General features: G+C 72.1%; 53 protein-coding genes and 1 pseudogene (1 of these 54 running past the window's edge). 29 read left to right on the top strand and 25 right to left on the bottom strand.

What is annotated here, in order from left to right:
• Together AB0878_RS40380 and AB0878_RS40385 are read left to right on the top strand one after the other, a co-directional pair.
• Window positions 1-105, top strand: a pseudogene (locus AB0878_RS40380) (peptide-methionine (S)-S-oxide reductase); the annotation flags it as partial.
• Between the two features lie 153 nt (window positions 106-258).
• Window positions 259-1023 carry a DUF427 domain-containing protein gene (locus AB0878_RS40385; protein ID WP_366586697.1) on the top strand — a complete coding sequence of 255 codons (765 nt, stop codon included), beginning with the start codon at window positions 259-261 and terminating at the stop codon, window positions 1021-1023.
• Between the two features lie 3 nt (window positions 1024-1026).
• Here AB0878_RS40385 and AB0878_RS40390 read toward each other — a convergent pair whose 3' ends face one another.
• Both AB0878_RS40390 and AB0878_RS40395 read right to left on the bottom strand, forming a co-directional pair.
• Window positions 1027-3486 carry a WS/DGAT domain-containing protein gene (locus AB0878_RS40390; RefSeq protein ID WP_366586699.1) on the bottom strand — a complete coding sequence of 820 codons (2460 nt, stop codon included), beginning with the start codon at window positions 3484-3486 and terminating at the stop codon, window positions 1027-1029.
• Window position 3487: 1 nt separating this feature from the next.
• Window positions 3488-4456, bottom strand: coding sequence for a DMT family transporter (locus tag AB0878_RS40395; protein WP_366586701.1), 969 nt, complete (start codon window positions 4454-4456; stop codon window positions 3488-3490).
• 115 nt (window positions 4457-4571) lie between these two features.
• Here AB0878_RS40395 and AB0878_RS40400 point away from each other — a divergent pair, with 115 nt between their 5' ends.
• Window positions 4572-5225, top strand: coding sequence for a VC0807 family protein (locus AB0878_RS40400; protein ID WP_366586704.1), 654 nt, complete (start codon window positions 4572-4574; stop codon window positions 5223-5225).
• Entirely contained in the window at window positions 5225-5983 is a 759-nt protein-coding gene (locus AB0878_RS40405; RefSeq protein ID WP_366586707.1) for an SDR family NAD(P)-dependent oxidoreductase, read from the top strand. The genes AB0878_RS40400 and AB0878_RS40405 overlap by 1 nt, the downstream gene beginning before the upstream one ends.
• 142 nt (window positions 5984-6125) lie before the next feature.
• Here the strand turns inward: AB0878_RS40405 and AB0878_RS40410 are convergent, their stop codons facing one another.
• The gene (locus AB0878_RS40410; protein WP_366586710.1) at window positions 6126-7277 is read right to left on the bottom strand and encodes a helix-turn-helix domain-containing protein; all 1152 of its coding nucleotides are present in this window, start codon (window positions 7275-7277) and stop codon (window positions 6126-6128) included.
• Between the two features lie 199 nt (window positions 7278-7476).
• Between AB0878_RS40410 and hpnC the strand changes: the two genes are divergently transcribed.
• The 8 genes from hpnC to AB0878_RS40450 all read left to right on the top strand — a co-directional run bounded on the left by hpnC (window position 7477) and on the right by AB0878_RS40450 (window position 19268).
• Window positions 7477-8352: a squalene synthase HpnC gene (gene hpnC, locus AB0878_RS40415; protein ID WP_366586713.1), complete on the top strand. Its 876-nt coding sequence runs from the start codon at window positions 7477-7479 to the stop codon at window positions 8350-8352.
• A complete protein-coding gene (gene hpnD, locus AB0878_RS40420) occupies window positions 8349-9206 on the top strand; it encodes a presqualene diphosphate synthase HpnD (protein ID WP_366586715.1) in 858 nt (285 codons plus the stop codon). The genes hpnC and hpnD overlap by 4 nt, the downstream gene beginning before the upstream one ends.
• Window positions 9203-10555: a hydroxysqualene dehydroxylase HpnE gene (gene hpnE, locus AB0878_RS40425; RefSeq protein ID WP_366586717.1), complete on the top strand. Its 1353-nt coding sequence runs from the start codon at window positions 9203-9205 to the stop codon at window positions 10553-10555. The genes hpnD and hpnE overlap by 4 nt, the downstream gene beginning before the upstream one ends.
• Complete coding sequence (locus AB0878_RS40430) at window positions 10552-11592, top strand: polyprenyl synthetase family protein (RefSeq protein WP_366586719.1); 1041 nt, start codon at window positions 10552-10554, stop codon at window positions 11590-11592. Before hpnE ends, AB0878_RS40430 begins: the two co-directional genes overlap by 4 nt.
• Window positions 11593-13515, top strand: coding sequence for a squalene--hopene cyclase (gene shc, locus AB0878_RS40435; protein ID WP_366586721.1), 1923 nt, complete (start codon window positions 11593-11595; stop codon window positions 13513-13515).
• Window positions 13512-14978 (top strand): 4-hydroxy-3-methylbut-2-enyl diphosphate reductase, encoded by a 1467-nt coding sequence (gene ispH, locus AB0878_RS40440; RefSeq protein WP_366586724.1) that lies wholly within the window; start codon window positions 13512-13514, stop codon window positions 14976-14978. The genes shc and ispH overlap by 4 nt, the downstream gene beginning before the upstream one ends.
• A 3-nt stretch (window positions 14979-14981) precedes the next feature.
• Entirely contained in the window at window positions 14982-15983 is a 1002-nt protein-coding gene (gene hpnH, locus AB0878_RS40445; RefSeq protein WP_366586726.1) for an adenosyl-hopene transferase HpnH, read from the top strand.
• 129 nt (window positions 15984-16112) lie between these two features.
• Window positions 16113-19268 (top strand): NACHT domain-containing protein, encoded by a 3156-nt coding sequence (locus tag AB0878_RS40450; RefSeq protein WP_366586729.1) that lies wholly within the window; start codon window positions 16113-16115, stop codon window positions 19266-19268.
• On the opposite strand, the gene AB0878_RS40455 is transcribed toward AB0878_RS40450, so the two are convergent.
• The 9 genes from AB0878_RS40455 to AB0878_RS40495 all read right to left on the bottom strand — a co-directional run bounded on the left by AB0878_RS40455 (window position 19249) and on the right by AB0878_RS40495 (window position 26095).
• Window positions 19249-20226 carry a zinc-dependent alcohol dehydrogenase family protein gene (locus AB0878_RS40455; protein WP_366586732.1) on the bottom strand — a complete coding sequence of 326 codons (978 nt, stop codon included), beginning with the start codon at window positions 20224-20226 and terminating at the stop codon, window positions 19249-19251. The genes AB0878_RS40450 and AB0878_RS40455 overlap by 20 nt on opposite strands.
• Window positions 20227-20263: 37 nt before the next feature.
• Window positions 20264-20698, bottom strand: coding sequence for a hypothetical protein (locus AB0878_RS40460; RefSeq protein ID WP_366586735.1), 435 nt, complete (start codon window positions 20696-20698; stop codon window positions 20264-20266).
• Window positions 20699-20767: 69 nt separating this feature from the next.
• A complete protein-coding gene (locus tag AB0878_RS40465; RefSeq protein WP_366586737.1) occupies window positions 20768-21625 on the bottom strand; it encodes an alpha/beta hydrolase in 858 nt (285 codons plus the stop codon).
• Window positions 21626-21661: 36 nt separating this feature from the next.
• On the bottom strand, window positions 21662-22597 hold the full coding sequence (locus AB0878_RS40470; protein ID WP_366586740.1) for a polysaccharide deacetylase family protein: 936 nt from the start codon (window positions 22595-22597) through the stop codon (window positions 21662-21664).
• A 37-nt stretch (window positions 22598-22634) separates the two neighbouring features.
• Window positions 22635-22940, bottom strand: a complete 306-nt coding sequence (locus tag AB0878_RS40475) for an antibiotic biosynthesis monooxygenase (protein WP_366586742.1) — start codon at window positions 22938-22940, stop codon at window positions 22635-22637.
• A gap of 111 nt (window positions 22941-23051) precedes the next feature.
• Window positions 23052-24068, bottom strand: a complete 1017-nt coding sequence (locus AB0878_RS40480; protein ID WP_366586745.1) for a helix-turn-helix domain-containing protein — start codon at window positions 24066-24068, stop codon at window positions 23052-23054.
• Between the two features lie 56 nt (window positions 24069-24124).
• A complete protein-coding gene (locus AB0878_RS40485) occupies window positions 24125-25135 on the bottom strand; it encodes an alpha/beta hydrolase (protein ID WP_366586747.1) in 1011 nt (336 codons plus the stop codon).
• A gap of 29 nt (window positions 25136-25164) precedes the next feature.
• Entirely contained in the window at window positions 25165-25590 is a 426-nt protein-coding gene (locus tag AB0878_RS40490; RefSeq protein ID WP_366586750.1) for an Ohr family peroxiredoxin, read from the bottom strand.
• A 43-nt stretch (window positions 25591-25633) separates the two neighbouring features.
• Window positions 25634-26095, bottom strand: a complete 462-nt coding sequence (locus tag AB0878_RS40495) for a DUF664 domain-containing protein (protein WP_366586752.1) — start codon at window positions 26093-26095, stop codon at window positions 25634-25636.
• Window positions 26096-26385: 290 nt separating this feature from the next.
• Here AB0878_RS40495 and AB0878_RS40500 point away from each other — a divergent pair, with 290 nt between their 5' ends.
• Together AB0878_RS40500 and AB0878_RS40505 are read left to right on the top strand one after the other, a co-directional pair.
• Window positions 26386-26958 (top strand): ABATE domain-containing protein, encoded by a 573-nt coding sequence (locus AB0878_RS40500; protein ID WP_366586755.1) that lies wholly within the window; start codon window positions 26386-26388, stop codon window positions 26956-26958.
• 135 nt (window positions 26959-27093) lie between these two features.
• On the top strand, window positions 27094-28686 hold the full coding sequence (locus AB0878_RS40505) for a cytochrome c biogenesis protein DipZ (protein WP_366586757.1): 1593 nt from the start codon (window positions 27094-27096) through the stop codon (window positions 28684-28686).
• Between the two features lie 31 nt (window positions 28687-28717).
• On the opposite strand, the gene AB0878_RS40510 is transcribed toward AB0878_RS40505, so the two are convergent.
• On the bottom strand, window positions 28718-30232 hold the full coding sequence (locus tag AB0878_RS40510) for a long-chain fatty acid--CoA ligase (RefSeq protein ID WP_366586759.1): 1515 nt from the start codon (window positions 30230-30232) through the stop codon (window positions 28718-28720).
• Between the two features lie 152 nt (window positions 30233-30384).
• On the opposite strand from AB0878_RS40510, the gene AB0878_RS40515 reads away from it, so the two are divergent.
• The 7 genes from AB0878_RS40515 (at window position 30385) to AB0878_RS40545 (ending at window position 38552) form a co-directional block, all read left to right on the top strand.
• The gene (locus AB0878_RS40515) at window positions 30385-30834 is read left to right on the top strand and encodes a MarR family winged helix-turn-helix transcriptional regulator (protein WP_366586761.1); all 450 of its coding nucleotides are present in this window, start codon (window positions 30385-30387) and stop codon (window positions 30832-30834) included.
• Entirely contained in the window at window positions 30831-34670 is a 3840-nt protein-coding gene (locus tag AB0878_RS40520) for an ABC transporter ATP-binding protein (protein ID WP_366586764.1), read from the top strand. The genes AB0878_RS40515 and AB0878_RS40520 overlap by 4 nt, the downstream gene beginning before the upstream one ends.
• Window positions 34671-34856: 186 nt before the next feature.
• A complete protein-coding gene (locus tag AB0878_RS40525) occupies window positions 34857-35375 on the top strand; it encodes a lytic polysaccharide monooxygenase auxiliary activity family 9 protein (RefSeq protein WP_366586766.1) in 519 nt (172 codons plus the stop codon).
• 146 nt (window positions 35376-35521) lie between these two features.
• A complete protein-coding gene (locus AB0878_RS40530; RefSeq protein ID WP_366586768.1) occupies window positions 35522-36694 on the top strand; it encodes a glycoside hydrolase family 64 protein in 1173 nt (390 codons plus the stop codon).
• A gap of 74 nt (window positions 36695-36768) precedes the next feature.
• Entirely contained in the window at window positions 36769-37659 is an 891-nt protein-coding gene (locus AB0878_RS40535) for a sulfurtransferase (protein ID WP_366586770.1), read from the top strand.
• 11 nt (window positions 37660-37670) lie between these two features.
• The gene (locus AB0878_RS40540) at window positions 37671-37967 is read left to right on the top strand and encodes an antibiotic biosynthesis monooxygenase family protein (protein WP_366586772.1); all 297 of its coding nucleotides are present in this window, start codon (window positions 37671-37673) and stop codon (window positions 37965-37967) included.
• The gene (locus tag AB0878_RS40545; RefSeq protein ID WP_366586774.1) at window positions 37968-38552 is read left to right on the top strand and encodes a TetR/AcrR family transcriptional regulator; all 585 of its coding nucleotides are present in this window, start codon (window positions 37968-37970) and stop codon (window positions 38550-38552) included.
• On the opposite strand, the gene AB0878_RS40550 is transcribed toward AB0878_RS40545, so the two are convergent.
• On the bottom strand, window positions 38542-39669 hold the full coding sequence (locus tag AB0878_RS40550) for an enolase C-terminal domain-like protein (protein ID WP_366586776.1): 1128 nt from the start codon (window positions 39667-39669) through the stop codon (window positions 38542-38544). The genes AB0878_RS40545 and AB0878_RS40550 overlap by 11 nt on opposite strands.
• Window positions 39666-40415 carry a creatininase family protein gene (locus AB0878_RS40555; protein WP_366586778.1) on the bottom strand — a complete coding sequence of 250 codons (750 nt, stop codon included), beginning with the start codon at window positions 40413-40415 and terminating at the stop codon, window positions 39666-39668. Before AB0878_RS40555 ends, AB0878_RS40550 begins: the two co-directional genes overlap by 4 nt.
• A 41-nt stretch (window positions 40416-40456) precedes the next feature.
• On the opposite strand from AB0878_RS40555, the gene AB0878_RS40560 reads away from it, so the two are divergent.
• The gene (locus AB0878_RS40560) at window positions 40457-41395 is read left to right on the top strand and encodes an ROK family protein (RefSeq protein WP_366586780.1); all 939 of its coding nucleotides are present in this window, start codon (window positions 40457-40459) and stop codon (window positions 41393-41395) included.
• A gap of 16 nt (window positions 41396-41411) precedes the next feature.
• Here the strand turns inward: AB0878_RS40560 and AB0878_RS40565 are convergent, their stop codons facing one another.
• Genes AB0878_RS40565 through AB0878_RS40585 form a run of 5 tightly spaced genes read right to left on the bottom strand, consistent with a single transcriptional unit; the run spans window position 41412 to window position 46402 of the window.
• Window positions 41412-42212 carry an ATP-binding cassette domain-containing protein gene (locus AB0878_RS40565; protein WP_366586782.1) on the bottom strand — a complete coding sequence of 267 codons (801 nt, stop codon included), beginning with the start codon at window positions 42210-42212 and terminating at the stop codon, window positions 41412-41414.
• Window positions 42209-43000, bottom strand: coding sequence for an ABC transporter ATP-binding protein (locus AB0878_RS40570; protein ID WP_366586786.1), 792 nt, complete (start codon window positions 42998-43000; stop codon window positions 42209-42211). The genes AB0878_RS40565 and AB0878_RS40570 overlap by 4 nt, the downstream gene beginning before the upstream one ends.
• The gene (locus AB0878_RS40575; RefSeq protein ID WP_366586788.1) at window positions 42997-43887 is read right to left on the bottom strand and encodes an ABC transporter permease; all 891 of its coding nucleotides are present in this window, start codon (window positions 43885-43887) and stop codon (window positions 42997-42999) included. The genes AB0878_RS40570 and AB0878_RS40575 overlap by 4 nt, the downstream gene beginning before the upstream one ends.
• A complete protein-coding gene (locus tag AB0878_RS40580) occupies window positions 43884-44858 on the bottom strand; it encodes an ABC transporter permease (protein WP_366586790.1) in 975 nt (324 codons plus the stop codon). The genes AB0878_RS40575 and AB0878_RS40580 overlap by 4 nt, the downstream gene beginning before the upstream one ends.
• Window positions 44855-46402 carry an ABC transporter substrate-binding protein gene (locus AB0878_RS40585; RefSeq protein ID WP_366586792.1) on the bottom strand — a complete coding sequence of 516 codons (1548 nt, stop codon included), beginning with the start codon at window positions 46400-46402 and terminating at the stop codon, window positions 44855-44857. Before AB0878_RS40585 ends, AB0878_RS40580 begins: the two co-directional genes overlap by 4 nt.
• Before the next feature lie 82 nt (window positions 46403-46484).
• On the opposite strand from AB0878_RS40585, the gene AB0878_RS40590 reads away from it, so the two are divergent.
• The 3 genes from AB0878_RS40590 to AB0878_RS40600 all read left to right on the top strand — a co-directional run bounded on the left by AB0878_RS40590 (window position 46485) and on the right by AB0878_RS40600 (window position 50128).
• Window positions 46485-47288 carry an IclR family transcriptional regulator gene (locus AB0878_RS40590; RefSeq protein ID WP_366586795.1) on the top strand — a complete coding sequence of 268 codons (804 nt, stop codon included), beginning with the start codon at window positions 46485-46487 and terminating at the stop codon, window positions 47286-47288.
• Window positions 47278-48294, top strand: a complete 1017-nt coding sequence (locus AB0878_RS40595) for a serine hydrolase domain-containing protein (protein WP_366586798.1) — start codon at window positions 47278-47280, stop codon at window positions 48292-48294. Before AB0878_RS40590 ends, AB0878_RS40595 begins: the two co-directional genes overlap by 11 nt.
• Window positions 48295-48508: 214 nt before the next feature.
• Window positions 48509-50128 (top strand): M4 family metallopeptidase, encoded by a 1620-nt coding sequence (locus AB0878_RS40600; protein ID WP_366586801.1) that lies wholly within the window; start codon window positions 48509-48511, stop codon window positions 50126-50128.
• Between the two features lie 792 nt (window positions 50129-50920).
• Here AB0878_RS40600 and AB0878_RS40605 read toward each other — a convergent pair.
• Window positions 50921-51274, bottom strand: a complete 354-nt coding sequence (locus tag AB0878_RS40605) for a DUF488 family protein (RefSeq protein ID WP_366586804.1) — start codon at window positions 51272-51274, stop codon at window positions 50921-50923.
• Between the two features lie 376 nt (window positions 51275-51650).
• On the opposite strand from AB0878_RS40605, the gene AB0878_RS40610 reads away from it, so the two are divergent.
• Window positions 51651-52271 (top strand): hypothetical protein, encoded by a 621-nt coding sequence (locus AB0878_RS40610; protein WP_366586806.1) that lies wholly within the window; start codon window positions 51651-51653, stop codon window positions 52269-52271.
• Window positions 52272-52280: 9 nt separating this feature from the next.
• Here AB0878_RS40610 and AB0878_RS40615 read toward each other — a convergent pair whose 3' ends face one another.
• Entirely contained in the window at window positions 52281-53003 is a 723-nt protein-coding gene (locus AB0878_RS40615; protein WP_366586809.1) for a TetR family transcriptional regulator, read from the bottom strand.
• 108 nt (window positions 53004-53111) lie between these two features.
• Here AB0878_RS40615 and AB0878_RS40620 point away from each other — a divergent pair, with 108 nt between their 5' ends.
• On the top strand, window positions 53112-53579 hold the full coding sequence (locus tag AB0878_RS40620) for a hypothetical protein (protein WP_366586811.1): 468 nt from the start codon (window positions 53112-53114) through the stop codon (window positions 53577-53579).
• Between the two features lie 91 nt (window positions 53580-53670).
• Here AB0878_RS40620 and AB0878_RS40625 read toward each other — a convergent pair whose 3' ends face one another.
• Both AB0878_RS40625 and AB0878_RS40630 read right to left on the bottom strand, forming a co-directional pair.
• Window positions 53671-54045 carry a hypothetical protein gene (locus AB0878_RS40625; protein WP_366586813.1) on the bottom strand — a complete coding sequence of 125 codons (375 nt, stop codon included), beginning with the start codon at window positions 54043-54045 and terminating at the stop codon, window positions 53671-53673.
• A gap of 179 nt (window positions 54046-54224) precedes the next feature.
• Entirely contained in the window at window positions 54225-54590 is a 366-nt protein-coding gene (locus AB0878_RS40630; RefSeq protein WP_366586816.1) for a hypothetical protein, read from the bottom strand.
• On the opposite strand from AB0878_RS40630, the gene AB0878_RS40635 reads away from it, so the two are divergent.
• Window positions 54583-54855, top strand: a complete 273-nt coding sequence (locus AB0878_RS40635) for a hypothetical protein (RefSeq protein ID WP_366586819.1) — start codon at window positions 54583-54585, stop codon at window positions 54853-54855. The two genes, AB0878_RS40630 and AB0878_RS40635, sit on opposite strands and share 8 nt — an antisense overlap.
• Before the next feature lie 76 nt (window positions 54856-54931).
• Window positions 54932-55348, top strand: coding sequence for a Fur family transcriptional regulator (locus tag AB0878_RS40640; protein ID WP_366586822.1), 417 nt, complete (start codon window positions 54932-54934; stop codon window positions 55346-55348).
• 12 nt (window positions 55349-55360) lie between these two features.
• Here the strand turns inward: AB0878_RS40640 and AB0878_RS40645 are convergent, their stop codons facing one another.
• A protein-coding gene (locus AB0878_RS40645) for a hypothetical protein (RefSeq protein ID WP_366586824.1) crosses the window boundary here: on the bottom strand, window positions 55361-56138 show its 3' portion. The gene runs 125 nt beyond the window's last position; only the last 778 of its 903 coding nucleotides appear in the window; its start codon lies off the right edge, out of view; its stop codon occupies window positions 55361-55363.

Below are 56138 nucleotides of genomic sequence, written 5' to 3' on the forward strand. Positions count from 1 at the left end.
GAGGCCGAGCCCGAGCACCAGGACTACCTCCAGAAGTACCCGAACGGCTACACCTGCCACTTCCCCCGCCCCGGGTGGAAGCTGCCCAAGCGGGCGACGACCTGATCACGACGGCGCGCGGACTCACGTCCGCGCGCCGCGCGTTTTTCAGCACCTTCTTTTTCACCGCCTTCTTTTTCAGCACAGTTCCCGCGCGGCCGGCGCTGCCCCACCGGCGCGTGTCACGGACCAAGGCCCGGCCGACCCGAGGAGATCCCGATGCGCGACTACCCGGACGCGATCACCCCGACCGACCACGTCGAGCCCGTGCCCCGGCGGATCCGCGCCGTGCTCGGCGGCGAGACGGTGCTCGACACCACCCGCGCGCTGTACGTGTGGGAGTGGCCGAACTACCCGCAGTACTACATCCCGTTCGCCGACGTGACGCCCGGCGTGCTCGTGGACGAGAACCACCCGCAGCACCTCAAGCGCGGCACCGCGCGCCGCCAGACCCTCAAGGCGGGCGACCAGGTGAAGCCCGCCGCCGCGCGCCTCTACGGCGAGGACGCCGCCGCCGGGCTCGCGGACCACGTCCGGTTCGAGTGGGCCGCCCTCGACGCGTGGTTCGAGGAGGACGAGCAGGTGTTCGTCCACCCGCGCAGCCCGTACACGCGCGTCGACGCCCTGCGCTCCACCCGGCACGTGCGCGTCGCGCTGGAAGGCCGGACGCTCGCGGAGTCGTCGTCCCCGGTCCTGCTGTTCGAGACCGGCCTGCCGACGCGGTACTACCTCAACCGCACCGAGGTGGACTTCTCGCACCTCGTGCCCACCGGCACCGTCACCGAATGCCCGTACAAGGGCACCACCACCGGCTACTGGTCCGTGCGCGTCGGCGACGTGCTGCACCAGGACCTGGCCTGGTCCTACGACTTCCCGACGCGCTCGCTCAGTGCGATCTCCAACCTGATCTGCTTCTACAACGAGAAGATCGACCTGTTCGTCGACGGCCGGGAAATCCCCCGGCCGACCACGCACTTCTCCTGACGGTCAGTCCGCTTCGGACTGCAACCGGGCGAACGCCGAGGTCACGGTGCCCGCCAGCCGGTCGCCTCGCGCGGCGTGGCCGGCGGGCACCGTCACGCACACGGTGAACCGGTCGGCCCACGTCATCACGCCCACCGCCACCGGCACGTCCGGCGCCAGCGACAGCACGGGGTACACCGTGCGCACGAGGGAACCGTTGAGCACCACCGGCGAACGCGCGCCCGGCAGCACCGAGGCGATCATGCTGAACCAGGTGCCGCGGTAGACGAGCCGTGCCACGCGCCGGTGCAGCCACGGCGGCAGGATCCCGATCACGCGCACCACGGCGTTGCCCGCCCGCGGCGCGCCGCGGGTCACCTGCTCGGCCAGCAGCTCCCGCGTCGCGCGCACGCGTTCGGCCAGCGACATCGCGCCGGTCGGCAGGTCGACGCTCGCCGCCCCCGTGTGGTTGCCCAGCTGGCGGAACGTGCCGGTGTCGCGAATGGACATCGGGATCAGCACCCGCACCCGCTCCGGCGCGGCCGCGCCCAGCTCCTGGTGCACCGCCTCCGCGACGAGCGCGAGCACGAAGTCCGTGGTGGGCACGCCGACCTTGCGGGCGGCCGCCCGCACCTGCGGCGCCGACAGGTGGGCGCGTGCGTAATGCCGCCGCGGGCCCGAGATCCCGGTCTCCCACGGCACGCGCGGCGCCGTGCCCGCCCGCGCGAGCGCCCAGACGCCGCGGGCCAGCTCCTCGGCTTCCTTCCTGCGCCCGGGCCGTTTCCGCGTCACGGCCGACACGCGGTCGGCCGCGCCACGCAGCCGGCTGCGCCGCAGCGGCGCCGGCGGCGGGTCCAGCGGCGGTTTGCCACGGGCCTGCCCGACGAGGGCGCCGATCACCGCGATGCCGTCGCTCGCCGCGTGGTGCAGGGCGATGAGCAACGCGCCCTGCTCGCCTTCCAGGCCCGTCACGAGCCGCGCCCGCACCGGGTGGTCCGGGGTGACGGGCTCGGAGAAGAAGTCGTCCATCTGCGCGGTGAGCGAGGATTCGAGCTCGCTGCCCGCCGGCAGTTCGACGTCGCCGAGGATGCCGTCGGCGCTGCGCGCCGGGTCCTCCTGCCACTTCGCCCGCCACAGGCCGCCACCCGGCAGCAGCCGCGCACGCAGGCCGGGCGTCGCCGACAGCAGGTGGACGGCGTCCGCGTGGGTGGGGCGCGAACCGTCGGCCTTCGGGTCGAGCATCAGCACAGCGCCGACCTGCTGGGGCACCTGCGGGGTCGCGACGTGGAGGAACAGCGCGTCTTCGGGCCGCAGCCGCTGCGGCGCCGGGTTGAGCGGAGAGTCCACGAGCGACTCGAGCGCCGCCGTGAGCGACGTCGCCGAGTCGCAGTGCCGGGTGGCCGCCTCCGCCATCGCCTTGAGCCGCTCCGGCTCGGCGAGCAGCGTGCGGACGGAACCGGTCAGCTCACCGTCCTTCTCGGTCACGAGCGCGAGACCGGCCTCGGCCATCAGCCGGGCGTTGGCCTTGCCGTGCGCGGCGATCGGGCGGTGCATGAGCACGGGCCGCCCGCACGCCAGGGCCTCCAGCCCGGTCGCGCCGCCGGCGTTGGTCACCACGACGTCGGAGGCGATCGTGTAGTCGGCCATCCGGTCGGTCCAGCCGACGACCCGCAGCCGCGGCTCGCCGAGCCGTTCGAGCCGGTGCTGCAACGCCTCGTTGCGGCCGCAGATCGCCACGGGCAGCACCTCGGGCCCGGCCGCGAGCAGCTCGCGCACCGTGCCCTCGACGTCGCCGAAGCCCAGCGAGCCGCACGAAACCAGCGCCACGAACGCTTCCGGCGGCAGTCCCAGCCGATGCCGCGCGCCCGCGCGGTCGCCGGGCCGGAACTCGGCGCGCACGGGTGGCGCCGACACCCCCACCACGGCTGAGGGCGCGCACCGGCGGGCCAGGCCCACGGCGACGTCGTGCATCACCATCGTGAGGTCGGCCGAGCCGTAGACCCAGAACGGGTGCGGCGCGAAGTCCGACACCCACGCGCCGATCGGCGCCCGCAGCTTCCCGCGCCGGCGCAGCCACGCCAGTCCCGCGGTGCCCATCGGGTACGTCGACAGCACGAGGTCCGGCGCGAAGTCCGCCACCGGTTTCGCAAGCCGCCGCCCGCACCAGGACGCGGTGAAGCGCTTCGACGCCGCCGCGAACCACGCGAGGCGCCAGATGGCGTCGTAGAAGAACTCGTACAGCCAAGGGGTGGTCTCGACGTTCGCCACGTAGATGCGGCGGAACAGGCCCCCGAACCCCGGCCCCAGCTGGTCGAGGGCGTCGAGCCACTTGACCTCGGCGGCGGGCCAGCGCTCGCGCACGGCGCCCTCCAGCGCCCGTCCGGTGGCGTTGTGCCCTTCCCCCATGTTCGCCGAGACGATCAGCACGCGCTCCAACGCGCCCCCTTCGCCAGAGGTGCCGCGAGCGGCGGTCACCAACTGCATGTCAACAGGTGGATCCGGCCAGACCGTACCCGTCGTCGGGGTCCGACCCGGCGTGCTCGGCCTCGGCGTGTTCGTGTTCTTCCTCGATCGCGGCCACGTCCAGGTGCGCCGCGCGCGTCGAGAGCATCGCGATGCCGACCACGATCACGGCACCGGCGAACGCCTCGCCCGCGAGCCCCCACGGCGTGCCGTTGGCGCTCTCCCCCATCCACGACAGCCCGATCGCGACCCCCACGAGCGGGTCGAGCGCCGTGATCACGGCCAGCGCCGGCGTGAGGTAGCGGCCCTGCTGGAAGGTGTTCTGGCTGAGCAGGAACCCGAGCGGGCCCACCACGCAGACGATGTAGAGCGTCCAGTGCTTGAACGGTTCGTCCACGCCCTGGCGGAACTGCCCGGCGACGACCTTCATCAGGCCGGCGGTCAGGCCGTAGAGCACGCCCGTGGCCACGGCGAGCCCGAGCACGCGCCCGGAGCCGGAGTGGGTCAGCGCGGCGAGCGCGAGACCCGCGATCGTCACCACGGCCAGTGCGATGCCGAGCGGGAGCAGCGAGGCGCCGGTGACGAGCACGTCGCCGTTGCCGCTGGGACGCGCGATCACCAGGAACACGGCGAGCCCGGTGACGCACAACGCCGAGCCCGCGCTCATCACCCGGTCGGGGCCTCTTCGTTCGAGCCGCGCGAACACGAACCCGGCGAAGATCAGCGAAGTGATGAGCAGCGGCTGGACCAGCAGCAACGGCCCGAACGCGAGCGCGACGAGCTGCAGGACGAGCCCCAGTACGGTCGCCACGATGCCGATGAGCCACAATGGTCGCCCGACGAGGCGCCTGAACAACGTGAGATCGAGCGGGTTCGCCGGCTCGACCTCTTTGGCCGCCTTTGCCTGGGCGGCGCTGGCGATCCCCATGCACGCCGCGCCCAGCACCGCGGCAGGGACGGCCACGAAAAGCGACACCCCCGTGACACTCATGGAATACTCACCTCACACCATTCCCATCCGCCGTGCCTATGCTGTTGAAAAATTCGTGGGCCGTGGGGGGATGGTCACCCCGCACCGGAGGTACTTGAACCGCATGCGACACCACATGACGATCGACCTCCCCTCGTTCCGCAACCTGGTCGTGGGCGGGGGTCGGCATCTGCTGGAGTCCACGCTCGTACCGGCCGGCCTGTTCTACCTCCTCCTGACTCTGGTCAGCTTCGACAGCGGAGTCATCGCCGCGCTGTGCTGGTCGGTCGTCGTCATCGTGACGCGCCTGGTGATGCGCAAGCCCGTCCCCGCGGTCCTGTGGCTCACCTCGGCGCTGCTGATCGCCCGGACCGCATTGGGCCTGGCCACGGGCAGTGCCTTCCTGTATTTCCTGCAGCCGACCCTACAGAACTTCGTGATCGCCAGCCTGTTCCTCGTGTCCGCGCCGTTCAACAAGCCGCTGCTCGCGCGGCTGGCCGGGGACTTCTGCTCGTTCCCGGACACGCTTTCGGGCCACCCCGGCATGCGGCGCTTCTTCCAGCGCGTGTCGGTGCTGTGGGCGCTCGTGTTCGCCGTGAACGGTTCCGTGACGCTGGTGATGCTCGCGAAGGCGACCGTCGGCAACTTCCTCATGGTCAGCACCGCGGGCTCGTACAGCCTGGTGGCGCTGGCGATCGTCGGCTCGCTGCTGTGGTTCCGGCGCTCGTTGCGCTCGGAGGGCATCGTGCTGCGGATGGCCTCGCGCAAGCCCGCGCTCACCACCGTCTGATGCCCGCTCCCCGCGGCACGGCGCTCGTCACCGGCGCTTCCTCGGGTATCGGCGAAGCCACCGCGCGGCTGCTCGCCGCCGCCGGAACACATGTTCTGCTGCACGGCCGCGACCGCGAGCGCCTGGCCGCGCTCGCCGCGCACACGGGCGGCACCGCTCTCGAAGCCGACCTCGCGGATCCCGAAGCCGCCGGCAAGCTGGCCGAGCGCGCGCTGGCCGTCACCGGCCGCGTCGACACGCTCGTGAACAACGCGGGCCTCGGCTGGGCCGGTCCGCTGACCGAGCTGTCCCCCGAGCTCCTCGCACAGCTGGTCGCGGTGAACCTGACCGCGCCGCTCGAGCTCACCCGCGCGCTGCTGCCCGGCATGCTGGCGCGGGGTCACGGCCGGATCGTGTTCGTGACGTCGATCGCCGGGCGCACCGGCGTCGCGGGCGAAGCCGTGTACGCGGCGACCAAGTCCGGTCTCGACGCGTTCGCCGACAGCCTCCGCTTCGAGCTGCACGGCACCGGAGTGGAGGTCGGCGTGGTGGTGCCCGGCGTGGTGCGCACCGCGTTCTTCGAGCGCCGCGGCCGCCCCTACACCCGCACGACCCCCCGGCCCGTGTCCGCCCAGCGCGTGGCCGCCGCGGTCGTCCGCGCGACGCACCGGCCCGGCGACTACTACGTGCCCCGCTGGCTGCGCGTCCCGGTCGCCCTGCGTGGCGCGGTGCCCGGCGCGTACCGCGCGCTCGCGACGCGGTTCGGCGCCGAAAGCTGACCGCTTCGGGCGCAGACCGAGCACGGCACCTCCCTGCCTCCGGGTCATGACAGCAGTGTCTCCCCGCCGTCAACAAACTTAGCCCTGCTAACCATTCTGAGGGCAACCCTTATTCCTCGCACGCCGTGTGGCACGGGGCACGTCACTGCGGGTCGGTCTGCCCTCCCGGTGGGCCCCACGCCAGGGCCAGCAGCAATGTCGCCCGGGCGTCCGGGTCGTCGAGCGCGGGCCCGAACAGCTCGTGGAGGCGGCCGAGGCGGTAGGACACCGTCTGCGGGTGGATGTGCAGGTCCTCGGCCACGGCCTTGCGGTCGCCGAGGTGCAGCAGCCACGAGCGCAGCGTGGTCTGGAGGCGCTCGCGCGAGGAGTCGTTGAGCTCGTCCAGCGGGGCCAGCGACCGCTTGCGCAGGACCTCCAGCAGCCGGTCGTCGCGGTGCACGATGATCGCGTCGAGGTGCTCGTCGGCGAACACGGGGTCGTCGGACAGCAGGCGGTCGCGGCGCAGCCGGGCCGTCACCTCGGCGATCCGCAGGCTCGCCGGCAGCCGGTCGACGGGCACGGTCGCCCCGACCACGGCGCCACCGCCGCGCAGCGCCCGGGCCAGCCACGCGCGCCGGCCCGGTCCGCCCGGGTCCGGCACGATCGTCACGAGCTGGCCCGGCCGGCGCAGCCGCAGGCACGTGTCGTCGAGGCGGGCCACGAGCTCGCGGCCGAGCTGGTTCTCGTCCTCCACCAGCACCACCGCGGCCGACCGTGGCAGCCGCCACTCCGCGCGCAGCGCCGCGGCCTGCACCGCCGCCCCGTCGGCGCGGTCGGAGAGCAGCAGCTCGGTCAGCTCGTCGCGCAGCCGCTCGCGCATGCGCACGGCGTCGGACTGCTCCTGGAGGTAGCCCTTGAGCGAGGACTCCGACAGCTGGTCCACCAGCGCGAACACCGTGGTGGCGAGCGAGGCGAACAGCTCCGCGGGCACCTCGAGGTCCAGCGCGGCCTCAGACACGTGGCGCCACGCGACCCGCGCGCCCACGCGGTAGGCCGAAAGCAGGCTCGTCACCCGCCGGCCCTGGCGGTACTGCGTCCGCCCGATCTCCTCGAAGACCACTTGCTCGACGCCCGAGCCCAGCTCCGGCAGGTCCTCGTCCGGATCTTCGGCGAGGTTGATGAGCCGGCGCACGAACCCGGCGCTGGCCGTCACGATCTCCGCCAGCTCCTCGGTGAGGAACGCAGCGTAGTCGGGGTGCTGCTCGACGAGCTGATCACGAACTTCGTTCAGGATGACTGGGAGTCGCCTGGTCACGACAGTCTCCAGCTCACCCAGACGGGTCACCTGGTCTGATCCCATGTGCGCAGCTTGTCCTTCCGTAGCAGGTAGCAGGTCTACGGGGTCGGTCCGCCTTATCCTGACCCCACTTTGTCCGCTCGTGCCAAGTCGAAGCCAGCAAAATTCTTCTTCCGGTTGCAGAAGCCGCCCATAAGTGCGAGTCAGACTGTGTTCGATGAGATCGACTTCACCTGACGGTCACGCAGCGGACACGGACGGTCTGCTGGAGAAGCGGCACGCGGAGAACTTCCCGGTCGCGCTCCGGGTGCTGCCCCGGCGGCTGCGGTCGGATCTGCAGGCCGTCTACGCCGTCGCGCGCACGATCGACGACCTCGGCGACGAAGCCGACGGCGACCGCATCGCGCTGCTGAAGGCGTTCGGCGACGAGCTCTCGGCCGCCTTCGACAGCGCCCCGCCCACCGACCCCGCGATCCGCGGCCTCGTGCCGGCGATGCGCGCGGGGCGCGTGGAGCTCGAGCCGTTCCGCCGGCTGATCGAGGCCAACCTGCAGGACCAGCATGTGACGCGGTACGCGACGTACGAGGACCTGCGCGCGTACTGCCGGCTGTCGGCCGACCCGGTGGGCCGGATCGTGCTGCGTCTGTTCGACGTGCACGACCCCGAGGCCGAGGAGCTCTCGGACCGCGTGTGCACCGCGCTGCAGCTGCTGGAGCACTGGCAGGACGTGGCCGAGGACCACGGCAACGGCCGGATCTACCTGCCGCAGGAGGACCTCGCGGCCTACGGGGTCGCGGAGGACGAACTGGGCGAGGCGCGGGCCACGCGCCGGCTGAGAGAGCTGATGCGCTTCGAGATCGACCGCGCCGCGGCCCTCCTGGGCAGCGGCGCTGGTCTGGTCGGGCTCCTGCACGGCTGGGGCCGGCTGGCCGTGAGCGGGTTCGTGGCCGGCGGGCTGGCGACCGTCGACGCGCTGCGGAAGACGAACGGAGACGTGCTCGCCACGCAGGCCAAGCCGGGCAAAGCCGATGTGCTGGCGTGGCTCGTGTGGCTGCAGGTGGGTGAGCCCAAGACGGGGAGGCGGTCGGGATGAGCACGGTCGAAGAGGCGTACGAACACTGCGCGCTGGTCACCAAGGAGCAGGCGCGCAACTTCTACTACGGGATCCGGCTGCTGCCGCCCGACAAGCGCTCGGCGTTGTGCGCGGTCTACGCGCTGGCCCGGATCGTCGACGACATCGGCGACGGCGATCTGCCACCCGAGGCGAAGCTGCAGGGCCTGGCCGACATCCGCAAGTCGCTCGGCGACCTGTCCGCGAGCACCGACCCGGTGTACCTCGCGGTCGCCGACGCGGCCCGGCGCTACCCGATCCCGCTCGGCGCGTTCGAGGAGCTGCTCGACGGCGTGGAGATGGACGTGACCGGCCGCGAGTACGTGCGCTTCGAGGACCTCGTGGAGTACTGCCGCTGCGTCGCCGGTTCGGTCGGGCGGCTGTGCCTGGGCGTGTTCGGCAGCAAGCCGGAGCCCGACGCGCCGACATACGCCGACGAGCTCGGAATCGCGTTGCAGCAGACCAACATCCTGCGCGACATCCGCGAGGACCTCCTCAACGGACGCGTCTACCTGCCCAAGGAGGACCTCGACCGGTTCGGCGTGGAGCTGAAGGTCGGCGAGGACGGCCGGCTGGCCGACGACGGCGGCGGGCTGACCGCACTGGTCCACTTCAGCGCCGCCCGCGCCCGCGACTGGTACGCCCGCGGCCTGAAGCTCGTGCCCTCGCTCGACCGCCGCAGCGCCGCGTGCTGCACGGCGATGTCCGGGATCTACCGCACGCTGCTCGACCGCATCGACGAGCAGCCCTCGCTCGTGTTCGACCGCAGGCTTTCGTTGTCCGGCCGGGAAAAGGCGGTGGTCGCGGTTCGGGCGCTCACGGGGATCGGCCGATGACGGCCGAGGTCGCGGTCGTCGGCGGCGGGCTCGCGGGCATCGCGACCGCGCTGCGCTGCGCCGACGCCGGGCGTCCGGTGACGCTGTTCGAGGCGCGGCCCCACCTGGGCGGGCTCACGCACTCGTTCACGCGCGGCGAGCTGCACGTGGACAACGGCCAGCACGTGTTCCTGCGCTGCTGCACGGCTTACCTCGCGCTGCTGGACCGCCTCGGCGTCGCCGACCGCGTGATGCTGCAGCCCCGCCTGGAGATCCCGATCCGCACGCCGGGCTCCACGGAGTCGACGTGGCTGCGCCGCGGCGACCTGCCCGCGCCGCTGCACCTGGCCGCCTCCCTGCTGCGCTACGACCCCCTGCGCCCGCTGGATCGCGCGCGGTTCGCGTTGGCCGCGCTGGCGTTGCGCCGCGTGGACCCCACCGACGACCGCACCGACCGGCAGTCGTTCGGCGAATGGCTGCGCCGCCACGGGCAGAGTGCCGCCGCGATCGAGGCGCTGTGGGACCTCGTCGGGGTCGCGACGCTCAACGCGACGGCCGACGAAGCGTCGCTTTCCCTGGCCGCCACGGTGTTCCAGGAGGGCCTGCTCACCGACCCGGCCGCGGCCGACATCGGCTGGTCGCTCGTGCCGTTGCGCGAGCTGCACGGCGACGCCGCGCTCGACGCGCTCACCACGGCCGGCGCCGACGTGCGGACCGGCACGAAGGTGCGCAGCGTCGAGGAGACGGCCGGTGGCTGGCGGGTGCGCACCGATGACGGCGAGGCCACGTTCGGCCAGGTCGTGCTCGCCGCTCCCCCGCCCGTCACGGAGAAACTCGCGCCACCGGGCGCGATCCCGCTGCCGCCCGGGTGGTCGGGCGGGCTGGGCAGCTCGCCGATCGTGAACGTCCACGTGGTGCTCGACCGCCGCGTGCTGGAGGAGCCGTTCGTGGCCGGCGTGCGCACGCCGATGCAGTGGGTTTTCGACCGCACGCGCCAGTCGGGCCTCGAAACGGGCCAGTACCTGGCGATGTCGCTCTCGGCCGCCGACGACCTGATCGACCTGCCGACCGCGACGTTGCGCGAGCGCCTGCTGCCGGAGCTCACCGGGCTGCTGCCCGAAGCGCGCGGCGCGCAGGTGCTGGACTTCTTCGTGACCCGGGAACGGCACGCGACGTTCCGGCCCGGCCCGGGCACGGCGTCGCTGCGCCCGGGCGCGGAGACGTCCGCACGGGGGCTCTACCTGGCCGGGGCGTGGACCGCCACCGGCTGGCCCGCGACGATGGAGGGCGCTGCCCGCAGCGGTGCGGCCGCGGCGACCGCCCTCCTCGAGAAGAACGTGCACGAGGAGAAGGAGGGAGTCGGAGCATGACCGCCACCATGCGACCCGCCGCCGAGGCGGCCCCTGCGGTGCCGGCCACACTCGGCCGCACCCGTGACGCCGTGCAGCCGGCGCTGCGTGAAGCCGTCGACCGGCTGGACGAGACCAGCCGCGCGATCAGCGCGTACCACCTCGGCTGGACCGACGCCGACGGCACACCGGTGAGCGGCAACGGCGGCAAGGCCGTGCGGCCCGCGCTCGCGGTGCTCTCGGCGCTGGCCGCCGGCGCACCCGCCGAGACCGGCGTGCCCGGAGCCGTCGCCGTCGAGCTGGTGCACAACTTCTCGCTCGTCCACGACGACCTCATGGACGGCGACACCGAACGCCGCCACCGCCCCACTGTCTGGGCGCTCTGGGGTGCGCCGGCCGCCATCCTGACCGGTGACGCGATGCTCGCTCTCGCGCAGGAAGTGGTGCTGGACAGCGGTTCCCCGCACGCGATCCCCGCCGCTCTGCTGCTGTCGGAGACCACGCGCCGCCTCATCCACGGCCAGGTGCTCGACGTCCAGTTCGAACAGCGCGACGACGTGACGCTGCCCGAGTGCGTCACCATGGCCGGCGGCAAGACCGGCGCGCTGCTGTCCTGCAGCGCCGCGATCGGCGCCGTGCTCGCCGGCGCGCCCGCCGAGACCGTCGACGCCCTCGCGGTGTTCGGCGAAGAGGTCGGGTTGGCGTTCCAGCTCGTGGACGACGTGCTCGGCATCTGGGGCGACGCGGCCGTGACCGGCAAGCCCGTGTACTCCGATCTGCGGGCGCGCAAGAAGTCGCTGCCCGTCACCTACGCGATCACCCACGGCGGTGCGAAGGGCCGCGAGCTCGCGGAATGGCTCGCGGGCGAGGAGACGGGTGACGAGGCCGAGCTGGCGCGCGTCGCCGCGCTCGTGGAGTCGGCCGGCGGCCGCGAGTGGGCCACGACCGAGGCCGCGCGCCGCGTCGGGACGGCCGAGCGCGCGCTGTCGGCAATCCCCGAAGGGCCACGCGAGGAGCTCATCGGCATCGCCCGTTTCATCGTGCACAGGGAGGCGTGAATGACGCAGACCGTCCCCGGGACGTCCACTTCGGACACCCCGAGCGAAGGCTCGCGTACTCCGGAAGAAACCCTCGCCGCCGGCGTCGGGTTCCTGCGCGGGGAGCAGGACGCGGCGGGCTGGTGGAAGGGCGAGCTCGCCACCAACGTCACGATGGACGCCGAAGACCTGCTGCTGCGCCAGTTCCTCGGCATCCTCACCGAACAGCAGAAGCAGGAGTCGGCGCGCTGGATCCGGTCGCAGCAACGCGACGACGGCACGTGGGCCAATTTCCCCGGCGGCCCGGCGGACCTGTCGACCACGGTCGAAGCGTGGGTCGCGCTGCGGCTGGCGGGTGACCCGGCCGACGCGCCGTGGCTCGCCGAGGCGGCCGGCTGGATCCGCGCGAACGGCGGCCTGGAGAGCACCCGTGTGTTCACGCGGATCTGGCTCGCGATGTTCGGCCAGTGGTCGTGGGACGACCTGCCGAACCTGCCCCCGGAGCTGATCTTCCTGCCCTCGTGGTTTCCGCTCAACGTCTACGACTTCGCGTGCTGGGCGCGCCAGACGATCGTGCCGCTCACGATCGTCGGCACGCTGCGGCCGAAGCGGCGGCTGCCGTTCGACGTCGCCGAGCTGCGCGTCGGCGAGAGCCCGAAGAAGTCCGCGGCGCCGTGGTCGTGGGACGGGGTGTTCCAGAACCTCGACACCGCACTGCACACGTACGCGAAGCTGCCGTTCAACCCGGTGCGCAAGGTCGCGATGCGCCAGGCCGCCGAGTGGATCCTCGCGCGCCAGGAGTCCGACGGTTCGTGGGGCGGCATCCAGCCGCCGTGGGTGTACTCGATCCTCGCGCTGCACCTGCTGGGCTACCCGCTCGACCACCCCGCGCTCAAGGCCGGGCTCGAAGGTCTCGAGAGCTTCACCATCCGCGAGGAGACCGAGCAGGGCTGGGTGCGCCGGCTCGAGGCGTGCCAGTCGCCGGTGTGGGACACCGCGCTCGCGATGACCGCGCTGCTCGACGCGGGCGTCTCCCCTGGCGACGAGACGCTGGTGCGCGCGACGGAGTGGATGCTGGGCGAGGAGATCACCGTGCCGGGCGACTGGATGGTGCGCCGCCCGTCGCTCGCGCCCGGCGGGTTCGCGTTCGAGTTCGCCAACGACGGTTACCCCGACACCGACGACACCGCCGAGGTCGTGCTCGCGCTGCGGCGCATGGGCCGGCCGGACCACCTGCGCATCCGCGCCGCGATCGACCGCAGCGTGAAGTGGCTCGAAGGCATGCAGTCGAGCGACGGCGGCTGGGGCGCGTTCGACGCGGACAACACTCAGGTGCTGGCCACGAAGCTGCCGTTCTGCGACTTCGGCGCCGTGATCGACCCGCCGTCGGCGGACGTCACCGCGCACGTCGTGGAGATGCTGGCGGCCGAGGGCAAAGCGGACACGATCGAATGCCGCCGCGGCGTGAAGTGGCTGCTGGACAACCAGGAGGCCGACGGTTCGTGGTTCGGCCGGTGGGGCGCGAACTACGTCTACGGCACGGGCGCGGTCGTGCCCGCGCTGGTGCTGGCCGGCGTTCCCGCGTCCGACATCCGGATCCGCCGCGCCGTGCGGTACCTGACCGAGCACCAGAACCCCGACGGCGGCTGGGGTGAGGACCTGCGCTCCTACGACGACCCGGGGAAGTGGTCGGGCCGCGGCGAGTCGACGCCGTCGCAGACCGCGTGGTCGCTGCTCGCGCTGCTGGCCGCCGGCGAGCGGGACTCGGCGGCGACGACCCAGGGCGTGGCGTGGCTGTGCGAGCAGCAGCGCGAAGACGGGGGCTGGGACGAGGACTTCCACACGGGTACCGGATTTCCCGGCGACTTCTACCTGTCGTACCACCTCTACCGCGTGGTGTTCCCGCTGTCGGCGCTCGGCCGGTACGTGCGGAGCGGCTCGTGAGACCGGCCGTGCTGTGCGCGCCGCTGCGGATCGAGCGGGCGGCCTTGCGCGCCGCCGGCCTGCCGGTGGTGCGCACGGGCCTGGGCCCGCGACGGGCGGCGGCCACCGCTGCGCGCCTGCCCGAGGGACCTCGTCTCGTCGCCGGGATCGGCGGCGGGCTCGCTTCCCACGTGCGGCCGGGTGACCTGGTGGTGGCCGACGAGGTGCGCGGGCCGGACGGCGTGGTCGCGGTGCCGACCGCTCCCCTGCTCGCCGGCGCGTTGCGGCGGCTGGGTTTGACGGTCCACATCGGACCGGTGCTCGGGGTCGACCACGTGGTGGGAGAACGGGAACGCGAAACGCTGGCCGCCTCGGGTGCGCTGGCCGTCGACATGGAGTCCCACCGGCTTGCCGCCCCCGGGCAGCCGTTCGCCGTCGTTCGGTCCATTGTGGACACCGTTGGTGCACCGCTTGTGCGGCCCGGCACGGTTTCCCACGGCCTGGCCGGGCTGCGCAGCCTGCGGGCGGCCGGGCCGGCACTCACGGCGTGGGCGGCGGCGACCGGGCCGCGGCAGCTGCTGATGGCGAGCCCACGGTCGTTCTGCGCCGGCGTGGAGCGGGCGATCGACATCGTGGACCGCGCGCTGGCCAAGCACGGCGCGCCGGTGTACGTGCGGCGCCAGATCGTGCACAACACCCACGTGGTGCGGCAGCTGCAGGAGCGCGGCGCGGTGTTCGTCGACGAGGTCGAGGAAGTGCCGGAGGGCGCGACGCTCGTGTTCGCCGCCCACGGCGTGACCCCGGCGGTGCGGCGCGACGCGGCGGAGCGCGACCTGTCGGTGATCGACGCGACGTGCCCGCTGGTGACCAAGGTGCACAACGAGGTGCGCCGCTACAGCGGCCGCGGCGACACGGTGTTCCTCATCGGGCACGCCGACCACGAAGAGGTGGAAGGGACCGTCGGGGAGGCACCCGGTTCGGTCGTGGTGGTGGAGGACGTCGCGGCGGCCCGCACCGTGACCGCCACCGGCGGGGTCGCCTACACCATGCAGACCACGCTGGCGCTCGACGAGGCCGAGGAGATCGCGGGCGTGCTGCGCGAGCGGTTCCCCGGGTTGTCGGCGCCGCGCAAGGACGACATCTGTTACGCCACCACCAACCGGCAGCAGGCGCTGCGGGCGATCGCGCGCGAGGTCGACCTCGTGCTGGTGGTGGGCTCGGCCAACTCGTCCAACTCGCGCCGGCTCGTGGAAGTCGCGGAGCGAGAGGGCACGCCGGCCGTGCTGGTCGACGGAGTTTCGGACATCGACCTGCGCCGCCTGGCCGGCGCGGGCCGGATCGGACTCACCGCGGGCGCCTCGGCTCCGCCGCACCTCGTGGACGAGGTCGTGGCGGGCCTGGGCGGACTCGGGCCGGTCACCGTCGCCGAAAGCCGGCTGACGGACGAAGAAATCACTTTCACCCTACCTCGGGAGGTGCTCTGAGCCATGGCCATGCCGTTGCGTCAGTCCGTGCGACTGGGCGGTTATCTGATGAAGCAGAAGCTGCTGCGCAAGGAAAAGTTCCCGCTGCTGGTCGAGCTTGAGCCGCTGTTCGCCTGCAACCTCAAGTGCGCCGGCTGCGGCAAGATCGCGCAACCGCACACGCTGCTCAAGCAGCGCATGCCGGTGGAGCAGGCCGTGGGCGCCATCGAGGAGAGCGGCGCGCCGATGGTGTCCATCGCCGGCGGCGAGCCGTTGATGCACCCGAAGATCGACGAGATCGTGCAGCAGCTGCTCGACCGTCGCAAGATCGTGTTCCTCTGCACCAACGCCCTGCTGCTGCACAAGCACATCCACAAGTTCAAGCCCCACCACAACTTCGCGTGGATGGTGCACATCGACGGCCTCGAGCAGCGCCACGACGCGTCGGTGCGCAAGGAGGGCGGGTTCGCCGCGGCGGTCGAGGCGATCAAGCTCGCCAAGGAAAAGGGCTTCCGCGTGATGACCAACACGACGTTCTTCGACGGGGACACCGCCGAAGACGTGGTCGACGTGCTGAACTACCTCAACGACCTGGGCGTCGACAACATGCAGATCTCGCCCGCGTACGCCTACGAGAAGGCCCCGGACCAGGAACACTGGCTCGGCGTGCAGCAGACGCGCGAGCTCTTCACGAAGGCCTTCGGCGGCGGCAACCGCAAACGCTGGCGCCTCAACCACTCGCCGGTGTTCCTCGACTTCCTGGAGGGCAAGCGCGACCTGGAGTGCACCCCGTGGGGCATCCCGTCCTACTCGCTGCTCGGCTGGCAGCGCCCGTGCTACCTCCTCGACGACGGTTACGCGAAGACCTACAAGGAGCTCATCGAGGAAACCGACTGGGACGCCTTCGGCCGCGGCAAGGACCCGCGGTGCGACAACTGCATGGCCCACTGCGGGTACGAGCCGACCGCGGTGATCGCCACGCTGGGCTCGCTGAAGGAGTCGGTGCGGGCGGCCGTCGGTCACTGAGGTCCTGCCACTGGGGAAAGCCGCAGGTCTTTCGGGACCTGCGGCTTTCTTCTTGCGCGCCACGGGTTTGTGCCACACTGTCCGGCACGGAAACCGGCTCAGGGGGGCGTCACGGTCATCGAAAGCGCGGTGCTGAAGGTCGGCGAGGCCGTGGCGAAGCAGGTCGCCTTGCAGTGGCTGGCCGACAAGAAGGCGGCCGGCCGGCGGGGCCGTGACCTCGCGTTACTCGTGCGGGCCCGGTTCCCCTTGCGCCGCCAGGAACGCGACGTGCTGGCCGCGTTGACGAGCATCGAGGACGACGTGGCGGAACGGCTCAGGCCGGGCCTCACCGACGCCGCCCACGGCCTGGCCGAAAACGAGCGCGAGGCCGCGCTGGCCGCCGTCGCGGACGCGTTGCTCGCCGCCGACCTGTCCGACACCGGCTTGTTCGCGGCCGACCTGGATCCTTCGGCGCTGGCCACCGCGGTGCGCGCGCAATGGCCGGTGGCGCGGGCCGCGCTGTCTTCGCCGGCCGAGCGGCTGTTCGAGATCGGGCTGGACCGCGCCTGTGTCGTGCTGACGCACCTGGTCAGGGAGCTGCCGGAGTTCGACGCCGCCGTGGGTGTGGAGCAGCTGCGCCGGCTGCGGGCCGTGCTCGACGGCATCGACCGCGTCCTCGACCGGCTGCCTTCGCGCGAGCTCGGCGCGCCGGAGGGCACGGACTTCGACGCGCAGTTCCGCCGCCGGTACCTCGACCGCGTCGTGCGCTCCTACGAGCGATTGGAGGTCATCGGCCTCACCACGCACTCCTACGAACCGCGCACCACGCTCAGCGTCGCGTACCTGAGCTTGACGGTGACCGCGGACGCCGAACGCGCCGCGCGGCGCCCGCGTGACCGCGGCGTGCCGGGCCGGCCGGGCGACGACCCGGGCGCGCGCCAGGCGACGGACAACATCCGCGTCGAGGCGGCGCTGGGCGGCAGCCGCCTCACCGTGATCCGCGGCGAGGCCGGCGCCGGCAAGTCCACGCTGCTGCGCTGGCTGGCCGTCAACGCCGCCCGCTCGGCGTTCACCGACCAGCTGGCGGGCTGGAACGGCTGCGTGCCGTTCCTGGTCAAGCTGCGCGACTTCGCCGACGGCCCGTTGCCCCGCGGCGACGAGCTCCTGACCCAGCCGAGCTCCCCGCCGTGGGGCCCGGCGCCGCGCGAGTGGGTGCACCGCCGGCTCAAATCCGGCGAGGCCCTGGTGCTCGTCGACGGCGTGGACGAGCTCGTCGCCACCCGGCGGCCCGCCGTCCGCACGTGGCTGCGCGACCTGCTCGCGGGTTACCCCGACATCCGCGTCGTGGTGACCTCCCGCCCGACCGCCGTGACGTCGAAGTGGCTGCTGGCCGAGGGGTTCCGCTCGGTCGTGCTGGAACCCATGAGCGCCGCCGACGTCCAGGTCTTCCTCCGCCGCTGGCACGCGGCGTTGCTGGACTCCACGTCCGCACCCGACCTGCTGCCCTGCCGCCCGGAGGAGGTGCCGGAACACCAGCGCGCCCTGTTGGCGCAGCTGCAGGCCCGGCCGCATCTCCGCGCGTTGGCCCGCAGTCCCCTGCTGTGCGCGATGGTGTGCGCGCTGAACCTCGACCGCCGCGCGCGCTTGCCCCGCGACCGCCTCGCCCTGTACTCCGCGGCCCTCGACATGCTGCTGGAACGCCGCGACGCCGACCGCAACGTGTCTGCCGGCGACGACATCCAGGCCACGGTGGCGGAGAAACTCGCGTTGCTGCGGGCGTTGGCCTGGTGGCTGAACGAGAACGGCCGGACGGAGATGTCCCGCGAGCAGGCTCTGGCGCGGATCTCGTCGCGGCTGCGGGGCATGCCCGGGGTTTCGGAGTCTGCGGACGTGCTGCTGGACCACCTCATCGAACGCAGCGGCGTGATCCGGCAGCCGGTCGCCGGTCGGGTGGACTTCATCCACCGGACCTTCCAGGAGTTCCTGGCCGCCGGGGAAGCCGTGGACCGGGACAGCATCGACCTCCTGGTGAGCCACGCCCGCTCCGACCTGTGGCGCGAGACGGTGCTGATGGCCTGCGCACAGGCAAGCCCTGATCAGCGAGGACGGTTGCTGTCGGGGATCTTGGCCGCGGCGGCTTCGGCCTCGGCGAGGACCGCCCGGCAGTTGCTGCTGCTGGCCGCCGCCTGCCGGGAGACCGCGGTCTTGGCACCACCGGAGGTGCTGGCCCGGGTCGATACGGCCGTCCGAGGCTTGGTGCCGCCGCGCAGCGTGCGCGAAAGCCGCTCGCTCGCCACGGTCGGCGAGTCCATTTTGGACTACCTGCCGAAGGATCTGGCCGATCTCTCGGCGGCCCAGGCAGCGGCTTGCGTCCGCACCGCGGCCCTCGTGAACGGACCGGCGGCGCTCGAGACGCTGGCCGGGTATGCACCCGACCTGCGCTCGAAGGTCCAGGAAGAGCTGGTGGCGGGCTGGAAGTACTTCGACCCGGAGACCTACGCCGACCGGGTTCTGGCCGCCGCGCCCCTGACCCGGAAGATCGGCGGCAGGACCGAGATCGACTTCGCGGGCGCCCTTCCTTTCCTGCACCGGCTCAAGAACCTCGTTCGCACCAGGGTGGACCTGTGGGACCACGGCCCCGTCGAGGAGGAAGTTCACGAGCTGGGCCGGTTGCGCCACCTCGAGGAACTGGTGCTGCTCGGAGACTTGGCTCCCGGCTCGCTCCCCGAACTCGGCAACCTCACGAAGCTCGATTTCCTGTTCCTGAACTTCACGACGGGCTGGCCGAAGGAACTCCCGACGCTGGCCCGGCTGACCCGCCTCGAAAACCTCTACCTCACGAACGCCGCGGAAGTCGAAGACTTCTCGTTCCTGGGCGGGATGCCGAACCTCAACGGCATCTTCCTGGCGAACAACTCACCCGGCGCCTGGGTCTGCCACCTCGCGGAACCGGCGAAGATCATCGCCACCACGTGTGGCCCGGACACGAGCACCGAGGACCTCAAGACGGTCGCCGGGTCACTGACCGGCGTCAGGTACCTCACCTTCACCGGATGTTCGGACCTCGACCTGAGCTGCCTGGCATCGCACCACGTTCGCAGCGTCACGTTCATCCAGTGCTCGGACATCGACGTGGCTCCGCTCGCCGCACAAGCGTCGCTGCGCTACCTGACCTTGACCGGTTTCCAGGGCGAGGTCGACCTCGCGCCGTTCGCCGATCTCGAGATCACCATCCGGCTGGGGCCCGAAACCGTCGCGGCGAACGTCGGCAAGCTCGGACCAGGGGTCACTCTGCACCGAAAGTGAAGAGGATCTTGCCGCGGCGGCCGGCGGTCAGGGAGTGGGCGAAGGCGTCCTCGTAGTCCGCCAGCCGGTAGGTCGCCTCGACCGGCGCGGTGAGTTCGCCGGTGGCCACCAGGTCGGCGAGGTCGTCGTAGAGAGCGGTCACTTCGTGGGCAGGGGCGGTGCGGAGCCAGTTCATCAGCCAGAAGCCGGTCAGGGTGATGCCGCGGAAGACGATGTCCGCCGGGGAGATCCGGGGGGCGCCTTCGGGGAAGGCGTAGGTGACGACGGTGCCGCCGTCCTTCAAGGAACGGGTGAGGTCCTTGACGACCGGGCCGCCGGTGGCGTCGAGGATCAGCGAGAGCTGCTCGCCGGCGAGGGCGGACTTGAGGGAGGCGCGGAGGTCGCCGTCGGAGACCACGGCCTGGTCGCCGCCCGCGGCGAGGACTTCGGCGGCCGCGTCGGGGCGGCGCACGACGTTCAGCGTGCGCAGGCCGGCGCGCCGGGCGAGGGCGATGAGGTAGCGGCCCATGGCGGAGTTGGCGGCGGTCTGGGCGATCCACGAACCGGGCTCCAACTGACCGTGCGAGCGCAGCAGCTGGTACGCCGTCGCGGGGTTGACGGCGAGCATGGACAGCTGGAGGACATCGGCGTCCTCGCGGATCGGCAGGACGTTTCGCCGCGGGAGCACCACTTCGTCCGCCCACAGGCCCTGTTCCATGGTCGGCAGGATCAGCACGCGCTTGCCCATCAGCTCGGCATCGCCTGCCACGACCCGGCCCACGCCCTCCGCGCCGAGGGTCGCGGGCAGCGCCGGGCGGACGCCGTAGAGGCCGCGCATCAGCAGGAAGTCCGCGGGGTTGAGCGGCGCGGCGAGCATCTCGACCACGACGTCGTCGGGCCCGGGCGCCGGAACCGGGGCGTCGTCGAGCCGGACGGAGGCGGCGGGGTCGCCGAACTCGGTGAGCAGCAGGCGGGCCATCGGGAGGTCCTCTCGGGAAGTCGGCGGAAGGAACGGATCAGCGCGAACTCGCGGACGACGCAGTCCCGCCCTCGGAATCGGCCGAAGTCGGCGCGCCGTCAGAAGCGGCGAGACCCGGCGCGGCGTCGGAAACCGCCCGCCCCGGCGCGGCCGCGCCCCCGACCAGCCCCGCCAGCGCCAGCGCCGCCCCCAGGGGACGGTGGTTCACCACGATCTCGTCGATCTCGCCGCGTTCGTCGAAGTGGAAGGTGCCGGTGCCGAAGATGGTGTGCTCGCCGACCTGGGCCGTGTACTCCTCCACCTGCCGGTCCCCGGCGTCGACGCGGTAGCGGACCGTCATGCCCGAATAGCACGCCCCGACGGCGCGGACCTGCGTTTTCACGGCTGCCGGGCCGTGGAGCACGCCGTCGAGGATGGTGCCGGCGAGGCGGACGTCCGGCGAGAGGCGGGAGAAGAACCAGGGTTCGGTCACCCCGCAAGGCTATGACAGCTGTCATGATTGTCAAGCGCGACGGACGACACAACCAACCGGCGAACGGCTCTATCGAGCCAGCAGGTCGTGCAGCGCCGCGCCGACCACGGCCGCACCCGAGTGGGTCATGATCGTGGCCGCGTGGTCGGCGCCCGCGATGCGGCGAGGGCGGCGCAGGGTGGGCAGGGCGGCGCGGAAGCCGGCCAGGGCTTCATCGCTGTACGCGGGCGGCGTGCCCGGCCCGGAGCTCCACTCCGCGCACACCACCTCGGTCGGCACGGCGATCTCCCGCCAGCGCGACTCGCCGAAGAACACGTCGGTCGCGTCGGCCAGCACGGCTTCGCGGCTGAGGAACACGCGGCCGTCGGAGAGGTCGTGGTCGAGGCAGTCGCGCAGGAGCGGGTCGGCGGCGTCGAGCAAGGGGTTGGCGCGCGTGAAATAAGCCAGGTACTCGTCGACGCCGGCCCAGCGCCGCGAGACGCGCTCCAGCTGCGGCGTGAACGCGGCGGGCACCGTCTCGGGCGTGAGGCCCGGCGGCACGGCCATCGGGAGCCCGCCGTCGACCAGCACGAGCCCGCGCACCCGGTCCGGCCGGCGCGTGGCCAGCTCCACCGCGACGAACCCGCCCATGGACATCCCGCACACGTCGACCACCGGGTGCTCCAGCGCGTCGAGCACTCGCACGAGGTCGGAAGCGTGCTGCCGCAACGAAGACGGGCCGGCCACCGCGAAGCTCCCCGCACGCCCCCGCAGGTCCGGCATCACCAGCGACAGGTCCGGCGCCTCGGCCCGCAACCAGTTCCACAGCCGGCGGTTGCTCGTGACGCCGTGCACGGCGAGCACCGGCGCCGAGGCCGCGGCCACCACCTCCACGGCCAGCGCCCCGCCCTCGACCGCCACCGACACCGTCCTCGCGTCACCCACCATGAGGACACCGTAACGACCGAGGACCACTGTGGACAGTCACGGTCCGATCGACTCCCAGTCGCGGTGGTGATCCACCCACCACCGCGCGATGTCGAGCCGCCGCAGGAAACGGACCCCCGGCTGCTCCGTGGCATACCGGACGAAATCCCGCACGGCCGCCGCGCGCCCGGCCTGACCGCTCCACCGCGGGTGCAGCCCCACGGTCATCATCCGCGCCCCGAAGCCGTCGTCGGCTTCCTCGCACAGGTAGTCGAGCGCGAGCCGCAGGCTTTCGAAGAACTGCGCCGGCGAGCCGTAGGTCGGGCTCAGCAGGTAACGGGTGTCGTTGTACACCTTGGAATACGGCACGATCAGCAGCCCGCGCTCCGAAAAGTACGGCAGCTCGTCGTTGCACGGATCCGAATCGTAGAGGAACCCGCCTTCCTCCACGAGCAGGTCGAGCGTGTGCTCGCTCGGGAACGACCGCACGTACCATCCGCGCGGCCGCTGCCCCGTCGTCCGCTCCAGCGACGCGATCGCGCGGTGCAGGTGGTCGCGCTCCTCGTCGACGGACATGCGCGCGTAGTCGAGCCAGCGGTAGCCGTGGCCGATCACGTCGTGGCCGCGTTCGCGGATCCACTCCGCGACGGCCGGATTCCGCTCCAGCGCGACCGCGCACGCGCCGACGCTCACCGGCACCGCGTACCGGTCGAAGATCCGCGCCAGCCGCCAGATGCCGACGCGGCTGCCGAACTCGTAGTGCGTCTCGGTGCCGAGGTCACGCACCTCGGGGCCGACCTCGTAGGCGTACTCGCCCCAGCCATCGTTGCGGCCGTCGCCGTCGGGGATGGAGTACTCGGCCCCCTCCTCGTAGTTCACGACGACGTTCACCACGACCTTGGCGTCGCCGGGCCAGCGCACGCGCGGCGGGTACCGGCCGTAGCCGACGAAGTCACGCGGCGGCACGGTGGCCGGGTCACGGGGTTCGGGCACGAACCCAGCGTGGCACGGCCGCCGCGTCCCGGCAGGGTCAGTGCGGCGGGAGCTTCGCGGCCAGCACGCCCACCGGCGTGATCGTGGGCGCCGTGGCGAAAAGCTCGTCGCCGCGCAGCTCGATCTGCCGGCGCACCTCGCCCTGGAGATGCGCTTCGCGGTCCTGCTCCGTCTCGAAGGCGTCGAAGATCCGGAACGACGAGGGCCCGAGACGGAAGCCGAACCACGCCAGGGTGCCCGGCTCGGCGTCCACAAGGGACTTCGCGTCGATCAGGAACTGCGCGACATCGTCCTCCTTCCCGGCCTTCGCTTCGAACTCGACGAAAAATCCGTACGCCGGCATGGTTTCCTCCTCACCCGGGCCACCGTGGCCCGGCTCTTCGACGCTAGCTGGCGGAAAGCGTGGTGGACGCTCGGATCCCGCCAGATCGGGCCTCACCCGGCGCCGGGTTCGTCACGAGGCGGCCGGAGTGGCGCGAAAGGTGGCCCGGTAGCTGCCCGCCGTGGTGCCGACCTGGCGTTCGAAGTGGCGGCGCAGCGTCTCCGCGGACCCGAACCCCACCATCGCGGCGACCTCCGAGATCCGGTGGTCGGTCGTCTCCAGCAGCACCTTGGCGGCGGCCACGCGCTCGCGGTTGATCCAGTCGAACACCGTCATCCCCGTGGCCCGGCGGAACTTCCGCACCAGGCTCCGCTCGCTCAGGTGCACCTGCGACGCCAGCCCGGCCAGCGTCAACGGCTCGTGCAGGTGCTCCCGCAGCCACGCCAGGAACGACCCGAGCGCCGGCTCCCCCGCGATCCGGATCGAGTCCTTCACGAACTGCGCCTGCCCACCCGGGCGCCGCGGCGCCGTCACCAGCAGCCGGCCGACGTCGCCGGCGTAGGCCTGGCCCAGGTCCTCGGCCAGCAGGTGCAGCGCGAGGTCCGTCGCGGAGAAGATCCCGCCCGACGTGTGCACCGGACCGTCGTCCACGTACAGGCAGCCCGGTTCCAGCTCGACCTGCGGGAACTCCCGGCGGAACTCCTCGGTGAACAGCCAGTGCGTGGTCGCGCGGCGCCCGTCCAGCAGCCCGGCACGGGCCAGGAGGAACGCGCCCCCGCAGAACGACACCATGCGCGCACCGGCCTCCGCCGCACCGCGCAACGCCCGCACCACCGACCGCGGCCGCTCCGCCAGCGGGTCCTCGACGCCCGGCACCATCACCGTGTCGGCGGTCAGCAGTGTCTCCAGCGGCGCGAGCTCCCCGAAGTCCACCCCCGAAGGCAGCACCTGGCGCGGCTCCTCGCCGCAGAGCACCACCTCGTACGCGCTGCCGTGATCGCCGGTCAGCTCGGCGATCGCCGCCATCCGCGGGCCGAACACCTGGTGCACCACGGTGACCTCCAGCGCCACGGAATCGGGCACGACCAGCACCGCGATCACGTGCTTGGCGCGACCGCGCGAGGTGACGGGCGTCTTCGCGGGGTGCATCACTGCTCCTGATCCGGCGGGTGCCCAGGAGACCGGGGCCCCGCCGCCGAGCGGGGTCACAGCCGGACCGCTTCGAGCACGGCGTCCACGAACGCGCGCGGCGTTTCCTGGGGCAGGTTGTGCCCCGCGCCGGGCACGCGGTGGTGCACACGCGGGCCGGTGAAGTGTTTCGCCGACGCCGTGCCGTCGGTCGCCGGGAAGCTGCCGTCGGCGAGCCCGTCGAGCGTCACCGCCGGCACCGTGATCGGTGGCTGCGCCAGCAGCCGCGCCTCGATGGCGGCGTAACGAGGATCGCCCGGCGCCGCGCCCTGGCGCACGCGGTAGTTGTGGATGACCACGTCCACGTAGTCCGGATTGTCCATCGCGGCGGCCGCGATGTCGAGGTCGGCGCTCATGAAGCGCCACTGCGGCGAGTTGCGCCGCCACACCACTTCCGCCAGGTCACGGCGGGAACGCGTCAGCGCCGTGCGGCCACGCTCGGTCAAGAAGAAGTAGAAGTACCAGTGCGCCGATTCGGTGCCGGGCGCGTCCGGGGCGGACGCGAGCAAGTCCGGGTCCAGGTTCTGGATCAGGTAGCTGTTCACCGACACCAGCGCGCGGCACCGCTGCGGCCATAGCGCCGCGGCGACGTCGAGGGCGCGCCCGCCCCAGTCGTAGCCGCCGAACACCGCGCTCTCGACACCGAGCGCGTCGAGGAACGCGACCTGGTCGGCGCCGAGCGCGGCCTGCTGGCCGGAGCGGATCGTCGTGGCGTCGAGGAAGCGAGTGGCGCCGTGGCCGCGCAGGTAGGGCACCAGCACGCGGAAGCCGCGGCGCGCCAGGGCGGGCGCGACCTCGGCATAGGCGTGCGGGCTGTAGGGCCAGCCGTGGCCGAGCAGCACCACGTCGCCGCCGGCCGGGCTGACCTCGTGGTAGGCGAGGTCGAGCAGGTCGGTGCGCACGTGGCGGACCGGGCCCAGCCCGGAGGCCACGGCCGGGCCGGCCGCGGCCTCCGCGGGGAGGGCCGGGAGCGAAGCGGCGACCGCCCCCGCGCCCACGGCCTTCCCGAACGCCCGCCGGGAGATCATGGTGTGCTCCTCGTCGGTCGGGCGCACTGTCAGGCGACGGTGGCGTCGATGGTGACCTCGACGTTGCCGCGGGTCGCCTTCGAATACGGGCAGATCTGGTGCGCGGCGTGGCCCAGCTCTTCGGCGGTCGCCTGGTCCACACCGGACACTTCGAGGTGCAGGGCGGCGCTGAGCCAGAAGTCGGCCGCCTCGTTGTGCAGGGTGATGTCGGCGACCACGGCGAGGTCGGCGAGCTTCACCTTCTTCTGCGCCGCGACGATCTTCACCGCGCCGAGGAAGCACGAGGCCCAGCCGGCACCGAGCAGCTGCTCCGGGTTGGTCGCGCCGCCGTTGCCGCCGAGCTCCTTCGGGATGGCGAGGGTGACGTCGAGCGAACCGTCGGCAGCGGTCGCCCGCCCGCCGTTGCGGCCCTCGCCGGTGGCGGTGACGACCGCGGTGTAGGTGGTTTCAGTCATGGCAACTGTCCTTTCTCGACAGAACTTCGGGGAACTTCGGGGGTCAGGCGGGAATGCGGGCTTGCGCGAGCAGCACGTCGCGCAGGATTTCGAGCTGGCCGTGGTGCTGGACGAGGTCGGCGCACAGGTGCAGCAGCGCGCCGCCCGCGTCGAGCGGATCGCCGAAGCCGGCCAGCGCGGCGGGCACGGTGGCGTGCGGGTCCGCGCGGGTCACGTCTTTCTTGAGCTGCCGCAGGGTCTTGCGCACGCGGTCGAGCAGCGGCGCGACCGGACCGGCGGCGGTGAACTCGGCGTCGCGGTCGCGGTGGGCGGCGCGGCCGGAGACGACCTCGCCGGCCCAGTACGCCGTGGCGCCGAGGCAGTGGTTGAGCACCGCGTACGGCGTGTTGGCGCCGGGCAGCTCGAGCCGGGTGTTGGCCAGATCGTCGCCGAGCTGCTCGACGATCGCGGCCATGCCGGTCAGCGCCCGGGTGACGACGTGCAGGTACTGGCCGGTGGTGATCACCGGTACTCCCCCGGCCCGAAACCGGGCACCGGGTGCCGGTGAGCGCACCCATGGTGACGAGCAGGCTCCGCAGGACGAGCAGCAGCGAGACAGTCGGATCCATCGAAGGTGAGACCTTTCCGGACGGGGGCCGCGGTTTCCGCGGGGCCCCGGTGGCGATGCCGAAACTCTTGCACGCTTATTCGTCACCAGTCAAGACGGTTACGAATTTTTGCTACACATTCCGGTTAACCTGTTTTTACCGGTTAGCAATTGTTGCGCTCTTTTTCGTCACCTGTCAGACTGGTGCGATGGAACACGCCTTCCCCTGCGGGAACCCGGCACTCGACTTCGTCGGGACCCTGCGCGCCCGGCGCAACGCCGAACCCCTGGAGAAGCTCGGCTCGCCGCGCAACCTCGACGCGTGGTTACGCGAGTCCGGGGTCACCGACACCGACCCGGGCAGCCGGCCGCAGGACGTGCTCGCCGCCATCGAACTGCGCGAGGCCATCTACGCGCTGGTCGCGGCGCGGCTGACCCACCACGAGCCCGACCTGCGGGCCATGGACGTGGTCAACGAGTTCGCGGCGCACCCCTCGACGGTTCCCCAGCTGTCGATCGACGGTCGCCGCCTGGAGGCGACCCCGGCGCAAGCGCTGTCGTCGGTGGCGCGCGAGGCCGTGGAGATCCTCGGCGGGCCGGACGCCGATCTGCTCAAGGAGTGCGGCCGGCCCGAGTGCACGCAGGTCTACCTCGACCGCTCCCGCGGGTCGCGGCGCGAGTGGTGCGCCATGGCGACCTGCGGCAACAAGATGAAGGCCGCCGCCTACCGGGCGCGCCAGCGCGGCAACCCGCCCCTGTCCCCGTCGCGGCAGGCCGGCTGACCCGCTCCCCCGGCACGACCAGGCCGGTGAAGGCACTCCGCCTTCGCCGGTCTTTTTCGTGGCACAAGTCATAACTACTCTGACAGGTTACGAATAGACGCTAGGCTGCGAGCAATTCGTCCTCGGGGAGAAATCATGCTCACTCTTGTGCTCGCCGGTCTGCTCGCGGGAGCGGTCACGAGCATTTCGCCGTGCGTGCTGCCGGTGCTGCCCGTGGTGCTCACGGCCGGGTCGCGCCGGCCCGTGCGCGTGGTGGCCGGGCTCGTGGTGAGCTTCGGCCTGGCGACGCTGTTCGGCTCCCTCGTGCTCAGCGCGTTCCACCTGCCGCAGGACCTGCTGCGCGACGCCGGCATCGCGGTCCTCGCCCTGCTCGGACTGGGCCTCGTCTCGCGGCGCGTCGGCGAGCTGCTGGAACGGCCGTTCGCGCGGCTTCGCGGCCGCGCGGCCGATCCGGACGCGGGCGGGTTCACCGTCGGTCTCGCCCTCGGCCTGGTCTACGTGCCGTGCGCGGGCCCGGTGCTCGCGACCATCGCCGTGCTCGGTGCGACGCACCGGATCGGGTTCGGCGCGCTGGTCCTCACGGCGGCGTTCGGCGTCGGGGCCGGGATTCCGCTGCTCGCGCTCGCCCTGGCCGGCGACGCGCTCACGCGCCGCGTCCGGTACCTGCGCGCCCGCGCCCGGGCGATCCGCGTGACCACCGGCGTCGCGTTGCTGGCCGTCGCAGCGGCCACGGCCTTCGACCTCACCGCCGGCCTGCAGCGCACCGTGCCGGACTACACGGCGGCGCTGCAGAAGTCGTTCGAGGCCGGCACTTCCGCGTCCGCGAGCCTGCACCGGCTCACCGCCGCACCCGAGCCCACGGGCATCACCGCGTGGCTCAACACCCCGGGCGGGCAGCCGCTGACACTCGCGAGCCGCCGCGGGAAGGTCGTGCTCGTCACGTTCTGGACCTACAGCTGCGTGAACTGCCTGCGCGCCCTCCCCCACTACGAAAGCTGGTACCGCACCTACCGCGATGCGGGGCTCGTGGTGCTCGGGGTGCACACGCCGGAGTTCGCGTTCGAGCACGAGCCCGCCAACGTCGCCGCCCAGGCCAAGGCCCTCGGCGTCGACTACCCGGTGGCGATCGACAACGACTACGCCACCTGGAACGCCTACGGCAACCAGTACTGGCCCGCCTCCTACCTCGTCGACGCGTCGGGCCAGGTCCGCGGCTCCCACTTCGGCGAAGGCGCGTACGCGGACACCGAGCAGCAGATCCGCGACCTCCTCACCGACGCCGGCGCCGGACCCCTGCCACCGCCCACCGACGTCCCCGACGCAACGCCGGTCGAGGCCACCACGCCGGAGACCTACCTCGGGCCCGCCAACGCACCCGTCGACATCACCGGCGACCAGCCGCCGCCGGGCCAGACCCGCACCCTGCGCTTCCCCGCCGCCGTCGCGTCCGACACCTTCGCCCTCGACGGCACCTGGACCGCGTCCGGCGAGTCCCTCACCGCGGGCCCGTCCGCGCGGCTGCGCCTGAACTTCCGCGCCCGCGCCGTCCACCTCGTCCTCGGCGGCACGGGCACACTCACCGTCGAGCTCGACGGCACCCGCACGACAGTGCCGGCCTCGGGCGTGCCGAAGCTCTACACCCTCGTTTCCGGCCCGGCAGCACGCCATTCGACGCTGACGCTGTCGCTCACCCCGGGACTTCAGGCGTACGACTTCACCTTCGACTGAGCCGACTGGGCCGGCTGGCCACAGTGGACGGTCACTGCCCTCGCAACGGCAGCTTCGTGATCTTCCCCGTCGGCCCCTTCGGCAGCTCGTCCACGATCCGCACCCGCCGCGGGTACTTGTAGGCGGCGATCCGCTCCTTCGCCCACGCCACGATCTCCTCCGGCTCCGCCGAAGCACCCGGCTTCAACGAGACCACTGCGACGATCTCCTCCCCCAGCCGCTCGTCCGGCTCCCCGATCACCGCGGCCTCCGCGACGGCCGGGTGCCGGTAGAGGAGCTCTTCCACCTCACGCGGGTACACGTTGTACCCGCCGCGGATCACGAGGTCCTTCTTGCGGTCCACGACGAACACGAACCCGTCCTCGTCGACGTAACCCAGATCCCCGGTGTGGAACCACCCGCCCCGGAAGGCTTCGGCGGTTTCGGCGGGCCGCTTGTAGTAGCCCTTCGTGATGTTGTGCCCGCGCAGCACGATCTCGCCCACGTGGTCCGCGCCGGCGGGCAGCGGGCGGTCCTGCGCGTCGACGATGCGCAGCTGCACACCCCAGATCGGCTTGCCGATGGAGAGCACCTTGCGGTTCGCGGCACCGGGGTTCACCGTGGTCGTCGACGCGGACTCGGACAGCCCGTAGCCCTCCAGCACGGGGATGCCGTACTTCTCCTCGAACGCCCGCAGCACCTGCTCGGGGATCGCGGCGCCGCCGGAGCTGCCGATGCGCAGGCTGCTCGTGTCGTACGCGGAGCTGTCGGCGACGGCCAGCGCGTGGTACATCGTGGGCACGCCGGCCATGATCGTCACGCGGTCGCGCTCGATGGCCGCCAGCACCGCCTTCGGCTCGAACCGCCGGACCACCGACACGGTGCGCCCGTGCCGGGCGGCGGAGTTGAGGATGCTGGACAGGCCGTAGACGTGGAAGAACGGCAGCACCGCGAGCACCACGTCCTCGGGTTCCGTGCCGAAGGTCTGGCCGCCGATCGTGCAGGTCATGTACAGGGAGAAATGCGACAGCTCGGCGCCTTTCGGGCGTCCGGTGGTGCCACTCGTGTACAGCAGCACGGCGGTGTCGTCGGCCGCGCCCGGGTACAGGTCGCCGTCGTCCTCGGCGTCGAGCAGCTCGGCGAACTCGACCGCACCGGCGGGCCACCCGTCCAGACCACCCACGACGACCGCGGCCACCTCCGGCACCTCGGCGAGCGCCTTCGCCACCTCACCGGCCAGCGCCGTGTCGGCGATGAGCAGCCGCGCGTCGGAGTCGGCCAGGTGGTAGGCGATCTCGTCGGCCTTGAGCAGCGGGTTCAGCGGCACCATGGTGAGCCCGGCCTTGAGGATCCCGAAGTACGCGAACACGAACTCGGGCACGTTGGCCAGCTGCACGGCGATCTTGTCGCCGGGCGCGAAACCCCGCGCGCGCAACGCCGTCGCGACGCGGCCGGAGGTCTCGTCCACCGCGGCGTAAGAGTGGATTCCACCCGGAAAGCGGAGAAAGTCCTTTTCCGGCTGGGCGAGCGCGGACTCGTGCAAGATCGTGGCCAGGTTGAAGCTCACGCTACCTCCGAACCTCGTTCTGCCCGCGGGCACCGCGAACAGGAAACTTCGTTGTCGACCCAGTCCGGTCAAGGCCAGGCTACCGAATCCTGTTCGGCTCACCGAGACCCACTAGTTCGACGATCGAACAAACTGGGGTTACAGTCGGGATCATGCCGTCCTCCGGAGAATCCCGCGAGCAGACCGCGACGAGCGCCGTGCGGGCCCTGGCCCGCCTCTCGCGGCTGCTCGAGCGCTCGTCGGGAGAGCTGAACCTCGCCCACTACCGCGTGCTGTCCGCCATCGCCTCGGGCGACGAGCGCGCCTCCCGCGTGGCCCGGCGGCTCGCGCTCGGCCGTCCGGCGATCAGCGCCGCGGTCGACGCGCTCACGAAACGCGGCCTCGTGGTCCGCGGCGACGTCGACGCCGACCACCGTGCCACCGCGCTTTCCCTGACCCCGGAAGGCGAACGGCTGCTCGCCGCCACCGAGGCCGAGATGATCAAGGGACTCCTCGCGCTGGTCGCCCGCACACCCGACGGCGACGTGGTGCTCGAGTCGCTGGGCCGGCTCGGTGACGCGATCGACGAGGTCATGGCGGAGCGGATGGCCGGAAACCGGTGAGCGAACCCGAAGAGAAGTCCCGCTGGTTGCGCCGCCTCGGCGGCTACGTCCTGCGCCACCGCCGTGAGTTGCTGATCGCCTTCGGCGCCGCGGTGCTCGGCAGCGCCTGCCAGACCGTGGTGCCGCTGCTGGAACGCCAGATCGTCGACGGGGTGATCCTCAGCCGCTCGGCGTCGCTGTGGCCGTGGCTGATCGCGCTGCTCGTGCTCGCCGCGGCCGCGTTCGTGTTCGCCTACCAGCGGCGCTACCGCGGCGGCCGGGTCGCGCTGGCCGTGCAGTACGACCTGCGCAACGACATCCAGGCCCACCTGCAGCGCATGGACTTCGCGAACCTCGACCGCATGCCCACGGGTCAACTCGTGTCGCGCGCGACGTCCGACTCGGCGCTCGTGCAGGGCCTGCTCAGCCTGCTGCCCATCATGAGCGGCAACATCCTGCTGGTCCTGCTCTCGCTCGGCGTGATGCTGGTCCTGTCGCCGCTGCTCGCGCTCGTGAGCCTGGTCGTGGTGCCGCTGCTGCTCATGGTGTCCTACCGGATGCGCCGGCGGATCTTCCCCGCCACCTGGGCTGCGCAGCAGCGCGAGGGCGACGTGGTGCAGATCGTCGACGAGGACGTCAACGGCGTGCGCGTGGTCAAGGCGTTCGGCCAGGAGGGCCGGGAGCTCAACCGGCTGGCCGACACCGCCGGCGACCTCTACGGCATGCAGCTGCGGGCCGTGCGGCTGCAGTCGCGGTACCAGCCGCTGCTGCAGGCGATCCCGGCGCTCGGGCAGGTCGCGATCCTCGTGCTCGGCGGCTGGCTCGCGCTGCACCACGGCCTCAGCCTCGGCACGTTCCTTGCCTTCTCCACCTACGTCGGGCAGCTGATGGCCCCCGCGCGCCAGCTCGCCGGCGTGCTCGCGATCAGCCAGCAGGCCCGCGCGGGCGTCGAGCGGATCTTCCAGCTCATCGACCTGGAGCCCGCCATCGCCGACGCACCCGACGCCGTGGACCTGCCGACGGCCAAGGGCGAGATCAGGTTCGAGAACGTCCACTTCGGATACTCGCCCGACGCGCCGGTGCTGAAGGGTTTCGACCTGCACGTCGCCGCCGGCGAACGCGTGGCGCTGATCGGCCCGAGCGGCAGCGGCAAGACCACGGCGACCACGCTCGTGTCGCGCTTCCACGACCCGGAGTCCGGCGCCGTGCTGCTCGACGGGCACGACCTGCGCACGGTGCGGCTGCGCTCATTGCGCTCCCAGGTCGGCGTGGTGTTCGAGGAGAGTTTCCTGTTCTCCGACACCATTCGCGCCAACATCGCCTACGGAAAACCCGGCGCCACCGACGAGGAGATCCTCGCCGCCGCCGAGGTCGCCGAGGCCGACACCTTCATCCGCGCGCTGCCCCAGGGCTACGAGACCGTCGTCGGCGAACGCGGGCTGTCGCTTTCGGGCGGGCAGCGCCAGCGCGTGGCGCTGGCCCGCGCGATCCTCACCGACCCCCGGGTGCTCGTGCTCGACGACGCCACCAGCGCCGTCGACGCCAACACCGAGGAGTCGATCAACGCGTCGCTGCGCACGGTGCTGGCCGGGCGCACCACTCTGCTCGTCGCCCACCGGCGCTCGACGCTGCACCTGGCCGACCGTGTCGTGGTGCTCGACGGCGGGGTGGTCGCCGACCAGGGCACCCACGAGGAGCTGCTGGAGCGCAGCGCCCTCTACCGCACGCTGCTCACCGGGCTCGAGGAGGAAGCCGCCGAACGGGTCGGCGACCGCATCGAAGCCCTCACCGTCGGGGGCACCACCGCGTCCGCCTGGCGCGGGGAACGCAACGGGCACAACGGAAGCGGACAGAACGGCAACGGCCGGCGGTTCACCACCCGCGCCACCGGAGCGCCGGGCATCGGGGCCGGCCTCGGCGGCTCGGCCGGCGGCAGCGGCTGGCGCGCCGCGCTCCCGCCGACCCCGCAGCTGCTCGCCCGCGTCGACGAGCTGAAACCCGTGCGGGACTTCGCGAAGGTCGATCTCGCCAAGGAAACCCGCCAGGAGCGCGCGTTCTCCCTGCGCACGCTGCTGCGCGAGTTCCGCCGTCCGCTGCTGTTCGGGCTGCTGCTCGTGGTGATCGACGCCGTCGCGTCGGTGATCGGGCCGGTGTTCGTGAAGAGCGGCATCGACGACGGCGTGCTGCAAGGCTCGCAGGCCGTGCTCTTCGGCGCCGCCGGGCTGTTCCTGCTGATCACGCTCATCGCGTTCCTCGACGAGGTGGCGCAGACCTTCGTGACCGGCCGGACCGCGCAGCGCGTGATGCTGTCGCTGCGGATCCGCATCTGGGCCCAGCTGCAACGCCTTTCGCTCGACTACTACGAGCGCGAGATGGCCGGCCGGATCATGACCCGGATGACCACCGACGTCGACCAGTTCGAGTCGCTGATCCAGAACGGGCTGCTCTCGGCGCTGGTCGCGTTCGTGACCTTCGCCGGGGTCGGCGTAACGCTGGTCGTGGTCAACCCGCTGCTGGGCCTGTGCACGCTGTCGGTGGTGGTGCCGCTGGCCATCGGGACGGTGATCTTCCGCCGGCGCGCCGCGAAGCTGTACGACGTAGCGCGCGACCGCGTCGCGATCGTGAACGCCGACTTCCAGGAGAGCCTTTCGGGCGTGCGCGAGTCGCAGGCGTTCGCCCACGAGGACGAGACGATCCGCCGGTTCCGCCGGCTCGGGCGCGACTACCTCGACTCCCGTTACTCCGCGCAGCGGCTGGCCGCCACGTACTTCCCGTTCGTGCAGTTCCTCTCGGCGGGCGCCGACGCGATCGTGCTCGGGGTCGGCGCCGGGATGATCTACTCGGGCCGGCTCACGCCGGGTGCGCTGATCGCGTTCATCCTCTACATCGACCTGTTCTTCTCCCCCATCCAGCAGCTGTCGCAGGTGTTCGACTCGTGGCTGCAGACGCGCGTGTCGGTGAGCCGGATCTCCGACCTGATGCGGCTGGAGACGCTCACCCCGCCCGCCGTGCAGGCGATCGACCCCGGCCGGCTGCGCGGCGAGATCACCTTCGACGGCGTGCGCTTCGCGTACCCGTCGGCGCCGGCACTGGGCGCGGGCGAACGTCGCGGCCCGGCCGACCCGCGGCTGGTCGCGGGCTCGCAGGCCGTCATGAAGCCGCCGGAGGCGCTGCGCGAGGTCGACCTGACGATCGCGGCCGGCGAGACCGTGGCGCTGGTCGGCGAGACGGGCGCGGGCAAGTCGACGCTGGTCAAGCTGCTCGCCCGCTTCTACGACCCCGACACGGGCAGCGTCCGCGTCGACGGCCACGACCTGCGCTCGCTCGACCTCGCCGCCTACCGCCGCGCGCTCGGCTACGTGCCGCAAGAGGCGTTCCTGTTCACCGGCACCGTGCGCGACAACATCGCCTACGGCCGGGCCGACGCCACCGACGCCGAGGTGGAGGCGGCCGCACAGGCCGTCGGGGCGCACGAGTTCGTGGCCACGCTGCCCGGCGGCTACCTGCACGAGATCGCCGAACGCGGCCGGTCGCTCTCGGCCGGGCAGCGCCAGCTCCTCGCGCTTGCCCGCGCGCAGCTCGTGGACCCGGTGATCCTGCTGCTCGACGAGGCGACGTCGAACCTCGACCTCGCGGCCGAAGCCCACGTCGCCGAAGCCATGCGGACGCTGGCGGCCGGGCGCACGACCATCGTGATCGCCCACCGGCTGCAGACCGCGCAGTCGGCCGACCGCATCGTGGTGCTCGACCGCGGCCGCATCGCCGAGGCCGGCAGCCACGACGAGCTCCTCGCGCGCGGCGGCCGCTACGCCGGGATGTGGGAGGCGTTCGAGCTCCTGTCGGGACAGCGTTCGTAGCAAACCCCGGTTGGCCACTTACCAACTCGACGCTTCTCTTTGCCAGTTGTTGACCAAGGACCTTCTTCGGGGTTATGGTCTAGACCACAACGTCACCCTTCGCTCGCGCACCTCCCCGGCGGCCCGCCAGTGCGCTGTTTCGCCGTACCCGCGGCCGGGAAGCGAGCATTCCCCGAAGGAGCTGGTATGAAAGCGAACCGGAAAATCCTCGCCGGACTCGCGGGCGCCGTGCTCGCGCCGGTGCTCGTCCTGGTCAGCCCCGCCGGCATCGCGAGCGCCCATGGGTACGTGAACTCCCCCGCGAGCCGCCAGGCGCAGTGCGCGCAGGGCGTGGTCGACTGCGGTGAGATCAAGTACGAACCGCAGAGCGTGGAAGGGCCGAAGGGCCTGCACAGCTGCAACGGCGGGCTCGCGCAGTTCGCCGAGGTCAACGACGATTCCAAGCCGTGGCAGGCCGCTTCGGTCGGGAAGACGGTCACGTTCACGTGGACCTTCACCGCGCGCCACAGCACCTCCAGCTACGAGTACTTCATCGGCGACGAGAAGGTCGCGAGCTTCGACGGCCACAACCAGCAGCCGCCGGAAACCGTGACGCACCAGGTGGATCTGAGCGGCCACACCGGCCGCCAGACCGTGCTCGCCGTGTGGAACATCGCGGACACGGCCAACGCGTTCTACTCCTGCATCGATCTCCAGGTCGGCTGAGCGGGATCGCCTGCGCCCGACGAGAAGGCCGGCGCAGGCGATCCGTACCACCCCGCGCCCGGGATTTCCCCGGCGTGTCCCCGTTTTCGCCGGCCCGCGGTCCGGAACGTGGTCGGCGTTCCCGTGAACCCCAGGAGGCGGTTTCCTTGATTTCCCGGCGAGCTTTCCTCGGCGCTTCCGCTGCGGCAGCCACGTTTCCCTTGTGGCGCATGGGACGCGCCTCCGCCGCGACGCCCGACACGGTGCAGGTCGCGTTCGACGACCGCTCCGGCGCCGGCGCAACCTACGCCTACATCACGGGAATCGCGCCGGACAACCGGCCCGTGATCCTCAAGGCCGACGGCACGCCGTACTACCCGCCCTCACCGTCCGCGGACCAGACGCCACTCGCCGAGGACTGCGCCATCCCGGTGAAGTCACTGTCGCAGGTGAGCGTGCCGAAGATGGCGGGCGCGCGGATCTACGTGGTGACCGACGCGAAGCTCGACTTCTTCGTCAACCCCGGCCCCGCACTGGTGCACCCGAGCTTCGTGAACACCGCCGACCCGAACCACGGCCGGAACTGGTCGTTCTGCGAGTTCACCTTCAACGACGCCGTGCTGTTCGCCAACATCAGCTACGTCGACTTCGTCGCGATCCCGATGGGCCTGCACCTGAAGACGACGGGTTCGGGCGACCAGACCGTGCCCGGGCTGCCGGCGGGCTCGCTCGACCCGATCTGCGCCGCGCTCAAGGCCCAGGGCGGGGCTTGGGCCGAGCTCGTGGACGCCGGGGCCGACGGCCGCCCGCTGCGCGCGTTGTCCGCGCAGCACCGCGCCGACCGCTTCACGGGGTACCTCGACGGCTACCTCGACTCCGTCTGGCAGAAGTACGCGGGCACCGACCTCACCGTCGACTCGCAGATCCCGGGCCTGGGCAAGTTCACCGGCCGCGTCGGCGGCGACGGCGTGCTCGCCTTCGCCAACGGCGAGCGCTTCACCAAACCGGTCACCGCCGACGTGTGGAGCTGCAACAGCGGCCCGTTCGCCTTGAAGGACGGCGACAGCGACGCCCGCAAGGCCATCGTCCCCCGGCTGGCGGCCGCGCTGAACCGCACGACGCTGCTCGACAACCCGAATCAGCCCGACGGCGAGGACCCCGCGAAGTTCTACACCGCCGCCGAGACGAACCACTACGCCCGCATCGTCCACAGCCGCCTGCCGGACAACCGCGGCTACGCCTTCCCCTACGACGACGTCTCCCCCGGCCCGGACTTCAGCGGCGCCGTGCAAGCGGGTGACCCGGAGACGCTCACCATCACGATCAACGCGCTGCGCTGACGTCCCCGGAACTGTACTGTATGGTACAGACTGAAGGCGGGCACCGGACCCGCCGGAGGGACGGGCCCGAGCCGATGTCACGCACCGATTTCCTGGTCACCACCGAGTGGCTGGCCGCGCACCTGCACGATCCGGACGTCCGGATCGTCGACATCCGCGGCTCCGTGCCGCCGTTGCCCGGCGCGGGGACCCCGGCACCGCGGCCGGCCGGACTCGGTTACGAGAGCTCGGCCGACGAGTACGCGGCCGGTCACGTGCCCGGCGCGGTGTTCCTCGACTGGACCCGCGACATCGTCGACCCGGACGACGCCGTGCCCGTGCAGGTGGCCACCGAGCGGCAGTTCGCCGACGCGATGGCGCGAGCCGGGATCGGCGACGAGCACCTCGTGGTCGCCTACGACACGCACCCGGCATCGACGTTCGCCACGCGCCTGTGGTGGGCGCTGCGCTACTACGGCCACCAGCGCGTGGTCGTGCTCGACGGCGGTTTCACGAAGTGGCAGCAGGAGAACCGGGCCGTCGACACCGCCGTACCGGAGCACCCGCGCGCGGTGTTCACCCCGCGTACCCGCCCCGAACTGCGGGCCACCGCCGAGGACGTGCTGGCTGCGCTGGACAAACCGGAGATCCAGCTCGTCGACGCCCGCGACCCCGGCCAGTACACCGGCGAGATCGCCCGCCCCGGCAACCGGCGCGGGCACATCCCCGGCGCCGTGAACGTGCCGCGCGAGGACCTCGTGGACCTCACCACCGGCACCTGGCGCTCCGCGGCCGAGCTGAAGGACCTCTTCACCGCGGCCGAACTCGACCCCGGCCGGCCGGTCGTGGCCTACTGCAACGGAGGTGTCGCGGCGTCGACCGTCCTCTTCGGACTCGCGGTCGCCGGTTACCCTCTCGGGACCAACTACGACGGCTCCTGGAACGAGTGGAGTGCCCGAGCCGATCTGCCCGTCGAAACCGCCTGAGGGAGGCAACCGTGGTCACCGAAGTCGCCATCCTCACCGCGTTGCCCGGCGGTGAGGACGAGCTGGGCCGGGCCATCGCAGCGGGCGTGCCCTACCTGCGGGCGCACCCGGACTGCCTGTCTGCGACCGTCAGCCGATGCGTGGAGGAACCCGGCCGCTTCACCGTGGCGGTGGACTGGACGTCGGTCGAGGCGCACGAGCGGGGGTTCCGCGCCGGCCCGCTGTTCAAGCAGTGGATCGGCTCGATCGCGGGCAAGTTCGACCCCGCGACGCTCGACACCCGTCACTACGAGACCTACCCCGCGTAGATGCGCCCCGAACCCACCACGAGCCGCGGCCGCCGCACGCGCGAGAAGATCGTGACCTCGGCCGCGCGGCTGATGCACGAGCGCGGCATCGGCGGCACGCCGCTGGAGGACGTGCTCGCCGAGAGCGGCACCGGCAAGTCCCAGCTGTACCACTACTTCGGCGGCAAGCAGGACCTCGCCGTCGCCGTGCTGGAGCACCAGCTGGAACGGGTGCTGGCCGCGCAGCCGTCGCTGCACGACGAGGAGTGCACCGACCTGCGCCGCTGGCGTGACGAAGTGCTCGCCGCGGCCGACGAGAGCGGCTACGGCAACTGCCCGCTCGGCGCCTTCGTCGGCCAGGTCGACGACGACGCCGAGCTGCGCACCACCCTCGCGCGGCTGTTCGACCGCTGGCAGGACGCCATCACCACGCTCGTCCGCCGCGCCCAGGCGGCGGGCGAGATCCCCGCGGACGTCTCCGCGGAGCATCTCGCCCTGACGCTGCTCACCGCCCAGCAGGGCGGCACGGCGCTGTCCCACCTGCACGGCTCACCCGAAGCCCTGGCGCGCTCCCTCGACGACGTGCTCGCCCGCGTCAGCCGGTGAGGTCGCCTTCGGCGGCGTTCTTCGCCGCGTAGAAGGCGAGCTTGTCCTCGTCGACCTCCACGCCGAGTCCCGGGCCGGTCGGCACGCGCAGGCGGCCGGCTTCCAGGTGCAGCGGCTGCACGATGTCGTCGACGTGCAGGTAGTACATGCTGTCGATCGCGCGCGAGAGCACCGGCGTGCTGGCGACCACGGCGAGGTGCGCGGCCGTCGCGATGCCGAGCTCGCCGCCGCTGTGCAGGTTCATGCCGAGGCCGAACGTCTCGCAGTGCGCGGCGAGCGCCTTCGTCGCCGCGATGCCGCCCCACTTGTAGACGTCGCCGTGGATCACGTCCACCGCGCCGAGGCGCACCGCCGGGGCGAACTCCTCGAAGCGCACCACGCACATGTTGGTGCACAACGGGATCCGCACCTTCGCGCGGACCTGGCTCATGCCTTCGATGCCCACACACGGGTCTTCGAGGTACTCCAGGTCGAGCTCCTCGAGCGCCAGCCCCGCGCGGATCGAGTCGGGCACGGACCACGCGGCGTTCGGGTCCACGCGCAGCTGGACGTCCGGCAGCGCGCGGCGCAGCTCCCGCATGATCTCGACGTCGCCGAAGACGTCGGTGGTGCCCTTGAGCTTCACGGCCGTGAAGCCGCCCTCGGCCACCACCTTCGCCGCGTGCTCGGCGATCCCCTGCGCCAGCTCACGGCCCTGCGCGCCGGGCGCGTCGGCGCGGGTCACCAGCGCGGTGATCGGCACCTCCTCGCGCACCGGGCCGCCGAGCAGGTCGGTCACGCGCTGCCCGGTGGCCTTGCCCATCACGTCCCAGCACGCGACGTCCAGCGCCGCCAGCGCCGCGTAGCCGAGGTAGCCGTGGAAGAACGGCACCATGTGGTGACGCCGGTGGAACTCCTCCAGCGCGAACGGGCTCTGCCCCACCAGCTCCTTGCCGAGCTGGCGCGTGAGCTCGGCGACCGGCCGGCCCCACATCGTCTCGCCCCAGCCCTCCACGCCGGTGTCGGTGCGCAGGCGCACGACCGTGCGCGTCTCGCCCGTCTTGGTCTCGAACGAGCTGGTGAACGGGTTGGTCAACGGCAGGTTCACGACCTGCACGTCGACGTCGGTGATCTTCATGCCTCCCCTTCGGTGTGGGCGTGTTCGCGGGTCGCTCCCGCGAAGGCGCGGATCGCGGCGGCCAGCGCCGCCACCCGCCGGTCGAGCAGGTCGGTGCCGCGGTCGACGGTGGCCGCCGTGGCGTCGTCGGTGGAGCCGCCGACGCGGGCCCACTCGCCGTGGCGCTCGACCGTCAGCCCCGGGTAGGGCGGCCGGTCGAACAGCGGCGGCGGGGTCACGTCCGGCCTCGGTGCGGGTTCACGCACCAGGTCGGGTTTCGCGGCGAGCATCAGCGACGTCTCGAACAGCCCGGCGTGGCCGGGCGAAGCGGCTTCGCCGAGCGACCAGTACGAGCACGCGGCGAGCGCGACGTCGGCCTTCAGCGCGTACTGCTTCACGGCCAGGCGCATGATCTCGTCGTTGCCGCCGTGGCCGTTGACCACGAACACGCGCCGGAACCCGCTGCGCACGAGCGAGTCGAGCACATCGGCGAGCACGGCCTGCAGCGTGGCGGCCGAGAGCGACACGGCCGCGGCGAACAGGTGGTGCGGGCTGTGGCCGAACGGCAGCGCGGGCAGCCGCACGACCTCCGGGTCGCCGCCGAGGCGGGCGAGCGCGCCGTCGACCACGGCTTCGGCGAGCATCGTGTCGGTGCCCATCGGCAGGTGGCCCGCGTGCTGCTCCTGCGAGCCGATCGGCACCAGCGCGATGGCCGACGGCGCGGCCGCGCGCACCTCCCGCCAGGTCATCCGCGTCAGTTCGGGCATGTGGGCTCCCCTCGTCGGGCCGGGCGTGGCATCGTGACCGCATGAATTCCGGCGAACGGCCCGCGCTGCGGCTGGTCCCGGCCCCGGCCGCGGCTCCGGCGGCCGAAGCCGCGGCACCTCTGCTGGGTGCCGTCGAGCTGGTGCCCGGACGCGTGCGCGCCGCCTTGCTCGACCTGTCGGGCGCGGTGCTCTGGCAGGCCGAGGCCACCTACCCGCACGGCACGGCCGACCCCGGAGAGATCGACGCCGCGCTCGCCTCGGCGGTGCGGTTCCCCAGCCCGCCGGCCGGGGTCGGGATCGCCGCCGCGGGCCTGGTCGACGCGCCGGCGGGCGTGATCATCGAGGTCAACGAGGTGCCAGCCCTGCACGGCTACCCCGTCGCCGACGTCGTGACGCGGCTCGTGGGGGTCCCCGTGCACGTGGAGCACCGCGCCCGTGTGGAGGTGCTCGGCGACCGCTGGTTCGGCCCGGGCCGCGGCCGCACGACGTTCGCGTCCGTGTCGACCGGCGAGGTCCTCGGCGTCGGCATGCTCTACGACGGTGAGGTGCTCGCCCCGCCGGGCGGCCGCAGCGGCGCGCACATGACGGTGGCCGCCAGCGGCCTGCCCTGCACCTGCGGCGCGCGCGGCTGCTGGAAAACCGTCGCGACCACGTCGTGGCTGCGTGCCGAGGCCGAACGGCGGGGCCTGGCCGGGCGCAGCGTCCGCGAGCTGGCCGGCGACCCGTTGCTCGACGAGTACGCGGGCAACATCGCCCTCGGCCTGGTCAACATCCAGCAACTGTTCGCCCCTGGCCTGTTCATCCTGCACGGCGAAGCGTCCGAAGGCGGCGAAGCGTTCCGCGCCCGCATCGAGCACCGGCTGCGAGAGGACTCGTCGTGGGCCACCGGCGCGGAACCGCCGCAGGTGCTGGTCAACACCGGCCCGGCCGACGACATCGTGCTGCTCGGCGGCGCGGGCCTGGTGCTCTCGCGGCACTGAGCTCACGTCAGCCGCCTCACGACGTCGCCCATCGCCGGGCCCGCCGCGGGTCCGGGTCCGGCACCGCGTCGAGCAACGTCCGCGTGTAGTCGTGCTCCGGCGCGGAGAACAGCTGCTGTTTCGCCGCGAGCTCCACGATCTTCCCCGCGCGCATCACCGCCACCCGGTCGGCGATCTGCTGCACCACGGCGAGGTTGTGCGACACGAACACGTACGTCAGCTGCAGCCGCGACTGCAGCTCGGCGAGCAGGTCGAGGACCTGCGCCTGCACCGACACATCGAGGGCGCTCGTCGGCTCGTCCAGCACGACCAGTCGCGGTTCCAGCGCCAGCGCGCGGGCGATGGAGATGCGCTGCCGTTGCCCGCCGGAGAACTCGTGCGGGTAGCGGTCCTGCACCTCCGGCGCGAGGCCGACGGCGTCGAGCAGCTCCCCGACCCGCGCGCGCAACCGCGTGCGTCCCCGGCGACCGCGCAGGCCGCGCTCGTGCGTGACCAGCGGTTCGCCGACGATCTCGGTGACGCGCAGGCGCGGGTTCATGCTGGAGTACGGATCCTGCAGCACCACCTGCATCTCGCGGCGCACCTTGCGCAGCCGGGCCGCCGGCAGCGTCGCCAGGTCGGCGCCGTCGAAGCGGACGCTGCCGGCCGTCGGTTCGGCCAGGCGCAGCAACAGCCGCGTCAGTGTCGTCTTGCCGGAGCCCGATTCGCCGACCACGGCGAGCGTCTCGCCGGAGACCACGTCGAGGTCGACGTCGTCGACGGCGGCCACCGCGCCGTAGTCCTTGCGCAGGCCCCGGATCTCGACCAGGTTCGTCATACCCGCTCCAGCTTCGGTGTGGCGCGCAGCAGCTCGCGCGTGTACTCCTCTTGCGGTGTCTCGAAGACCGGCAGCACGGCGCCGGTCTCCACGACGCGGCCCGAGCGCATCACCACGACCCGGTCGGCGACCTCGGCCACCACGCCCAGGTCGTGGGTGATGAGCACGATCGCCATGCCGTGGCGGCGCTGCAGCTCCACCAGCAGCTCGAGGATCTGCGCCTGCACGGTCACGTCGAGCGCGGTCGTCGGCTCGTCGGCCACGAGCACCCGCGGCCGGCCGACCAGCGCCATGGCGATCATCACGCGCTGGCGCAGCCCACCGGAAAGCTGGTGCGGGTACTGGGCCGCCCGCCGTTCCGGGTCGGGAATCCCGGCTTCCCGCAACGCTTCGACCGCGGCCGCCGCGGCCTGCGCGCGGGAGGCACCCGAGTGGCGCCGCACGACTTCCGCGACCTGCGCCCCCACGCGTTTCACCGGGTTGAGGCTCGTCATCGGGTCCTGGAAGACCATGGCGACGTCGTTGCCCCGGATGCGCCGGAGGTCCTTTTCGGACAGTCGCAGCACGTCGCGCCCGTCGAGGAGCACCTCGCCTTCGTAGACGCAGGGCGGTTCGGGGTTGAGCCGCAGCAGCGACAGCGCCGTGGCCGTCTTGCCGCTGCCCGATTCCCCCACCACCGCCAGCGTCTCGCCCTCGTCCACGGCGAAGCTCACGCCGTCGACGGCCGTCACCGTGCCGGTGTCGAGCCGGAACTCGACCCGCAGGTCCTTGATCTCCACCAGGCTCATGAGCGGTACGCCTTCGGGTCCGCGACGTCGCGCAGGACGTCGCCGGTGATGTTGACGGCCAGCGCGGTGATCATCAGCGCGATGCCGGGGAACACGGCCACCCACCACGACGTGCCCAGGTACAGCTGGCCGTCGCTGAGCATGCCGCCCCACGTGACGGTCTGCTTCGGCACGCCGAGGCCGAGGTAGCTCAGCGACGCCTCGGCCACGATCGCCGCCGCCACGTGCAGCGTGCCGATGGTGGCGAGCGGCGCCATCACGTTGGGCAGCAGGTGGCGGCGCATGATCGCGAGGTCCGTGACGCCGATCGCCCGTGCCTCCGTGACGAACTCCCTGGTGCGCAGGGAAAGCACCTCGGAGCGGATCACGCGAGCGTAGGAGACCCAGCCCGTGAAGCCGAGCACCAGCACGACGTACCACAGACCGGAGCCGAGGAACCCGACGATGGCGAGCGCGAGCAGGATCGGCGGGAACGCGAGCTGGATGTCGGCCAGGCGCATGAGGATCCGGTCGAACCAGCCGCCGAGGAACCCGGCCACCAGCCCGATGACCGCGCCGACGATCCCGGCGAGCAGCGCCGCGCACGCGCCCACCAGCAGCGAGATCCGCGCGCCGTAACAAAGGCGTGAGAGGATGTCGCGCCCGAGCTGGTCGGTGCCGAGCAGGTGGCTCGCGTCGCCACCGGCCTGCCACGCGGGCGGGTGCAGGCGTACCAGCAGGTCCTGCGTGCCCGGGTCGTACGGCGCGATCAGCGGTGCGAACACCGCGCCCAGCACCATCAGCACGAGCACGGTCACGGCGACGGAGCCCAGCCGGTTGCGCAGCATCGCCCGCACGGCGCTCGGCCGGGCAGATCGAGCGGTGGCGACAGCGGTGATGGCGGTCATGAGGTCACCCGCACCCTCGGGTCGAGAATCGTGTAGGACAGGTCCACCAGCAGGTTCACGATCACGAACGTGGCGGCGAAGAACAGCACCGCGGCCTGCACGAGCGGGAAGTCGCGGTTCTGGATCGCCTCGACCGTGAGCCGGCCGAGGCCGGGCCACGAGAACACCTGCTCGGTGAGGATCGCGCCGCCCAGCAGGGAGCCGACCTCGAGGCCGATGACCGTGACCACGGGCAGCGCCGCGTTGCGCATACCGTGGCCGAGCACGATCCCGCCGGTGCCGAGGCCCTTGGCTTTCGCGGTGCGGATGAAGTCCGAGCCCAGCACGTCGATCAACGACGAGCGCAGCAGCCGCGCGATCACCGCCACCGAGTACACGGCGAGCGTGACGGCGGGCAGGATCAGGTGCTCGATGCCGCCGTAGCCGGACGCGGGCAGGATCTTCAGCTGCACGGCGAAGATCAGGATGAGCAGGATCCCGACCCAGAAGGCCGGAGTGGACTGTCCGACCAGGACACCGGCCATCACGCCGGAGTCGCCGGCGCGGCCGCGGCGCATCGCGGCGAACGTGCCCGCGGGCACGGCGAGGGCGAGCGCCACGAGGAGCGCGGACCCGGCCAGCTCCAGCGTCGCCGGGACGCGGGAGAACAGGACGTCGGTCACCGGCTGGTCGTAGACGAGCGAGTTCCCGAGCTGGAGCCGCGGCAGACCGGCGAGGTAGTCGAGGTACTGCGTGATGAGCGGCCGGTCGAGCCCGAGGCTCGCCCGCAGCGTCGCCTCCTGCGCCGCGGTGGCGTCGGGTGGCAGGATCAGCTTCACGGGGTCGCCCGAGAGCCGCACGAGCAGGAACGCCGCCGTGGCCACGAAGAACAGCACCACGATCGCCGTGAGCACCTTCGTCACGACCACGCGCAGCACGCCGGCGCCGGCGCGCGCGGGCGGGCGGGTCGCGGTGGTGACCGGCGCCGTCACGGGGTCACCGTCGCCGAGGCCATGGCGAGCACGCCGACGACACCGGGGTGCCAGCTGGGGCGCGTGTTGACCGCGTAGATGTTGTCGATCTGGTAGAGGAACACGAACGGCGCCTCCTGCTTGAGAAGTTGCTGCAACGACGTGAAGGCTTTCTGCCGGTCGGCGGGGGCGGGCGACAGCTCCTCGGCGTCGATGAGCCGGTCGGCCTGCGGGTTGTGCCACCGGCTCTGGCGCCGGTCGTGGCGGACGTTGGACTGCACGAGGCTCTCGGCGTCGAGCGTCCAGCCGGTGCTCGCGGCGAGGTAGATCGGGCCGAGGGCACCGCGGTTGTTCGAGGTCAGGCGGCTCGAGTAGGTGCCGGCGTCGACGAGGTCGACCCGCGCCCGCACCCCGACCTTCGCCAGGAGACCGGAGATCGCCTCGGCGATGTTGGAGTCGGCCGTCTGCGCGGTGAGGGAGGTGTCGAAGCCGTCCGGGAACCCGGCCTCCGCGAGCAGCCGCTTGGCTTCGCCCTGGTCACGCGTGTAGGGCGTGATCGACGGGTCGAAGCCGAACGACTCGCGCGGGAACATCGTCGGCACCTCGCGCGCCTTGCCGTCGAGCACCGCCTTGATCAGCAGCGGCACGTCGACGGCGTGGTTGAGCGCCTGGCGTACCCGCACGTCGCGCAGCGGGCCCTGGGTCGTGTCGAGCGAGAGGTACGACGTGCGGATGCCCGGGTAGTTGCGGATCGCCACGCCGGGATACCCCTGGATCTGCAGCGCGGCGTCGGGCGTCAGGTTCGCGACGATGTCGACCTCGTCGCTCTGCAGCGAGGCCAGCGCCGACGACGCGTCGGGCATCGGCAGGAACACCAGCTCGTCGTAGGCGGGTTTGCCGCCCCAGTAGGCGGGGTTCGGGCGCATCCGCAGCTGGTGGTCGCGCTGGAACTCCTCGAAGGTGAACGGCCCGGTGCCCACGGGGTGCTTCGCGAAGCCCGCGGAGCCCACCTGCTTGAGGTACCCCGGCGGCACGGCGACTCCGCCGAACAACGACACCTTCGCGGGGATGATCGGGTCGGCCTGGCTGCAGTGCAGGTCCACCGTCAGCGGGTCGACGACCTTGGCCTGCTTCACATAGCGCAGCTCGACGATCGGCGACTTCGTGGCGGGATCGAGCAGCCGGTTGATGCTGAAGGCCACGGCGTTGGCGTCACACGGCTCGCCGTTGTGGAACTTCACGCCGGGCCGGAGCTTGAAGCGCCAGGTCAGCGGGTCGGGCGAGGACCACGACAGGGCCAGCCCGGGTTTCAGCTGGTTGTCCGGACCTCGTGTGGTGAGTGTGTCGAACATGTTGATCAGCACGTTCATGGAGGTCAGGTCGCCCTGTTTCTGGGGATCCAGGGTTTTCGGGTCCGAGGTCTGGGCCACGCGCAGCACGGTGCCGGGAGTGCCGGCCGCGCTGCCGCACGCGGTGAGCAGGCCCGGCAGGGCGAGTGCGGGCAGCGCCAGGCCGCCGAGCCGGAGGGCGTCGCGGCGGGACAGGCGGGGACGCGGAGAGGCCACGGGGTGCCGGCTCCTTTCGATCGTTTCGTGAAGTGAAAGACCGTTCCGTCAGATGGAATGCGATTGCGCTAAGGTAGGCGCCGTGACCAAGGCTGTCAACGACTCGGCGAACAGTCCCCGCGGCGCGGTGGACAAGGCGCTGGAAGTGCTGGCGACACTCGCGCGCCCCGGTGGGCCGCACCGGCTCGCCGACCTCGCGAAGGCCTGTGACCTGCCGAAACCCACCGCGCACCGGATGCTGCAGACGTTCGCGGACGCCGGTTTCGCGGCCGCGGCGGGCGGCGGCCAGTACGACGTCGGGCCGCGGCTGCTCGGGCTTTCGGCCGCCGTGCTCGCCGGCAGCCGAGCCACCCGGGCGACCCGGCCCGTGCTCGCGGACCTGCGACGGCGGACCGGGCACACGGTGCACTACGCGGTGCGCCACGCCGACCGGGCGGTGTACGTGGAGAAGCTCGAGCCGGAGCAGGCATACCGGCTGAACACCCGGCCGGGCGGCGAGGTGCCGCTGTACTGCACCGGCGTCGGGCGGGCGATCCTGTCACGGCTGCCGGAGGCCGAAGTCACCGCGATGCTCGCCGGGCCGTTGAAGGCGTGGACGGCGAAAACGCTGACCGATCCGGCGGAGATCCGGGCGTCGCTGACCACTGTGGACAGTCTCGGGTACGTGGTGGACGACGAGCAGTACGAAGCGCACGTGCGCTGCGTGGCGGCGCCCGTGGTGGATGCCGACGGGGTGGTCGCCGGAGCGGTCAGCGTGTCGGGGCTGACGTTCACGCTGCAGCCGGAGGCCTTCGCGGCGCTCGGCCCCCTGGTGGCCGAGGCGGCGAACCGGATCTCGGCGAAGCTGGGGCCGGTGGGTCTGCAGGCGGTGTCCGATGAGGATTGAGCACCTTCTGGCTTCCGAGAAGGGGTTGTACTCGGCCGCGGCGTGGTCGGTCGGCACCGCTGACGGCGTGCTCGACCGCGGGGTGCTCGGAACGCGTTGGCACGGCGGTCCGGCGGCGACCGAGGAGAGCCGGTGGGATCTGGCTTCGGTGACGAAGCCGGTCGTCGGGATCGTGGTCGTGGCGCTGGCCGAGCGGGGCCTGATCGATCTCGACGATCCGCTCCCCCGGCACCTGCCGGCGTATGCGGGCGGAGACAAGGCCGCGATCACCGTGCGGCAGCTGCTCACGCACACGTCCGGGCTGCCGGGCGGGACTCCGCTCTACCGCGAGCATCCGACGTGTGAAGCGCTGCTGGAGGCGATCCGGACCGCGCCGTTGCGTGTCGCACCCGGCACGCGGGTCGAGTACTCGTCGCAGGGCTTCATCCTGCTCGGGCTGATCGCCGAGGCCGCGGGCGGCGCGCCGCTCGACCAGCTCGTGGCGGAGCTCGTGACGCGGCCGTTGGGGCTTACGGCCACCGGATTCGGCCCCGCTGAGGGGTTTCTGGCCGACGCGGTGGCCACTGAGGACTGTCCGTGGCGGGGCCGGGTCGTGTGTGGACAGGTGCACGACGAGAACGCCGTGGTACTGGGCGGGGTCTGCGGGCACGCCGGGCTGTTCGCCACCCTCGGTGATGTCGAACGTCTCGGCCGGGCACTGGCGGGCGGGGCGCAGGCGTTGCTCAAGCCCGCGTCGCACGCGGAGATGATCGCCTGTCACACCGAGGGTCTCGCGTTGCGCCGCGGGCTCGCGTGGCAGGGTCTCGACGTGCCGGGCTCCCCCGTCGGCACCGACCTGGAACCCGGCGCATACGGCCACACCGGCTTCACCGGAACCAGCCTGTGGGTCGAGCCGGAACGCGGCCGCTACTACGTGCTGCTGACCAACCGGGTGCACCCTTCGCGGTCGACGCCGGGGATCGAAAAGGTGCGGCGCGAATTCCACGCGCTGGCCGCGATTCTGTAATCCCACATCCTGGACCCCGGTTGTTTTCGTCGCCGGGCCGGAAGTCGTTGGCGGAGAACGACATCCGCTTCACCGTGTCCGTTTTGGGGTTTTTCCATCCAATGGCTGGACCACGATCCACTCCCTACTTTCGGCGCTTCTGAGTTTCGGACCGGAATCCGAAACTTCTCGCACGGGTCACTCGGGTTGGCCCTCTGTGCGGAAGGTAGACCGTATGTCTTCGAAACGGCTGGCCGTGCTGGCTACAGCAGTCACGGCTTCGTCGATCCTCGTGGCCGCCGGCGGCGCCGCGAGCGCGTCGCCCCAGACCCAGGTGAGCACCGACTCCCTCGGCCGCGTCATCGCCGTCCAGCCCGCGACCCCGGTCGCCGCCCGCGGTCTCGCCGGGAACGCCGCCGCGGCCGCGCAGTCGCACACCGCGGACCTGGCCCGGCAGTTCGGTCTCGCCGTCGGCGACCTCACCTTGACCAGCGTGCAGTCCCTTCCGGGCGGCAGCGTCGCGCGGCTGCAGCAGAACGTCGGCGGGGTGCCGGTGTACGGCGCGCAGATCGTGCAGGACCTCGACGGCAGCGGCGCGCTCATGGCCGCGCTCGGCAAGACCACGCAGCGCACGCAGGGCTCGTTCCCGGCCGACGCGAAGGGCGCCCAGGACCGGGCGGCGAAGGCCGCCCACGCCGCCGTGGCGCAGAAGGCCGCCGGCGTGCTGAAGACCGGCGCGGAAACCGCGTACTGGTACGACGCGAGCCTGGGCGGCGACGGCGCGAGCGCCACCGCCGTGCCGACCTACTTCGTGCCCGTCAACGGCGCGGACCCCGAGGACAAGTGGACGGTCGTCGTCGGCGCCGACACCGGCAAGGTCCTGCAGGTGTGGGGCGAGTCGGAGGCCGCCACCAACCGCGTGGTCTGCGATGCGAAGCGCAAGGTCGTGGACCTCGACATCGCCACGCTGGCCGACCTGCGCTGCGGCGTCGGCACCGCGTTCGGCGTGACCCGCGGCGAGGGCCAGGCCGCCGTCGCGACGGCGGACGTCAACAGCGTCTACGACTTCTTCGGCGACGCACAGAACTTCTACTCCCAGTTCGCCTCGTACGACCTCACCGCCAACATCGGCGCCGACTACCACGACGGCAAGGGCAAGGCCCTGCGCGGCACCGTGCGCATGTGCGAGGTCGAGACCGAATCGGACGGTCGCCGCCACACGCAGTGCCCGTGGGCCAACGCGTTCTGGGAGGGCGAGCAGATGGCCTTCGGCGAGGGCGTGACCACAATGGACATCACCGGCCACGAGCTCACCCACGGCGTCACCCAGCACACCTCGCAGCTCGGCAACGGCTACGCGGGCGCGCTCAACGAGGGCATGTCCGACGTGATGGGCCAGTTCATCGCCATCAAGTCCGGCGACGCCAACGTGCAGGGCGCCAACCGCTGGCTGATGGGCGCGGGCTCGTCCATCGGGCAGGTGCGCGACATGAAGAACCCGCCCAACTCGGGCGAGGGCCCCAGCCCCGACCGCGTCAACGGCCAGTTCTGGGTCGGCGCCAACGGCGACCCCCACATCGACGCCGGCGTCGTCGACAAGACCGACTACCTCATCACCGACGGCGACACCTTCAACGGCCAAACCGTCCACGGCATCGGCGAGGACAAGGCCATCGCCCTCTGGTGGAAGGTCGAGAACCTGCTGCGCCCCACGTCCACCTTCAAGGACCTCGGCACGGCCCTCAACTCCGCCTGCACCACCAACGCCCGCACCGGCGTCGCCGGCACCACCACGGCCGACTGCACCCAGGTCGCCAACGCGGTGAAGGCCACGCAGCTCAACCTGGCTCCGTAAGGGGGTTTGCTTCCCGGCCGCTGCCGGTGCTCGCTCGCGCGGGCGCCGGCAGCGGTTTTTTCGTGCGTGGCGCGAATCCGTGGGCTTTCGAGATGCGCGCGCGAGAGACACGGGGCGCGTGGGCGACTCTCGGCGGCAGCCGCGCAATCCGACTCGCTCCGTGGGGTCCTCCCGGGCCGCGAACAGCGGTCGGCGCGCATGCCGCAAACCTGCCGACCATCGCGACACGAACGCGAGACACATCGGGCCTACAAGCGACTCGCGACAGCAGCCGCGCGATCCGACTCGCTCCCCGAGGTCGCCTGCTCCCGGGCTGCGGTTTTCGGCGTACGTGCCGCGAACCTGCCGACCTCCACGACACAAGAGCGAGACACACCAGGCACACAAGCCACTCGCGGCTGCAGCCGCGCAATCCGGCTCGCAGGCCGCCCGCTGCCGGCCTGCGAGCCGCGGTTTTCGGCGTGTGTGCAGCGAGCCCGCCGCCGATCGCGACACCAGAGCGAGACACCGAGCGCACAGGCCACTCGCCGCACCAGCCGCGCCGACCTGCTCGCCCCGGTGACGCCTGCACCCGGCCTGCGAACAACGGTCGGCGTGCGTGCCGCCAACCTGTCGACCGTCACGACAAGAGAGCGACACACATCCGAGTACACAGAGCACCTCGCGACGACAGCCGCGCGATCCGGCTCGCTCTCGGGGTCGCTCGCGCTCGGGCTGCGAACGGCGGTTTTCGGCGTGCGTGTCGCGAACCTGCCAGCGTTCGGGGCTGAGGGCGGGGACGATGGGCTCGTGTCAGTCTTCCGAAAGCAGCTGCGCCAGGACGGCGGCCTGGCTGATGTCCAGGGCGCGGCTCGCGGTGAGCAGCGTGAGCGGGCCCTGCGCGGCGCGGGCGCGCAGGTCGGCGAGGGCGTCGGCAGCCGGGCCGGGGGCGGTGAGCTCAGCGCGGTAGCGGCGGGTGAACTCGGCGAACCGGGCGGGGTCGTGGGCGTACCACTTGCGCAGCTCGGTGGTGGGGGCGACGGCCTTGCACCAGTCGTCCAGCGCGGCCTTCGCCTTGGCCACGCCGCGCGGCCACACGCGGTCGACGAGGACGCGGGCGCCATCGTCGGGGCCGGCCGGGTCGTAGACACGTGCGATGCGAACCATTGGGGCATTGTCGCTCATCGGCTCGCGCCGCACAGCATTGTCCGACCCGGCACTGTCCGGCCCAGCACTGTCCGGCCCGGTGCTGCCCGGCCCCGCCTTACCGGGCGCACCGTTGTCCGGAACAGCTCTATCGGGCACGGCGTTGGCCAGCCCAGCCGTACCGGGTGCGGCGTTGTCGGGCCCAGCACTACCGTGCACAGCGTTGCCCGGCCCAGCCGTACCGCGCGCCGCGTTGTCCGGCCGAGCGTTGTCCGGCCCAGCCGTACCGTGCGCAGCGTTGCCAGGCCGAGCCGTACCGGGTGCGGCGCTGTCCGGCCCAGCACCGCCGGGTCCGGCCAAGTCGGGCGCAGCGTTGTCCCGCACCACGGAGCCGGCCGTGGCTAGCGGGCCCGAGCGCAACCGAGTGACGCCGCTGGGCGAGATTGTCGCGATTCCGCTGCGCGGCGCGTGGACAGGTAACCGCGGGATCCTCCACTCCGGACACGAGATCGTGCGCACCCACGCGAGCGACCTGTGGATCACCTGCCGGCTCGAGTTCCGCGGCCGGTGGCGCGAGCAGTGGCTGCCGCGCCGCTACACGCACCTGTACTTCCACGATGAGGCCGTGTCGTTCGCCGCCGGCCACCGGCCGTGCGGGGAGTGCCGGCGCGCGGACTACCTGCGGTACCGCGACGGCTGGGCCGAGGCGCTGAACGTCGCGCCGCCGTCCGCGCGGGCCATGAACCGCCGGCTGCACACCGAACGCCTCGACGGCCGCCGGCGCCGGCTCCACGAGCTGCCGTGGACCGAACTGCCGGATGGCGTGTTCGTCCTGCGCGACGACGGGCCCGCCCTGGTCGTGGACGGCGGCCTGACCTCCTGGACGACCTCCGGCTACGGCCCCCGCCACCCCCTGCCCCGCCGCGGAACGGCGCAGGTCATCACGCCGCCCGCGACCGTCGCCGTCCTCCGCACCGGCTATCCGGTCGAGATCTCCGCCACCGCGCAATGGCACTGAGTGCACTTATCAGTCCGACTCCGGGAACGCCGCACCGAGCCGGGCCATGACCTCCGGCAACGGCGTCGCCGTACTCAGCACCGCGACCACCGTCGTCTCGGCGTTCACCGGCCGGAAAGCCTCCCCCACCAGGGCGAACGCCCGCGCCGCGCTCGCCGCGATGTCGTCCTTGCCGCCGCTGCGCAGCCACCGCCGCAGCACGTGGTTGTTGGCCGCCGCGATCGCCGCCGCCGCGACGGCCGCCCGCAGGCTCGCCGTGGCGTCACCCTGCTCGGCGAACCGCGTCTGCAGGTACCGCGCGAGCACGCGCTGATACCGGTCGACGGTCGCGACTTCCTTGTCCCGCAACGAAGCCACCGTCCGCGTGAGCGTGAACCGCTTCAGCGACACGTCGAGATCCGCGGCGTAGTAGTCGAGCACCAGGCTCACCGTCGAACACGCCACCTCGACCGGGTCGCGTGCCGGATCGGCGCGTTCGAACGCCTGCTCCATCTCCGTGACGATCTCGTCGTGGTTGGCGAACAGCACGTCGTCCTTGGTGTCGAAATACCGGAAGAACGTGCGTCGCCCGACCCCCGCCGCGGCGGCGATCTCGTCGACGGTCGTCGCCTCGTACCCGTTGGCCACGAACAGGTCCACGGCCGCCGACGACAGCGCCCGGCGCAGCTGCCGTCGGCCGGCGGGCGTCGCCCCGACCCGGGTGGCCGGCGCGCGGCGCTGCGATTCCGTCATGCCCGAAGACGGTAGCAGGCCGTCTTGCTAGTGGCACTGAGTGCCGTTAGACTCAGGGTCGGACCTCGGGCCCCTGTGACCACTCCCCACGACCGGAAGGCGTCGACGATGACCCTCGACCAGCAGCTCCAGCCGACCGAGCTCGTGCCGGCCGAGCACGCCCACGAGCGGTTCGACGCCTACTACGGCCGCCTCTTCGGCTGGTCGGTGCGCTGGCAGGGCAGCCGGCTGTTCCTCGCGCTCGAGAACGGCCTGTGCGCCGTGACTCTGCCGAAGCTCGCCGCCGGCCCGGTGCTGCGCCACCTCGCCGACACCGGTTGCCGGGGCCCCGTCCTCGTCCTGCCGACGCAGCACGGCCCGCGCGTCGCCATCCTCGCCGAGACCGACGGCCTGGTCCCGCCCCGCACCACCCTGCCCGCCGACGTCGACCTCCTCGACTGCGGCGCCCTCGTCCCCCTGCCGATCGGCCCGCAGGTCCCGGGCGTCTCGACGGAGTGGCTCGCCGCCCCCGACCCGCGGCAGCGCTGGCTGCCGAGCCTCAGCGCGGTGCTGGCCGGAGTCCGCGTCCGGCACTGATCGCGTCCGGGTAGCTGTTCGCGCCCGGTCAAAGAGTGACAGGTAACGCACAAGTCCTGTGCGGATTCGAACACCCCGTGCGGGGAAAGCGTCAGCGGCTGACCGCGAGCTGTCCGCCGAGGATCGCCGCGGCCTGGTCCACGAGGTCGTCCACGCCGGCGACGAGCGTCTCGATCTCGGCCCATCGGCGGCGGTCGCGGTCGGCGTCGGGCGCCAGCGCGGTGTCGACGAGCAGCAGGAGCGTGTCGATCTCGTAGGCGAGGTCGGCGAGCTTCAGGAACGGCACGTGGTCCGGCGGCGACCCGGCCGCCGCGCGGGCGCATGCGGCGTGCCCCATCGAACGGCAGACGGCCTGCAGCCTGGCCCGGATCTCCTCCTTGCGAGCCCCCGCCCGCGGGACGCCGGTGCGGATGTTCCAGGCCACCGAGAGAAGGCAGCGGCCGGCGTCGTCGAGGGAGGTGTTCATCACCGGGCGAGTCTGGTCCAGACGCGGGGGTGACGCGCCCGCTCAGCCGTTCGACACGCGAAGGCCACCGGATCGGGTGAACAGCTCCGTGGTTTCACCGGTTTCTCCGCGTTCGACACCACGTCCTGCCCGAGTTCGCCGCGGCGGCTCACCCGCGAGTCTGACGTCCTTTGTGGACGCTACCGGCCGGCGGCCACCGGCCCGCGATTCGCCGCGCCAGCCAGGCTCGTGAGCATCATGTGCACCCACAACGTGTGCTCGGCCGTCTTCTCGATCGCGTGGCTGTCGTTCGGCTCGGCGACGAGGAAACCGCTCGGCACCCAGCTGCCGTCGGCGCGCTGGGAGTCGAGGTACCAACGGGCCATGCGCAGCACGTGCTTGAGGTGCTCGCCGGCCGGGTCGATCTCGGCGGCCATCGCGGAGCCCCAGCCGAACTTGCAGATCTGCATCGACTCCCAGTGGTTGTACTGCGCTTCGGTGCCGGACGCGGACAGCCGCAGCATGCCGGTGGCGATCTCGCGCGCCCGCTGGTCGCGCGTGACCACCAGCCGCGTCGACTTCCGCCAGTCGCGCCAGGCGTTCTACAACCCGGGCATCAGCGCCGCGTCCTCATCCGCTACTACACACGAGGACGGGCAGGTGTACGCGTCGCTGAACGTCTCGATGCACTCCACCCGGCGGTCGAAGGAAGAGATGCGCGCGCAGTTGCTCGAACCGCTGCGCCGCACCGCCGGCGAGATCGAGGCGGACCTGCGGGCCATCGCGCGGCGGCGCCAGTCGTTCGGCGTCGGGGACGAGGACGGGGCCTGACCTGGCCGTCCTCGGCCGGATGTGACCCGGGTCCCTCGATCGGTGTCACCGAGTGGTGCGAAGTTACCATCGGGTCATGGATGACTTCGCGGTCCAGCTGAAGCGGAGGGGACTGCGGAACACAGCCCAGCGCCGGGCGGTGCTCGGTGCCGTTCGCGACCACCCGCACACCACGGCGGCCGAGATCGCGGCCGCCGTCGAGGCCGGCACGGGCGGGCTGTCGCGGCAAGGGCTCTACAACGTGCTGGACGACCTCGTCGGCGTCGGCCTGCTGCGCACGCTCGAACCGGCCGGCTCGCCCGCGCGCTTCGAGCTCGACCGGCACGACAACCACCACCACCTGGTGTGCCGCGCGTGTGGCCGGATCGAGGACGTGCCGTGTGCCGTCGGCTCGGCGCCGTGCCTGCACCCGTCGTCGGCGCCGGGGTTCACGATCGACGAGGCCGAGGTCACGTGGTGGGGCCTGTGCGCCGAGTGTGCGGCGAAGGCTTAGCGCTCCTCGGCGTCAGTCCTGTTCGGGGTGCGGCTCGGGAGTCGCGGTCGCCGTCTCGCGAATTGTGGTGTCGGGAGTCGCCGTCTCGTCCACGGTCAGGGTGAGCAGGCGGATCATCGCCTCCACCGGCAGCTTGCTCTCATCGGCGTGATCGAGGAACGACAACACGCGCAACCCCTCCGGCGTGAGCGCCGAGGTGTCGTCGCCGATCTGCGCGCTCGCCGCTTCCAGGGTGCCGAGGCCGGCGTTGTGGTGGGCGTCGCGGACGGCGTTGCGCAGCACGGCGAGTTCGGCCGGGGACGGCCCGCGTTTCTCTTCGCGCAGCCGTTGGACGATTCGCACCACCTGAGGTGACCTCGCCGCCACGGACTGGCGAGCCGCGAACGACGCCACCATCCGCGGGGTGGAGCGCGTTTCCTGCGGGGAAGCCGGGATCACGGGTGCGGCGGCGCCTTCCACTCGCAGGCTGTCGAGCGCCGCGGCCCGGCGTTGTTCGCTTTCGCGCAGGCGCGCGAGCGGATCTTTACGCCGGGACGCCGCGAATGTCCGGGCTTCATCACGCGCGCGCTGCCCGGCCTCGGTGACGCGCGGGCGTCGCCGGCCCGTGCCCTCGGCCGCGGCCTGGCGGCGGTTGTTCTCGAACCACGCCTCGAACGACTGCCCGCGCCGCGGCGGCTCGTGGACCTCGGTCATCGCGGCCTGCGCCGCGTCGTTGAACCAGCCCTCCAGCCGCGAGCGCAGGAAGCCGCCGGGACGTTCGCCGGACTGGCGAGGGCGCTGGCGCGTGCCG

The sequence above is a fragment of the Amycolatopsis sp. NPDC047767 genome (assembly GCF_040704195.1).
In the GTDB taxonomy this organism is placed as follows: domain Bacteria; phylum Actinomycetota; class Actinomycetes; order Mycobacteriales; family Pseudonocardiaceae; genus Amycolatopsis.

Bases quoted from the DNA above. Each gene is read 5' to 3' on its own strand.
- AB0878_RS40385 (WP_366586697.1), top strand. From the start codon at position 259: ATGCGCGACTACCCGGACGCGATCACCCCGACCGACCACGTCGAGCCC.
- AB0878_RS40390 (WP_366586699.1), bottom strand. From the start codon at position 3,486: ATGCAGTTGGTGACCGCCGCTCGCGGCACCTCTGGCGAAGGGGGCGCG.
- AB0878_RS40395 (WP_366586701.1), bottom strand. From the start codon at position 4,456: ATGAGTGTCACGGGGGTGTCGCTTTTCGTGGCCGTCCCTGCCGCGGTG.
- AB0878_RS40400 (WP_366586704.1), top strand. From the start codon at position 4,572: ATGACGATCGACCTCCCCTCGTTCCGCAACCTGGTCGTGGGCGGGGGT.
- AB0878_RS40405 (WP_366586707.1), top strand. From the start codon at position 5,225: ATGCCCGCTCCCCGCGGCACGGCGCTCGTCACCGGCGCTTCCTCGGGT.
- hpnC (WP_366586713.1), top strand. From the start codon at position 7,477: ATGAGATCGACTTCACCTGACGGTCACGCAGCGGACACGGACGGTCTG.
- hpnD (WP_366586715.1), top strand. From the start codon at position 8,349: ATGAGCACGGTCGAAGAGGCGTACGAACACTGCGCGCTGGTCACCAAG.
- hpnE (WP_366586717.1), top strand. From the start codon at position 9,203: ATGACGGCCGAGGTCGCGGTCGTCGGCGGCGGGCTCGCGGGCATCGCG.
- AB0878_RS40430 (WP_366586719.1), top strand. From the start codon at position 10,552: ATGACCGCCACCATGCGACCCGCCGCCGAGGCGGCCCCTGCGGTGCCG.
- shc (WP_366586721.1), top strand. From the start codon at position 11,593: ATGACGCAGACCGTCCCCGGGACGTCCACTTCGGACACCCCGAGCGAA.
- hpnH (WP_366586726.1), top strand. From the start codon at position 14,982: ATGGCCATGCCGTTGCGTCAGTCCGTGCGACTGGGCGGTTATCTGATG.
- AB0878_RS40455 (WP_366586732.1), bottom strand. From the start codon at position 20,226: ATGGCCCGCCTGCTGCTCACCGAGTTCGGCGACCCCGCCGCCTCCGTC.
- AB0878_RS40465 (WP_366586737.1), bottom strand. From the start codon at position 21,625: ATGGTGGGTGACGCGAGGACGGTGTCGGTGGCGGTCGAGGGCGGGGCG.
- AB0878_RS40475 (WP_366586742.1), bottom strand. From the start codon at position 22,940: ATGCCGGCGTACGGATTTTTCGTCGAGTTCGAAGCGAAGGCCGGGAAG.
- AB0878_RS40480 (WP_366586745.1), bottom strand. From the start codon at position 24,068: ATGCACCCCGCGAAGACGCCCGTCACCTCGCGCGGTCGCGCCAAGCAC.
- AB0878_RS40485 (WP_366586747.1), bottom strand. From the start codon at position 25,135: ATGATCTCCCGGCGGGCGTTCGGGAAGGCCGTGGGCGCGGGGGCGGTC.
- AB0878_RS40490 (WP_366586750.1), bottom strand. From the start codon at position 25,590: ATGACTGAAACCACCTACACCGCGGTCGTCACCGCCACCGGCGAGGGC.
- AB0878_RS40500 (WP_366586755.1), top strand. From the start codon at position 26,386: ATGGAACACGCCTTCCCCTGCGGGAACCCGGCACTCGACTTCGTCGGG.
- AB0878_RS40505 (WP_366586757.1), top strand. From the start codon at position 27,094: ATGCTCACTCTTGTGCTCGCCGGTCTGCTCGCGGGAGCGGTCACGAGC.
- AB0878_RS40515 (WP_366586761.1), top strand. From the start codon at position 30,385: ATGCCGTCCTCCGGAGAATCCCGCGAGCAGACCGCGACGAGCGCCGTG.
- AB0878_RS40525 (WP_366586766.1), top strand. From the start codon at position 34,857: ATGAAAGCGAACCGGAAAATCCTCGCCGGACTCGCGGGCGCCGTGCTC.
- AB0878_RS40535 (WP_366586770.1), top strand. From the start codon at position 36,769: ATGTCACGCACCGATTTCCTGGTCACCACCGAGTGGCTGGCCGCGCAC.
- AB0878_RS40545 (WP_366586774.1), top strand. From the start codon at position 37,968: ATGCGCCCCGAACCCACCACGAGCCGCGGCCGCCGCACGCGCGAGAAG.
- AB0878_RS40550 (WP_366586776.1), bottom strand. From the start codon at position 39,669: ATGAAGATCACCGACGTCGACGTGCAGGTCGTGAACCTGCCGTTGACC.
- AB0878_RS40555 (WP_366586778.1), bottom strand. From the start codon at position 40,415: ATGCCCGAACTGACGCGGATGACCTGGCGGGAGGTGCGCGCGGCCGCG.
- AB0878_RS40560 (WP_366586780.1), top strand. From the start codon at position 40,457: ATGAATTCCGGCGAACGGCCCGCGCTGCGGCTGGTCCCGGCCCCGGCC.
- AB0878_RS40565 (WP_366586782.1), bottom strand. From the start codon at position 42,212: ATGACGAACCTGGTCGAGATCCGGGGCCTGCGCAAGGACTACGGCGCG.
- AB0878_RS40570 (WP_366586786.1), bottom strand. From the start codon at position 43,000: ATGAGCCTGGTGGAGATCAAGGACCTGCGGGTCGAGTTCCGGCTCGAC.
- AB0878_RS40575 (WP_366586788.1), bottom strand. From the start codon at position 43,887: ATGACCGCCATCACCGCTGTCGCCACCGCTCGATCTGCCCGGCCGAGC.
- AB0878_RS40595 (WP_366586798.1), top strand. From the start codon at position 47,278: ATGAGGATTGAGCACCTTCTGGCTTCCGAGAAGGGGTTGTACTCGGCC.
- AB0878_RS40600 (WP_366586801.1), top strand. From the start codon at position 48,509: ATGTCTTCGAAACGGCTGGCCGTGCTGGCTACAGCAGTCACGGCTTCG.
- AB0878_RS40605 (WP_366586804.1), bottom strand. From the start codon at position 51,274: ATGGTTCGCATCGCACGTGTCTACGACCCGGCCGGCCCCGACGATGGC.
- AB0878_RS40615 (WP_366586809.1), bottom strand. From the start codon at position 53,003: ATGACGGAATCGCAGCGCCGCGCGCCGGCCACCCGGGTCGGGGCGACG.
- AB0878_RS40620 (WP_366586811.1), top strand. From the start codon at position 53,112: ATGACCCTCGACCAGCAGCTCCAGCCGACCGAGCTCGTGCCGGCCGAG.
- AB0878_RS40625 (WP_366586813.1), bottom strand. From the start codon at position 54,045: ATGAACACCTCCCTCGACGACGCCGGCCGCTGCCTTCTCTCGGTGGCC.
- AB0878_RS40640 (WP_366586822.1), top strand. From the start codon at position 54,932: ATGGATGACTTCGCGGTCCAGCTGAAGCGGAGGGGACTGCGGAACACA.